The following is a 57,671-nucleotide window of genomic DNA, read 5'->3' as shown; positions in this document are numbered from 1 at the left end:
TCCAACTCTTCATTGGCCCCCATAACGATGGTTCCGAATTCCGGTGTATCAAAGACTAACCCCACCCCAAACAGCATTTTAATTTCCATTCTGTGACCACCTTATCCCTGATCTATGAATAGCTCACCTTTGAAATCTCCCACCCTAAGATCGGAATTACGAAGTGTACCCATGGCATCTATCAATATGCTTAAGTTATCCATTTAGCTTCTGACCTTCTAAACATACAAATGCCATCCCACAACAAAAGCAGCCAAGATGAAAGCCGAGATGCCAGACAAGATGTACATCATCTTTTGCTTTTTGCTGTAACTGCTCTTCCGCAGTTTGTAAATAAGCAAGCCAAGATACCCCACTGCTAGAAGTATATAAAACAGGTTAAACATTAAATTGATCCGTAGCGAAGAATAAGCGGGATAACTTGGTAGTCTGCTAAGTATGATGAAAAGATTAATAAGCAGTAACACACCTGCAAAATGTATTGCAAGATGATATTTATCAAAATTAGTTCGAGGATTTCCTCGTTTATGTAGTTTGTTAAGAAGCATACGGAGTAGATAGCCGACCAAAGCACATATACTGAAAATGATGGCTAGCGCAGCAGGAATAAGAGATATTACAATCAAGTTCACCTTCAAATTCGATACAGGCAAGTAATCCATGTAAGGAGTGTAGGAAATTTTCTCAATAACTCCATTATGCTCGACCACATTATACAGACTACTTAACTCCGCTTTTGAAAATTTGGTTATATCAAGCTGCCTGAATAAATCAGTAAATCTAGCGGCAGGCCGTCGTGCGGATTGAAAATATCCCCCACCCTCAGAAGTAACCGAATTAACGTATGTACTATTACCAAAGATTTTGCTAATAAGTCCATAATAATAAATTTCCTCAAACGCAATGTTTGTCATGACCACCATTCCAAATTTGGATGCTGGATCAAAGACAACTTTACTTGAGAACCCTTTTAAATTCCCCTCATGCATCAGCGTAGGCACCCCGTATTCCATCTCAACGAACCCGTGCGCAAATCGCGGAGTAGACGTCCCGTCATAATAGAGACTTGTTGACAACATTTCGTCTAACGTATCCCTCTTCGTAAATAATACATGGCTACCATCGACAGGCATTAGCGCTGCAAGGAATTTCCCTAAATCTTCTGCTGTCCCGATCGCTGCCCCTGTAGGATAGAACGTTACGTAAACTCTGTTCTCAGGGATCCGTTTCAAATCTTTCGTATACCCTTCAACCTCATTCCTTCTTTGCACAAGGTCTGGACGATCTTGCCCCGTTGGATGAACCGTAGTGTCGTTCATATGAAGCGGTTCAAAAATATGTTGATTAACATATTCATAATAAGGTTGGCCACTTACCAATTCCACGATGTAACCGCCTAGACCAACGCCATAGTTCGAATAACCGACGAAGCTATTCGGTTTGTATATCTGTTTCGGCTCATTTTTACACAGCGTTTCTCCTAAATCATAATCTTCACTTTCGTCGTAATAATACACTTCGGTCGCTGTTTGATCTTCCCAACCTGCATTGTGATGCATCAGGTTCAATAGGGTAATCGGTTCATCGTATTTGAGCTTTTTGAAAAATCCTTCTGGAAGATATTCTCTGATATCCGTCTGCAAATCAAGCTTTCCTTGTTCGACAAGCTGCATCACACTCGTATAAACCAACAGTTTTGAGATGGAAGCCCATTCAAACACCGTAGAGGTATCCGCCTTTCGCTGATTCTCAATATCTGCGTAACCATATGCCTTATTCACAATGGTTTCACCGTCTTTGACAGCCACAACCGAAACGGCAGCGGTGTACTTCTCATACGAGGCTACATAAGCATCAATCGTTTCCTCTAACTTGGATAAAGGAATCCTGGATGGTGTAGCCTCAACCTGTTTTTCTTCAGCGTGGGCAGGTACCGCTACTGCCATAATGAAAAACACGAGTGACAGAACACATGCGATTACTTTTTTTACATTGTGATAACTACGATCTCTCTGGCGATTTTTCTGCATTAGCTTCTCTCCTTTTATTTTAATTGTTTACTTGCACATTTTTGTTTTTATGTATGCGTTCTCAAAGAATTTCACATGAATCTAAGTTATTTCTCAAATGCAATTACACTCAATTCGGAAAGAGGTCGGAGAATTTCACCTTTCCAATTAACAATTTTATTTCTTTATCTATCAGGAAGCCCAATCAATGATATAGCATCTACGGTTTTAATATGTAATTATTTTCTCTTGCCTGATTATTTATTTCTTTAAGCAAGCTTACTTTATAGATCGAAAAACTATATGGAATTTCTCTATGATTTTCATCTGGATGGATATTCTCTGCTTAGATAATAAAGTTGTTTAAATCCATCTTCTTGATGATGAAATAGTTCCCCTCGAACTCACCGTTACGAATGTGAACGGAGTCAATAAAATCAAACATAACCTCATAAAGTTCTTGCGATGAAATCTCATCTTCTAAAAAACGCTTGATCACTTTCTGGCTATTAATCAATTTTTCTCACTTCCTTTACGGTTTTTTACTTCTTGAGGATTTCATATAACGTTCCTGTATTCACGAGAGATTCTTACAAATTTCATTTCTTATTCCAATTCTTCATCATATGGATTTGTATACAAATCCACATCAATTTCAGCATGAATCATATTAACGAATTCAATAAAATCAGAATCGAAATAAAGAGCAGGAGTTTTGCCCTCTTCTATTCTTATTACAATGAAAAATTTCGTAATTAATTTATGTTCAATCCGTATCGAATTGATTTCTTTCACTTTATTTTTTAATAAATCGACTACTTTTGTTAATTGGTGATTCACATCTAATGACTTTTCATAATCCGTACCTAATGTCCATGATGTTTCTTTTATTCGATGCTTTTTGTTAATTATATCGCCTTTATAAGCCGTATTCGTAGGTTCAATTTTAAGTATTGAAGTTACATAATTCGGATCGAATTCATCTCCAAACAAACTAAAATAAGCCATTACTTCGGTTTTGTCTTTCAGGAGTTTCACCTCTTTAAGAGTTGATGTATGGATTTATCCTAACATTCAAAGATTCACGACTGGCTTCATTTTAGATAGCTCTTATCTTAGGATAAAACCTGTGTGGGTAAGTTATGCTTCTAGTGTATCTATTTTATACAATCAAGGGCGTATCTCGTAACGTGAAACTTTTGTTATGTGATGTCTCATTCCACCTGAAATACTCCAAAAAATATTGTTTAATCAGAAAATATATACCAAGTGAAATCCTCATTTAATCCAGAAATTTTTAATATCTTCTACTATAATTTCTGAAATATGTTTGGATGAATCCTGCGGGTATAACCATATTGTTACGATAAAAGTTAAACATATCATTAACCCTACATTAACTCACTCAACAATTCTAAATTTGGTGTATTTAAGCAAATATCACACATATCCATCCTCAGGTTCACCAACATCAGTACCCAACATTTTTAACGCTTCCAACTTAAATGTTTCTATCCAGGACATCCATACTTCGCTGTTCATCTGTGCATAAAAAGATAACCCACTAGGCTCAACGGATGCTGCAATAAATACATCTTCTTCTTCAGTTCCAAACCAATAAGGAATTCCACTTTTATAACCGATCCACCCTGGCATATGCTCATATACTTTAGAAACTTTAGCCCACACCTCATCAGGCAGATTATACCTTATATTTAGGTTGCAATTATGAGTGTTTATGTTGTTCATTTAGATTCTTCCCTTCCACTTTAGACCTGTACCACAAATATCCTCTATTTTTAAGTAAACCCTCACTGCCTCAAAGAGTGCAGCGACTTGCCGCGACACGATTAGGTAGTGCAGGGTTACCTGCTAACTCCACTTCTTCGAATACCCTCAACAGACCAAGAAGCGAAAGCAACGGCGTAGATATGTTGTTATTTAGATGTCAATTGCCTTCCACAAACTACTTATAAGTTGTACTTCACCTTAATTCTTTCATATAACTTAAAATCCGGATTTCGATTTACAATCTCTCCAATTAACTCTTTCCATTTGTTTTCAATCCACTTAGGACTTTGTTCTTTCAGAATATCCTCGTTAAATTGATTATCAATATACTCCAGATCTTGTTTGAGCACTCCTATATCCAGAATAAGTTGATTTCTCGATTCTTTTTCTAGCGATACCTTATTCGATAAAATATCGTCTGTGATATCTGCTCGTATATACCAGTACATATCTCTAAACACATTATAGATTAAATAGGTTGATGATGATTGATCCTCCCTGAAATCAGAATCAAGAAAGATGAATGATTCTTCACCCACTTTTAAAGATACTGCCAGATTCCCTAATGTATATATGACTGTTTCCTTCGAAGAATTGTCTTCTAAGCTCTTTATCACATAATCTAAATTCTGAATTGATTCTTTTATACCCATTTGAGTTCCATGATTTAGTTTAATCGTGTAATCAACTTTTTGATTGTCCTTGTACGCTTTGAATTGATAGTTGAAGTAAAGGCTTATGATCAATCCAACCATTAGTGTGATTAGTGCAATATTTTTTCTCATTCCATCACCTCGTATTTTGTGCAATTCATTTCTGATAACATCTAATCTAGTTACTTTGCCAGTTAAACATATTACATCTCGTGATTTGTATATAATAACCCCTATTATTACATTTCTTAAGAAAGAAATTTTCCAGCACATAAGTGGCGAAAGAATGCCTCCGTATATGAATACAAACCATTTTGACAATGAATATTAAATTTATAGGAATTCCAGGTACGCGGAGAGACATTTTCGTGTATTTTCTTATGGATTATAAATTCAATGTAAACTAATTGTTAAATTTTAGTAAATATATTGATATACATTTTCCATATGGTAGTATTTGTATGTGGCCACAAATTAATCTAAAAGGAGTGAAGTTTTTACATGAAAAGTTTGTTGAAAAAGTCGTTTGCTTCTCTGGGGATCACAGCAATCTTATTAGGTACTGTTTCTTCTGTTTCCTTTGCCTCAATTGATTGGAACTCCACTGCTACTTGGTTTGGTTCCGGTGCGAGAGCCAATATTAATGCAGTCACTAAGCAGACTAATGAACCGTACTATTACAAAATGACTGTTTCGGCCAGAACTAACGATGGTTCATCCGGTTATAACGAAAAAGATCCAGCCAAATCGACTGACAGCGTATCCGTGAATTTTCTAACGGGTGGTGCCATAAGCAGTGGTACTTCGACTCATGAGTGGGTCATGGTGGGCGATAGTGCATATGTATCGAAAAATCTCGATTTTAAATAATTTCTAGCATTACATAGCGTGAATAAGGCTACTTCGCCTTATTCACGTTTTAGTTATTGGAGGCGGCTATGCGACAGATTCTAAGAGCTATACTAGCAAGCAAAAAAATATTTATTCTTCTTTTCATAGGCTTTGTCTTAACGACCTTGCCCTTTCTGATCGCTCTATCCACTCAAAGCTATTACGATGAGCACTTTTACCATTCGAAAAATGGATATTTCAAAAATTATTATTCTGTCACGTTAACCAACTTTAAACAACTAGATTTGCTTGAGGTTCAAAAAATAGCAGATGCTAATTTTGATCTTGCAAGCGTAATTACCGGTGATATTACGACTACGGTACCAGGAATAGGGCAGATCCAGATCGTTGGGCTGTTAAATCATGAACATTGGTCTCCTCCTCTAATTGAAGGAACAAATATAGACTTAAATGAATCAAGCGAAATTATTGTAGGCAGACTCGTATCCAATCATATTGGAGCCCTGACACTGATGAATAAACATTACACAATCAAAGGAATAGCAGGCAAAGATTTAGGGGACGAGTTGATTAATGTCTACAATTATAAGATGTATGTTGATCTGAATGAACTGCCTGATTCTATTAAACAGGACATCATGAAGCAAAAAGTACTCCAACTTATCGTCAGGTCGAATCATAATCCGGAGACTGAAATCAATCATTTTGTTGATGAGATCACACAAGAAAATGTTGAAGTACAAGCGAAGATTGTGAATGAAAACGAAAATTACAAAAATGAAAAAAATACAAGACAAGGCGTAAAAGAAGTACTCAGTTATCCTTATAAACTATTTTTGATTGCCCTGATCAATTGTATTAACGTGAGCTACCTTTCGATTTATTTGAAAAGGAAAGAAATTTCATTAAGAAAAGCTCTGGGAGCAAGCCATTTCAATTTATTCTTTTATATCCTCAGTCAGCTTTTTATCTGTGCGGTTCTGGCAGGAACCTTTTCTATCTTAATTCAATGGCTTCTCAGCAAACAAAGTCTAAAGATTCTCGATGTGACCAGCTATTATATCAGTGTAAGCTTTAATCATTTTATGCTCGGGATACTGATCACACTTGCCATTTCAGTGATTACAGCAATCATCCCATTTTTTCATATGTTGAAAATCGAACCTGCCAAGGCATTAAAGGAGTAAAGCCATGTTTAGAATACAAAGTGCTATCGCTGCATTGAAGAATAGATGGGTCATTTCAATCCTGCTGCTTATTCAGTTCACGTACGGCTTATCCACCATAACAGGCTCGGTCAACATCTTTTACAACCTGTCTTATCTGAACACTCAATCCATTTTGGACTTAAAAAGCACCTATTTAGTTGTACCGGGTAAGATTACGAATGGATTTCAGAAAGAAAAGTTTAATCAAGAACAAGTCGAAAACCTATACACCCAACTTGATCATAATCCAGATGTTATCTCCTATGGTACGTACTACGAGGATAATATTATGCTTGACCCAGGCATGGGTCCACTTAACAATACGATGGTGGCTGAATTAACCAAAACTAACCTGGGATATAACGAACCTTCAATTAGTGCAATCGTTATGGATCAAAACTATTATCAGCTTTTAGACTTGAAGTTGGAGCCAGGACAAGGCTTTTCTGCAGAGGATTTTAATAAAAATCGCAATGAGAACGTCGATGTTCTGGTTGGTTCCTACTTCAAAAAATATTACAAGATCGGCGATGTCATTAATGGACAATACAAAATTAACGGTTTCTTGCCTGATAAATACATTGTGAATAACAACACGTCAAACATTTATCAGAAATTGGATAAAGCGATGTTCATCCCTATGTCTAAGGATATTTATAACGATTATAACTCCATGTTTACAAGGTTACATTTAGGTACGATTTTGAGTTTGCGTGATGGTGCGGATCTGGAGAAATTGACACAAACCCTTCGACTACCGGGAAATGATGTTTTGTTAAGTTTGAAAAATTTTGGGGATGAAGTACGGCAGAATGTGCGGGATAATGCCTTTATCGAAATTCCTCAACTCATATTAGGAGCCTCCTTTATTATCTTTTCCGTCATTGGCATTGTAGTTACAACCGTCGTATCTATTATGATCCGAAAAAGGGAACTTGGGATAAAGTTGGCATTAGGAGAAAGTAAGCTTGGAATTTTAGGCCAAATCAGTATCGAAAATTCAATCATTGGCCTCACGGGGGCGGTATTATCCCTGACACATTTTCTATGGAAATATAACGGGCTGTTACGGTTCTCAAGTGAATTTAACTATGCCAGTCCACTCGACTATAAACTGAATGGTACAATCCTTTTCTTTGTTTTCTTGGTGTTGTTCATGATCATTATGATCTCAAGCTGTATTGTATATCTATTCATTCGGCGACTGGAACCTAAATCATTGATTGGAGGAATGGAGTGATGGATGAACTAATTCAATTACAAGAAATTAAAAAAATATATCGTCGTAAACATCATGAGACCTTTGCTCTGGATGGTATTAACCTGAATATTCACCGGGGTGAACTGATTGCCATTATGGGGCCCTCTGGTTCTGGTAAAAGTACACTGTTAAATATACTAGGGTTGATTGACTTCCCCACGGAAGGTGATTTTTTTCTAAAAGGCAACTCGCTTCAAGAAATTAAAAATCATAAAATGCACAAAACCAGAAATCAAACGATAGGATTTGTTTTTCAATTCTTTGCGTTGTTAAAGGACTATTCTGTTCTTGATAATGTGGCACTGCCTCTTACCTACCGAAAATTAAAACATAAAGATCGCGTCGCCAAAGCGCAGCTGTATATTGAAAAAGTCGGTTTGAAGGAGCACATGCACAAAAAAACGGATGAACTATCGGGTGGACAACAGCAGCGAACTGCCATCGCCAGAGCCTTGGTCGGAGAGCCAGAACTAATTCTAGCCGATGAGCCGACAGGAAATCTGGATCGAAAAACCGGAGAGGAGATCATGAATCTCTTACAACAGCTCCATCAGGAAGGAAAAACCGTCATTATCGTAACGCATGATTTGGAGGTCGCCAAAAGATGCAACCGAATCATCGAAATTGTGGATGGAAAAATTAATAGAGACCAGGTTCAATGATAAAAACAACAATCATAAATAGATATAGAACTGTTTCTCTTTTCCATTTGTCGGGAAGTAAAATAAATAAAGTAAAATCATACTATTTTTAATGTACAAAGAAACCGTCTCCTTTGGCATGTGGCTGCTAACACTTCCACTTTACCCAGGAACGGTTTCTTTTGTTTTTATCATGTTAATCATGGGGATATGCCTAATCATTTTCCACTTATGGGACAGCCCCCACGAGTATGACTTTTCTTATCATGATAAAGCTACTTCTCAAGCCAACAAAGCCTGTTCAATCTGATCCACAATCCCGTTAATCCCCATCGGCCCATAACAACCGATCCATGTCGCAGCATCTACCGAGTGTATGTGCTGACGCTCACCCAAATCCAGCATCCCCCAAACACGCTGCTCTGTAGTTGATATGCCATTTTGCATAAGTTCATTACTGAGCAAAAAGTAGTGGCTGGCTTGTACAGCCGGTAGTCTCTCCACCGAGATGTGATAGGCCGTGTCGGAGGTGTCTGCTACAAATAATGGAACGGGAAGACCCAGGTCACGGTACAGCACAGCACCTGTACGATGAGCAGCAGAGTGCACGCGCACGAGAGATTCCAATGGACGGATCAGGGCCACACTTTTTCCTGCCAATACCGAAGCCAGTTCTTCGGACAGCAAAGCTGTTCGTCGGTGATAATTCGCAATAATCTGCTTGGCCTCTGATCGCTTGCCTGTCAGTTCACCGAACAGGCTCAGGATCGTCTGCCAGCTTTCGTTGCGCTTGAACATGAGCACTGGAGCGATTCCGCTTAACCGTTCATGATACTGGTCATGCACCTCGGTGCAGATAATCAGATCTGGCGCAAGTCGCTCCACCGTAGGCAGATCGGGGTATTCATACGTTCCAAGTAATTCGGTATCCTGGAGTCCTGCCCGAAGTGATGGAGGGAACGTTAACACGGTACTTCCCACTCCGACACTTCCTGCTGGAGACAACCCGAGCGCAAGCAGGTGATCGGCATATTGCACATCGAGGACAGCGATACGTTGTGGTGATTCGGTGACGGTATACTCCCCTCGCATATGGCAGATGACTGAGCCTTGGGCAGATTCATATGATGAAGCTGTGCGGTTTTGCAGCAAAGCATTGGCATAGTCTGCATCCGTTCTTGAAGCGGAGGCAAGTCGGTAATGCAACGGTGGGACGCCATAATATTTTTTAAACGCTCTGCTGAAATAGTACATATCCTGATAACCGATTTTGCCCCCAATTTCACCGATGGAAGCATCCGTATGACGCAGCATGCGCGAGGCACTTTCCATGCGTAGCTGAATGACGTACTCCATCGGGCCGAGCTGCTTCTCTTGTTTGAATCGGCGCTGTAACTGCCTTACGCTGCATCCCGCAAGGGCTGCCAGCTCTTTCAACTCCAGATTCTGGCGATAATGCGAGGTTATATAGGAAACGACCACATCCACCATGTCGGACTCCGGTCCCCCTTGACCATGTTCGTACTCCATAATCAGCTCGTAGATCATCCCCTGGAGTAGCGCATTGGCATAGAAACGTTCCAGCCCTTCGCCGCGGCGCCATTTGGCCACAATTTTTTCCGCGTTTTCGATCCATTCGGCATGGACTACGGAGTTTTGCACAAATGACCTGCGCAGCGGGTGTTTACGATACGAAGGCACAACAAGAGAGGCTCCCTCCATGGAAGAAGCCTTGTACATGATCACAATATAATGAATGTCCTCTGATCTGGCCGTCAGCGTAAAGGATGACCCCTCCACCACATGACAGGCAAAAGAAGCCCCAATGTGGCAACCCTCGCCATTCATTGCAAGCTCCCCTTCCCCTCCGCATGCCAGCAGCAAGACATTTGAACTTAAATCCGTTTCGCTTAGAACGCCGCCTGTCTGCAAAGTACCGCTATACCCGGCAAGCATCTTGATCGCCGTATCACTCCAACCACTTGTCTGTTCTTGCAGCGGCATTTCTCTCATCTCCTGACAATAGCATAGGTACATTGTTGCTGCTGTCATTTTAATTGAGATTTATTCTCATTGTCAATTTTCGGACATTTCCTGCAATATTCCCCTGACATCTGATAGTAAAAACAGCAGGTGATCCGCTCGCTTTTGGCAACGTAGCCATTGTCTTTGCATTCGGTGAAGCGGGTCAACGGATTCTTTCTCACACCAAATACCTGCCCGGATGCCACTTGCGTCAGATATGAAAAGTCCTCTCTGATATTCTTACTTTCATGCTCTGTCTCGGCTTCATCAGGAGCAAATAGTCGGCCAATCCGTACCATAATATTCTCCCATAGAATACTCATTGGAAGAGGCGCAATCGCAGCAAGGGCCTTCAACAGGGGTGTAAGCTGTACCGCAAACATCTCTTGTAGTGCCTTTTCCCGCCATACGCTCCTGTCCCCAGTCAGTTCTTCAGCCCGAAGCCCACTCACCGCTAGAAAAGGAAAACGCGTACCCTCCTCATGCTCTTCGAGCTTCGGATGATAGAGAAAGCTGTTCTCCAGCTGAAAGGTTACATGCTGATGATGAAACGTCATCGCGGTCACAAGCGGAGTCGTCCATAGATAGCCAAGCCGCTTGGCCAACATGGAAGCAGCAACCTTCACGTCCGGTGCATCGATATAGTTCTGAAACCAGCTGATATACTCTCGACACGCCTCTTCGTCATGCAACTCACTCAAAGCAATGGTACGGACACTATGTTCAGGCGGCTCACCAAGCAAAATCGAATGTTCCTCTACCGTCTCTTTCCATAAGTCTGTCGAGAGATATGGATTCATATTAGTTCGATCCGAGCAGGGCTTCCGCTGCCTGATCTACAATCAGATTAATCGCAAGCGGTCCATAATAAGCGATCCAAAGTGTTGAGTTTACGTCATACGTAAGGTTATTTTTTACAGCATCGAGGGATTTCCACACTGGATTAGCCAACATAGCTTCTGCCTCTGCGGCAAACAGCTCATCCGACAGTACAAAATAACGATCTGCCCCAATGTCAGGAACTTTTTCCATCGAGATTTCTACGGAACCATCTTCATTAATCTCCTGTACCACAGCGGGCATCTTCAGCCCCAAGTCATTGTACATAATACCGCCAATGCGGTGCTCAATACCGTGAACACGAATTCCTTCTTTTCGTGGACGAATGATCGCAACCGTTTCATCGCCTAGCTTCTCTGACAATTTTGTCTTCAGCCCGGCAATTTTGTCTTCATACGCCTTGCGCACTTTCTCTGCCTCGTCCTGTTTGTCTGTAATCTTAGCCACTGAAGCTAATGTATCATGCCAGTCTTCGTAGAAATCGAGTACCAGGGTAGGTGCAATTTTACTTACACTTTCATACTGCTTCTCCTGGAAGTCGGTCATGATGATCAGATCCGGGTCGAGTGCAACAATTGCTTCCAGATTAGGCTCATCGCGTGTACCCAGAACCTGTACGTCACTCGGCTGATCACCTAAGTATTCTGGAAAATCGGTGTTGCCTCCAGCAATAACACTGCCTGCCGGCTTCTCTCCAATGGCTAACATTTGATCTAAAAACTTAACATCCAGCACCGCAATTTTCTGTGGTTTTTCGTTTAGAGTGATGTCACCCTTCATACCCTTGATCGTTACGGGAAAAGCTCCGTCCGTCTGCGTTTCCGCATTCGCCGGTGTCTCCGCTGGTGTTGCCGCAGATTGCTTACCGCTATCTGTACCTGTTGCAGCACCGCAAGCCGTCAATACAAGAATAAGGGCCAGCATCAAGCCCATGAATAATCGTGATTTGTGAGCAGCATAGCCCTTGTTACCAGCTGCTTGCCCCTTTGTTCCTTGTTTCATTTGTGAATCCCCCTTATGTATAATACTGATAATGATTTTCATTATCGAAACATAAAGAGAGTATATACGAATTGCATATCGCGTTACCATGTACTTTTGCGACATTTCAGCCGGACTAATGCGACATACCGATCTGCTTATCCACCCTTTAAATTCTCAGAGATATACGCTTGCAGTCGGTAAATATCTGAAAGAAGCTCTTCTTCCTCCGGCGTATTTCCATACTCCCCTAGCCAGCGCGGTGTGCGGATATGCCACTCGTTAGACATGTATTGCTGATTATCTTGGTATGCTATAATATGCTCCAAGAAATACTCCAAAGAGCCGAAGGATTGTTTATGACTATCGTTAATGATGGATTTTGTTTTTTTAATGATCGCCTGTAACATTTGTTGAATATGATCTTCAGGATTCATAACGTTCTCCCCCTTGTCCACCAAAGTTTTAAAAACAAAAAGGAAGGTCCTTCTCTACTCCATAGAGATCAGACAACCTTCCAATCATTCGAAACATGAAGCATGTATTAACACATCTGATATAGAACTCATCATTTCGAAGCTACTCTGGATATTCCCTTGATGCCTCGGTCAATTTATCTTCCTCATCAAAAACATTCAGTACTCTCTCAATGTCATGCACTTCATAGCTTCTAACAACAATTAGTTGCTGCATATGAAGACCTGGTGGGTCAATGTCCGGTCGAGACAAGTTATTTAGCAAACGTTCTGGTGTATATAAGATGCTCCATCGTCTAGAACCATCTGTGAAGACCATTGTGATCTCTATCCAATTCCATTCTTCCGGATGATCCTACCTAACCTCATCATCAAAACGCCAGCTTACCAGCCTTGGTCTTAAATTCATTTCTTTTACGATGATGTTATTACCTCTCTTCTGCCTAACTTCTTAAATACCGAGTATTCCTGATCTGACTTCATATAACTTAATATCTTTTCCGCACATGCAGCTGAACTAAGCTCTTCCGTGTCCACTTCCAGATCATATTCATCATAGGCGTATATGTAGTCGAACTGGGAATGGGCAAGTCCAATCGCGCGATCTCCCCTGCTCTGCTCTCTTCTGGCAAGTTCTTCTTTCGAGCAGTGCACGCCTACAAACAATATCGGATATTCTGAAAGCAAATCATAAAATCCGTTAAACCACTTGTCATTGCTGATAACCGTATCCACGATGACATTCAAACCCAATTCCGAAAACAGTTTAATGGTTGCACAGTACAACGAATTGATGGGGTCGAACAGGATATCTGTCATCACATGGGGTTCCACTTCTCTTGTCGGCTTCATATCTGGATATGTAGTGTCTATGAATTGATCATAATTATGCAGAAATTGATCTACAGACAGATGCTGAAACGGAACCTCTCCCTGATTTTTCAATTCCATTGCGATGCTCGTCTTTCCCGCACTTGACGTACCATTTAAAAATATAATGAGTCCTCGTTCCATATCAATCACCCTTATCTATGAAATAGGCAGTACCTTTCAGAGCAAGCAATTATGTCACTAAGTCGGAGCCGGTTTCTACTTGTTGTATGTTTTGAAGTTTTTGACTTCCTGAGAATTGGGCAATCATACTCAAGCTCCTTTCTTCCTAGCTATTAATCAATCTTTCTCACTTTCTTTATTGTTTTTTCAGGATTTCAAGAGTTTCATATAACGTTATTGTATCTATGAACCCGACAGGCCTAACAGAGTGCGAACTTAGCCTTCATTGCTTAACTCATCTTGCGAACCAAGAGCGTTAGCCCGCAGCATGAATACTCTGTTATCACAAGTTGTTGCCTTCTTCGGATTGCTTAATAGTAGGTTGTAAATATATCATGATTTCTTCTGCATTTATAATTACTTGATTTCCTACTGAGGCTACTCCCCTTCCCACTACAAATCCACGCTTGTTTTTAATGATCTCATAGTATAAATCTATCCGATCTCCCGAAAATGCTTGACCAATCACTTCAATTCCTTTAAGTGAAGAAAGAAATCCTACACCATTCTCTTCTGAAATGACTGCAAAAGCACCTAACTGAGCCAAAGCCTCTATTATCAATGTACTAGGAATAACAGCATTACGTTCATTCATATACCACTCATTACTTGAAACATTTTTATATCCCTTAGCCCATTTGTTTTTTTTGACTTCCAGTACTTTATCAATGAACAAAAATGGATACCTATGTGGCAGAATATCTTGAATATTAATCATTTAAGAGACTCCTTTTTTATAAATTGTAATAATTTCCGATAACGTGCCTGTATTCACAACGTCCGACGTAGTCAGATGGAGTCCGGCAGCTCCTGCTACTTCGATATCCACCTTCCGGGCCGAGGACCGCTAAGGTGAAGCGTGAATATATTGTTATCTGATGACCCAACTTCTTGAATAGCTAAGCTAACCTATACCTTTTCGAGTTTTAATTTTTTTATTCGTAATTGTTTTTATTACTTTCGTCAAATTCTTTGTTTCTTAACTTCACTTCATTTATGTAGTTTTGAATAAAATTTGTTTTACTAATCAAATAAACAATGCCACTCAGAATACATATAGCCCCGATCCAATAATTGAGCTCAAAGTTCACATAATAATTATCTGGAGTATAAGACCCGGCTGCAGCGACCTGATATGCTGCAAAACCCAGCTTTGGAATCACTTCTTCAATTATCTTTGAGATAGTAATAATACAAATTCCCAAAATAATAAATAAGAAAGAAAAGATGACTGGCAGTTGTTTCATGTTAATCAACCTCCTTCTGTTTTTTCACTCTTGGGGATTTCAGATAACGTCTTTTCTACGAATTCGCTTAATGTTCCCATGTATATTATTAGACGAAGAGAGCGCTAATCCTCCATCTCCGACAGGTTGTCTTCAGGCTTGAGTGGCCGAGGAGCTCCTGAATCTTCCTATTTTGGTACGCAAAAAGGCAGCTTCTGCTTTACACATCGCTGCCTATTTGCTTATTAACTTATTTTTCAAACAGACCTATCCATCGTTATGATGTTCAACCTTTTATACCGCTAAATGTAATGCCGCTGATAAACGTCTTTTGAAGAAAAAAGAACAAAACAATAATAGGTAATGTCATCAAGGTGGATACGGCCATTAATAGACCCCATTCGGATCCCTTTTGACTCTGAAATTGCTGCAATCCGAGTGAAACCGTGTAAGATGGTTCATTGGTTAAATAGAGCAAGGGGCCCATGAAATCAGTCCAGCTCCCCATAAATTGAAACAATGCCACGGCTAAAACGGCGGATTTGGCTAGTGGAAACATGATCTGTAAATATATGCGAAATTCACTAGCGCCGTCTAAGCGGGCCGCTTCGCGCAGGGCATCAGGCAATCCCATGAAAAACTGTCGCAATAGAAAAATGTAAATGGGCACTCCAAAAAACTGGGGTACAATCAGTGGAAGAGATGTTCCTACCCAACCCAATTTAGTAAACAACAGGAATAGAGGAATCATCGTCACCTGTCCGGGGATCATCATAACAGCGAGGGTAACAAAGAAAAGTATACCTCTCCCACGGTACTCTAACTTGGCAAAACTATAGGCAACCAAGGGACAGGATATGATCACACCAAGGGTACTAACGATTGTTATAATCGCCGTGTTTTTCAGATATGTCCAGAAGGGGATATACTCAACGGCACGGGAATAATTACTCCACAGAATTGGATGCGGAATCCACTCTGGGGGAAATGTAAAGATTTGTGTGAGTGGTTTAAGAGAAGTCGAAAGCAGCCAAATGAACGGAATAATGAAAAATGCAGAAGCAACAATTAGACATAAATAGGCTAACGCACGATTGATTCTTTTGATAGCGGTAGGATTCATCCCTTACTTCCTCCTCCTTATTTCCCTTGATAATGAACCCAGCGTTTAGACGTAATAAAAATAATTCCGGTTAATGCCATAACGATAATAAATAAGATCCAGGCCATTGCGGAGGCATAACCCATTTTAAAATACCTGAATCCGTTCTCATATAAATACATGACGTAAAAAGTCATGGAATTTGCAGGAGTTCCTTGCCCTTTGGTCAATGTATAGGGAAGAGTAAACTGTTGAAATGCACCGATCATTCCCATGACAAGGTTGTAGAAAATAACGGGAGTGAGCAAAGGCAGGGTTACCTTTCTCGTTTTCTGAAACCAGTTAGCTCCATCGATTTGTGCTGCTTCATAGTACTCATCAGGGATGTCTCCTAATCCAGCAAGGTAGATGACAACAGCTTGCCCAATACCCCAAAGCGACATCAAGATGAGCGAAGGCTTGGACCATGACTCACCACCAAGCCAAGAAGGCCCATCGATACCGATATTCGCTAACATCCCGTTCACCAATCCGAAGTTTGGATGTAACAGCCACATCCACAGAACAGCCAATGCCACTTGTGGAACAAGTGTAGGCAAGAAAAAGATCGTTCTGAATATAGCCATCCCCTTGACCTTCATATTCAACATCATAGCGAGTGCCACACCGAAAAATATACTTAATGGAACAAAAAATACGGTGAAATAAAGCGTGTTGTATATGGATTTCCAAAACAGAGGATCATGGAAAAGATCTTTATAATTACTCATTCCGACAAATTCACCAGGCTGCAGAATGCTGTAAGTAGTGAAGCTGAAGTAGATGGACATTAGCATCGGAATTGCATAAAAGCATAGCAGCCCTATAGCCCAAGGTGAAGCAAACAGCCACCCAATCACGTTAGTTCTGTGGAGTGCTCGTTTCCTTGCCGATGGAATTGCGTTTACTTGAACTGAATCGGCCAGTTTCGCCATGTGCATTCTCCTTCCAATAGTCATTCATTAATAGGCAAGGAGAGAAAGGTTCGCTTCGCTCCCTGCCTACCGAGCACCCTATTTGTCGTATTTTTCTAAAGCCTTATTAATAGTCTCTGTTACTCTATCCAGGTTCTCTTTCGGAGTACCGTTTCCGCGGGTAGCCTTTTCCGTAGCAGAAGCTAACTCATTCCACAACAGCTGTCCTTCAGGAATAACGGGCCGATTGTGTGAATTGGGCAAAATTTCAATAAATTCCTTCATAATCGGATCGTCCTTGTAACCGTATTTGTCGTTAACCGAATCGATAACGGAAATTTGAGAGTCAGCGTTTAATAATGTTTGCCCCTCTTCTTTCCCTAAGAATTCGAGGAATTTCCAAGCAGCAGCAACGTTCTTGGCGCCTTTAGGGATAATAGCGGACCCGCCTCCCGACCATGTCGTAAAATTAGTACCTGTTGGGGTCGGTATTGGTGTAACACCGTAATTTAAATCCGGCTTAAATTTTTCGATACCCTTCACCGTGAAGTTTCCACTTATCTTCATGCTGACTTGACCGGAAATGAACGGATCCATTTCCTCCGTGCCAGCTGCGCTTGTGAATCCGGCAATATCCTCGACGTTGTATTTTTTGCCGAAGTCGGTCATCCATTGCAGCGCTTCAACGACTTTAGGATCATTGGCGGTAATTTTGCCGGTGGCAGCATCCTGGAATTCTCCTCCAAATGTCCATCCCCAAGTATACAACCAGCCTTGCGAATACCATGGGATGAACCCGATCCGTTTGAAACGTTTACCTTCCTTGATGGTTAACTTTTCGGCGGCCGTTTCAAGCTCGGCGATCGTTTGTGGTGGTTTGTTGGGATCCAGCCCTACTTCTGTGAAATGATCCTTATTGTAAAATAGCAGGCGAGAGTCCGTATCCATCGGCATTGCATAAAGCTTTCCTTGATAACTGGACTCCTCCCAAGCAAATGGATAATACATTTCCTTAAGAATTCCGGATTCTGCTGCCATCGAGGATAAGTCAGTCAGCGAACCTTGCGCAGCCCAAGTACCGACCTTAAACCGGTCAAAAAGTGCAACGTCAGGAGGATTGCCGCCTGCGACTGCAGTCAGCAGCTTCTGATCGGATCCCTCGCTGGATTCTGTATAAACCAATTTCATTTTGATGGTAGGATTTTTCTCTTCAAATGCCTTCACGACTTTATTCAAATTATCTAAATCAATGGAGGTAAGACCATGCCACATCGTAACCGTTGTATTCCCCTCTCCGGCCTGATCGCTTGAGTCCCCCTTCGTTGAGCAAGCGGTTACAAGTAGTGACATAGCCAGAAAGTAAACAAGAATTGGAAATGCGAATTTTTTGGATCTCCTCATTCAAAGTCCCCCTTAAGTTAAATTAATTAGTTTAACTTGAATTCCTATAAAATCCACTCCATGTTCTGATCAATCCACATTTTATGTAAGCGTTAACAAGATTGGTGATATGAACTATTAAAATCAGAAAATGATGAACGAAGTGAATTTTTTATAAGAATCCTGCTGGCTATACTAATTATACTAAGTATATTAATATGACATCATAAACCATGTCAATTGCAATATTACGACATACTTTACAAATACAGACCGCATCTAGATGGAGTTTTTCTTGCGATATCAGGTCATGAAGGTCCATGCTTCGAAGTTTATATTTCTGATATCAAAAAAAGTGCCGATAAGCCCCTGGGGACTTCTCGACACCTTGAACAATATCCTTGATTTTATTGAGCCGCGCTAATCGCTTGTATTAATCCTACCTGTTATTTTTCATGACCATACGATGTTCAATAATGTTCAGCTCTGGAACTGCTGTTCCATGCAGCTGAGAGATTAGCATATCCACTGCTAATTCACCCATCTGCTTCTCATCCTGCTTAATATGTGTGAAGATGGGTTGACCCAAGTGATCATTCAGGGAGTCGAAACAAACAATCTCGAATTCCTCCAGAGATTTCCCCATCGAGTGGATGACTTGAGCCAGCATGGTAGCTATTAGAAATTCCGACGCGACAAACGCCTTTACATCAGGGTTTTGTTTCAAAAAATGCATTACTGTTTCTTTATCACTTTCAATCGCTGTTCCGTTTATGTTCATGGGAAGGGTGCCCTTCAAGTTCGTCAATACATAATCTTTGTTCAAGTTCATTCCTTCTTGGGTGAAGGCAAACGTATATCCGAGCAGCCTTTCCTCCAATGTTGAAGTGTTCTCTTCCGGCGGAGATAAAAAGGCAATTTTTTTGTGACCTTTGCTAATCAGATGACGCGTAAGATCCATGGCTGCTTTCTTATTGTCTGTGTACACCGAACAAACGGGAATTCCTTTTAGATATCTATCGACCAAAACAATTGGAAACCGATCTAATACAAGTCGAAGCAGCTCCGAATTATAGTGTTGACCATGAATGGGGGTCACGATTAATCCTTTGATGCCCAAACCAATAAATAAGTCGATCGCGCGTTTTTCCTCATCCCGATCCCCGCAAGTTCGCTTGATAATAAGTTGATAATTATGCTCAGCACTCCGCTTTTCCATCGATCTAAGAAGTTGTAGGCCAAACTCGTCAGAAAAATTCGGTATAATAAAACCGATCAACCGTTTATCATCCTCAGGCACCAAGGTCGTTTTTACCTCTGAATAGTGCTTCGGTTCTTGTCCTCCAATTATACCATCGGACACATATGAACCTTTTCCTTGTATTCGTTTAATAACCCCGGAATCCGCCAATTTCTCCAAAGCCTTTTTAGATGTAATACGACTGACGCCAAATTTTTCAGCCAACTCTTTTTCAGAAGAGACTCGGTCTCCTTCTTTTAATCGACCTTCTTTAATCTCTTGTACAATAGAGACATATATCTGCTCGTATAAATGCAATTCCACAAAACCACCCTGACATCATAATATTAGTATACTAAGTATATTACACAAGAAGTAATTCGCAAAGTTACTCAGATTACCGGCGAACTTCTGTGGCATGGCGTTTTCCAAGTCTATTCTGTTAGAACTCGGCTTATAGTTAGCCCCCATGGTAGGGGCATGGAATCCCCCCCTTAGTCGACAGCCGATTCCCGTTTATCTTAGTGGATGCGATGGTATTGAAGGTCCGTGAAGAAAACTCTCGAACCCCAAACGAACAAAAAAAGCCGTCCCTCAAAATATATTCATACCTTGAGGGGCAGCTTATCGATACACTGCTGATTATTTAGATAGCTCTTCCTTCACCATAAGCTGACGGGCATATTCATTCAAATCGATAGACTCGCCCCCGTTCAGCCGCGACTTTTCAGCTGCGAATGCGATCAGGTGACTCCGGACGGAAGCTGCAGCCGATGTCAGGCTTTCCTGGCCGTTATAGTGACGCACCTCATTCAGAAAATTCCTCACAATGCCGCTGTCTCCCCCACCATGGCCGCTGGTTTGAGAAGGGATTGTGATTTCTGTTTTTTGGTGCGTCAAAAAGTTGTACACCGTAATTTGATCTTCCTCACCACGAAGTTCTCCTTTCGTCCCCATGATCTGGATTCTACGTTCCTGCTCAAATGTAAACCCGCACATACTGAACATGGCCGTAGCTCCACCTTCAAATTCCATATTCACGACCTGATGATCTACCACATTATTTTCACTCCGGTATACACACCGACCGTAATCGGTATCACGCAAGCCCTGTATGATATTCGGCTTCGTCAGCTCCTGTGTAAAATGTCCTGCCCAACCCCTGAACTGTTCACTCAAATAAAATCTTGGTGCAGAGTACGCGCAGGTTGGTTCTACAGCACAATCCAAGCATCGATCAGCGGAACCTTCCGGTGCATTGCCTTCATGAAAATGTTTAAGAGATCCGAACGAACTGACCTTGAGGCAAGGCTGATCCATGAGCCAGGATAATACGTCCATATCATGGCAAGACTTGGACAGGATCATCGGGCTGGATGTGTTGGAATTGTTCCAATTTCCCCGCACAAAGCTGTGGGCAATATGCCAGTAACCCACATTCTCATTCAGCTGAATGGAGACAATTTCTCCGATACGCCCTTCTTGTATCACCTTCTTGATTGTATTCCAGAACGGTGTGTACCGCAGCACATGGCAGATCGTCAGCAGCCGGTCATTATCTCTGGCCGCTTGTTCCATCTCAAGACATTCCTTTGGATCAGGTGACATCGGCTTCTCCAGCATGACATGATACTTCTTATCTAAAGCCTGCATGGTTGGGCCATAATGCATTCTGTCCTGTGTACAAATAACCGCAATATCAGCCAGCTTAGGTTCAGCCAACAGGGGCTCCCACGACGCATAACAGTGTTCCGGCGGAATCCCGTGCTTCTCAGCAAATCTTGCTCTCCTCACTGGATCAGCTTCGGCAACCGCAATGAAGGTAAGCTCATGCGGATAATCAAGTGCATAGGGTGCATAACCACCCGCTCCCCTCGCACCTGCTCCAATCAGGACTGCTTTCATTTGACTCATATTTGTTCACTCCTTTATGATCTGAAATCTACAGATGACCTTCTAATCGGCTTGGGTATAACGGTCTGCTGCTGATTGATAGATGGCTACATATCGTTCTACACCCATCTTTTGGAGAGCTGCCACATACTGATCCCAATTGTCAAAGGATTCATTTCCAGTAATGAATTTGTCACGCATTTCATCTACATACGTTTCAATATCCGTCTGGAAAGTGGTCAGATCCCGCTGCTCTTCCTGCGTGAAATTAAATGGAGGCCAAATTTGATCTTGTGGTAAGATGTGAGACTCTGCTTTTTTGGCATTTTCAACCGAAGTTGGCAGACCTTCAGCACCCTTGAAGTATTTCTGCTTCACAAAACCAGGGTAGTATCCACCCGGCCAGATCAGGTATTGACCTACTGCCTGGTCCAGATTAAGGCCATCCGGGTTGTTTTTGATATTGTCGACATAGTCTACGTTACCGTCTGCGTCTTCTTTATACGTCTCATCTTTCCAGCCCATGAAGAATGTCTTGATGCCCTCATCGCTGTAGAAATAATCCATCCAGCGAATCATGGCCTCTGGATTTTGGGCTTTATCTGTCAGTACAAACATCCCGATATTACCGAGTGGAGAACCATAGGCGTTGTATGTCTGATCGCCATGAGGACCCTTCAGTACGGGCATGCCAACATAACCTTGCTGATTGTATATCGCAACCGGATCGACATTATCCACGACTCCGATCAGGCCTTCCATACCTTTGGCATCCACTTCGGTACTCTTAACAGATACAATATCCTGCTCGAGCAATCCGTCCTTGTAGAGCTTATTCACGAACTGCAGCAGCTCCCTGTATTGGGGATCGGTTGGAATAAAGCGTACTTTATCCGTCTGAGGGTCTGTATCAATGTTAATGTTGGAGGTGCCATGATTATTCAACCCAAATGAACCTCGCAGGTAGTTCACCACACCATTCGTTCCCACACCGCCCCAGGCAATCTCGTCCTTTTGCCCGTTGCCGTTCGGGTCCTTTTCTTTAAAAGCTTTCAACATAGTATAGAAGTCATCTAACGTCTGCGGTTCCTGCAAACCTAATTTATCAAGCCACTCTTGCTTCACCCAGGGTGTTCCGTACAGAACCGACTTGAATTCCGGATCATACAAGGTTGGCAGCCCATATATGTTGCCATCCGGCATCGTAATCCCTTTGCCAATAACCGGATACTTCTTCATTAGAGCCTTAAAGTTAGGCGCATATTGGTCGATCAGATCATTTAGAGGAATGAATGCGCCCTGCTTGCCGTATTTCAGCAGATCCGATCTGGAAAACGCCGAGGCGTAGAACAGCTCCGGGTAAGCGCCGCCTGCCAGCAGGAGATTGCGTTTTTCCTTCAAATTATCCTTCTGCACCGTATCCCACTGGATATGAACATTGGACATCTTCTCATACTCTTTCCAGAGTCTAAGATTATTCCAGTCCGCATTGGCAAAAAACTTTCCGGCAAATCCGCTCACTGTAATGGTGTCATTGACGATCGGAAATCCGCTCGCATTGACTTTGCCATTGGCAGCGCCTTTATCCTTGCTACTTCCCGAATCAGCATCCTTGGAATTGCACCCGGCCAGCATCGAAACAGACATCATACAAACCAGAGCGATACTTCCCCACTTTTTGAGCGTCATTCTTATTCCTCCCTTTGTCCCATCGTTATCCATACAAGGAATCATCCCTTAATGGCACCAATCATTACGCCTTTAACAAAATATCTTTGCAGGAAAGGATAAAGCAGGAGCACCGGGATATTGGCAACGACGAGTACAGCATATTTGATCCCTTCCACTTCCCTTTGCTGTTTAATCGCAGACTCGGTTGACATTTTGACCATATCGTTCGTCTGCCCTTGAATCAGAATTTCCCGCAAAATGAGTTGAAGTGGAAACTTGTCCTTGTCTGACAGATACAACATTGCGTTAAAGAAGGCGTTCCAGTGCCCAACAGCATAGAACAGAATCGTCACCGCGATAATGGGCATGGATAATGGCAGGATAATCCGGGTTAACGTTTGAATATTGGAGCAGCCATCAATCGTGGCCGCCTCATGCAACTCATTTGGAATCGATTGCTGGAAGAATGTCCGCATAATAATGATGTTCCAGATCGAAACGGCATTCGGAATGATCATGACCCAAAATGTGTTTAACATGCCAAGGTTTTTGATTAGCATATAGGTTGGAATTAGTCCGCCACTGAAGAACATCGTGAAAACAAACAGGGCCATGATGGCATTGCGGCCTATAAAATCCTTTCGAGATAGCGGATATGCCGCCAGAATCGTCATAACGAGATTAATCAGCGTCCCCACTGATGTATAGATCAGTGTATTGGTATAACCTCTGAGGATATCTTTGTTCTGAAAAATCTTCTCGTAAGAATGGAGATTGATCCCCTTGGGCCATAGGAACATTTCACCACGCAGGACAGCCTGCGGATCACTGAACGAAGCACTTAACACAAAAACAAGCGGGTAGATTACGATAAGCGTAATTATAATTAACAAAAAATGGTTAACTATATTAAAAATACGATCTCCTCTAGATTCAACAAGCATGCATCAGCAACTCCCTTACCATAGGCTCGTTTCACTCATACGTTTTGAGATCTGGTTAACAGTGACCAGTAAGATGAAATTGATGATGGAGTTAAACAGACCAATTGCCGCCGAGAAGCTGTATTCAGCATCTTGTATCCCGCTCCGGTAGACGTAGGTAGAGATAATGTCCGAGGTTTCTAAATTCAGTGTGTTCTGCATCAGCAGGACCTTCTCGAAACCAATACCCATGATGCTTCCGATATTTAAAATGAACAAAATGATAATTGTCGGCATAATACTCGGTATATTAATATGCCATATCCGCTGCAACCGGGTTGCCCCATCCACACGCGCTGCTTCATGAAGTTGAGAGTCCACGCCGGCTAGTGCCGCCAAATAAATAATTGAGCTCCAGCCCATGGTCTGCCATACATCCGACATCACAAACAAGGTCTTGAACCAGGATGGTTCAGACAAGAAATTAATGGGATTGCCACCAAACATACCAATGAAGTGATTAATGATTCCGTATCGCGGCGATAAAAACATCATCATCATGCCTACGACCACGACAGTTGATAGAAAGTGCGGTGCATAGGTTATGGTCTGAACAAATTTTTTAAACTTTTCCGCCCTTACCTCATTCATCAGAAGCGCCAAAATGATAGGTACTGGAAAACCTACCGCCAGGCTGTACAACCCAAGTCCAAGCGTATTTTTAATTAATCTCCAGAAGTAATAACTGTGAAAAAAACGTTCAAAATGTTCAACACCGATCCAGGGACTTCCCCAGATTCCCTTCGTTGCAATGAAATCCTTAAATGCGATTTGAATGCCATACATCGGCAAGTACTGAAAGACAATGTAATAAGCAACAACTGGCGAGATTAACAAATAAAGCTGCCAATTTCGTAAAATGGGGTTCCACTTTTGACGTCTTCTTCTCTTCTTTTCATGTACTGCATTCATTGCAGGTTGTACAGTTGTATTGGCCATGAACATCCCCCCTGGAGTTGTCACTACAATTCTGCCTGGCAAAGTGTCTTTGTGTTAAATCACCAGCGTCCTAACGCTGCTAGAAGCAGTTCCCACCTTTCTTTCATGATTTCTAAGATTTGATTTAAAGTACTTATATGTTAGAAGTTGTTACACAAAGTGAGTGAAGACCGTTAACAGATGACTTCATTATCTAATGCAAGGAGGTTTTTTGGATATATATTTGGATATTTATTTGGTTTAATTTTGGTAACAGTTTGGAATATATTATATGTAAATTGGTAGGTATTAGTTTGGATAATAGGTTATAAGAGTTTTAGAGGATTCTTGTGTATTTTATATAAACATTGATTTAAAGGGGATGAAAGCGCAATCATTAATTTGGTTTAAGATATGATCTTAGCTGCTGGCTAAATCCAAAAATATAGAAAATAAATCCAAACGCTTAATTTCATACATCATAATATAGCCCACAGACGGTTGTCAAACATTTTTTGGCTTAATTTGGATTTCATTTGGCTAAAAACAAGAAAAACCCACGCGGATGCATCCTCGCAGGATTTATATTAAAGTTATCGGGTTTTATATGTAATATAATATCACACAACTAACTAGTCATTTGTACGATCATAAACAGATGATTCCCGTACAATAAGGGTGCTAGGCAACAACACTTTATGCAGAGATGAATAACGTCCTTCCAGATAATCGTTAATTAATTGTGCCGCCACTTTGCCGATCTCATATTTGGGAACTTGCACGGATGTCAGAGGTGGTGTCGTATACTGCGCCATAGAAATATTATCCATGCCCACGAATGCGATATCTTGAGGAATACGGCCATTTTGTTCAACCACTGCCCGCATGGCAGGAATAGCGAGCATATCACTTGCACAAAAAATTGCCGTCGGCCAATCAGACTTGGGCGTCTTGGTCAGGAGATCCGTCATTCTGCTGTAGCTGAGATTCACATTCCAGTTGGTGTTGATAATCCAATGTTCATTCAGATTCAGGTTTGCTTCCAGCATGGCAAATTTATAACCGACATACCTTTCTTCGCTCTCTATTTGTTCCGAATATGCGGGGCCACCGATAAACCCAATCCGGGTATGGCCCTGCTCGATCAAATGACGGACTGCTGTGCGGGCAGAAAATATTCGGTCACAGTCAACGACCGGTACATTAAGCCTTTCGTCATTGAGACTTACACCCAGTACAGTGATATTCTCTTGCTCAAGCATCTCAAACAATTTTTCATCGTACCAGCTGATTGCGACTATACCTTGAGTACCCGTTTCCTGAAGCATCATCTTTATCCGTTCGGTGTCACCAAGTTCTTCGCAAGTGCGGACAATTGCTGGAGGCAGCCCCAGTTCCGTCATTTTAACGTGAAAACCAGTCAGTACCTGTGCAAAGTACGGATGATCATCCATCAAAATCTGTGGCACGATACAAGCTATCCGTTTGGCTGAGGTAATCTCTTTGCCAATGGATTTGGTGGATTCATCCAAATTGTATCCCAACTCAAGAGCAGCTTCTCTAATTTTTCGCTTTGTCCCTTCATTGACCGGTCGATTGGTATCATTGCTGATCGCACGCGAAACCGTTGATATGGATACGCCTACACGTTCTGCGATATCTTTTAATTTTGGCATTACAGCACCTCCCCTTGCTCTCTTCATTTGGAGCCAAAATTTATGTTTAGCAATGATCATATCATAATATTGTAATATTTTGGCGTCAATTAAACAAGCCCAGAGCGCTTATGAGGAGCGTCGGAAGGCTTCAGTCTCTCCTGTTAAATGGTCATAGACCACGATGTTCGGGCTGGAGAACCGCTCAGAGGAACTGTCGCCCTTGGTTTGACAATCTGTCCGATAAAAAAGCCCCCGGTTTCCCGGAGGCTCATCGAATCCTAGTTATTTTACCGCGATCACTTCAATCTCCACAAGTCCGCCCTTCGGCAGCTTCGCAACCTCAACGGCACTACGTGCCGGATAAGGCTCCGCAAAGAAAGTAGCATAGACTTCATTAACCGTTTGGAAATCGTTCATGTCTTTTAGAAATACCGTTGTTTTCACTACATGCTCCATGGCATAATCTGCCGCTTCCAAAATTGCCTTCACATTAGTTAGCGATTGCTTGGCTTGCTCCGATACAGAATCTGGAAACTCTCCTGCTGCATTCATTCCAAGCTGCCCGGAAGTAATCATCATATTCCCAAATTGTACAGCCTGTGAGTAAGGACCGATAGCACCTGGAGCGTTTGAAGTTGCAATTGTTTTTCTCTCTTGTTTTGTCATAGAAATTCTCTCCCTTTATCCACGCATTAATATGCTTTTTTTCTGTTTTCACAAGCGAGGGGTGTGATCCCCCCTCTTATAATGATTTAGCTGCTTTTGCATCATCATATTCTTTGAGCATTTCCTGCTGCTGCTCCGGAGTCAGCTTGGTGATTCCAAAGCCTGTGAACCCCCATATGATCGCAAAGATAATACCTGTCCAGCAAAGGACTGCCCAAGGCAAATATGCCAGAGTTGCGACGCCAAGAGTACCAGCCATATAAGCCCCTGCTGCTGTCCACGGCAAGATCGGTTCAATAATGGTAGCAGAGTCCTCAATGGTTCGACCCAGGTTCTTCGGATGCAGTCCGCGGCGAATGTAAGCCTCTCGCAACATTTCACCAGGCATCAGGATCGATACCTGCCCATTACTTGTTACCCCGATCATCGTCAGACCGGTAGCAATTGTTGCCAAAATCAGCGATCCTGTCGAATGTACAAATTTAAGGATCTTACCTACAATCAATTCCAGAGATTTGGTCAACGAAATGGTACCGGCGAACGTAATAGCACAGAAACAGATCAACAATGTACCCATCATGGAGTTCATACCACCGCGATTCAGAAGGCGAGGAATATCCGGAATCACAGCAGCTGCATCGAAGCCTTGAATGTGAACCATAGCTACATCGAAGCCTTGAATGTGAACCATAGCTACATCGAAGCCGTTAATGACGGAAGTAATTACATCATGCAGTGTAAACCCTTGAAAGATCATACCGTTTGCCATCGCTACAAAAGAGGAGATTAACATAACCGGGATTGTAGGCTTCTTGCGAATCGACCCATACAATACGATCAGTACCGGAAGCAGTAATAGTAAATTCCAGTTGAACACTGTACTTAAAGTATCCATAATCGTAACAACCTTCTCAGGAATAGCCATATCCGAGCCACCGCTATTAAAACCAGTGATCAAGAAGACCGCTCCAGCCACGATAAATGATGGGACCGTCGTATACAGCAAATGACCTATATGTTCATACAAGTTAACTCCTGTTGACAGCGCTGCCAAGTTTGTTGTATCTGATAAAGGGGACAGTTTGTCTCCAAAATAGGCACCAGCTACGACTGCACCTGCAACAGCAGCCAGATTCGCATCAAGGCCAGCTCCTACCCCCATAAATGCTACGCCGATCGTACCTGCTGATCCCCAGGAGGTTCCTGTACATAAGGAGACAATGGAAGTGACAATGAATGCCGTAATCAGCAAAAATTGCGGATTAATAATATCAAGTCCGTAATAGATCATCATCGGTATCGTACCGCCGATCATCCAGGCTCCAATCATAAAACCGACAGTAATCAGGATCAAGATAGCCGGCATGGTCTTTGCGATCTTTTGTGCGATGGAATTCATAATGTCGTCATAGTTGTGACCCAGCTTAATGGCGATGATTCCCGCAACTACTGTAGATATAATGATTAACGGCTCAGGTGGCAATTCGAATAGAACATATCCTAAACATAACAGTAAAACCATAGTAACAATCGGTAATAAAGCTAAAAACAGAGTAGGTTGTTTAACCGTCTTTTCCTTATTTGGCGTAGCCATTGTAAGGTTCCCCCTATCGTTGATGTAAGAAGTTATCTGTTACTTTAAAGGGTAATTGCTGGCCATTCGCTCAAAAGCCTCTTGCAATAGTGCCCGGGGAGCACCGAGATTCAGGCGAATAAATCCTTCACCATCCACGCCAAAGGACGAACCAAAACTGACGCTAACCCGGCTCTTTTGTTGAATCCATTCCATTAAATCGCTTTCATTCCTGCTAAGGGCTGTACAATCTACCCACAGAAGGTAGGTTCCTTCTGCTCTCACGATTTTTAGTTCAGGCATATGCTCAGCAAAAAAATCTTCCGTAAATGAAATATTGTCCGTAATATAAGATCGAAGCTCGTTAAGCCAATCATCACACTCCGTATAAGCCACTTCCAAAGCAGGGATGGCAAAAAAAGTAGGATTATGAATACCAGCTTGTCGTAATCCCAATTGAAATCGCTCTCTTAACTGCATATTTGGGATCACAATATTAGCGATTTCAAGACTTGCTAAGTTAAAGGTTTTACCTGGCGAAGTGCAAATAATGGAACGCTCCGCAATCTGCTCTGATAATTTCGCGATAATCGTATGTTCATGTCCTTCGTGAATAAAATCGGCATGAATGTCATCCGATACGAGCAGTGCATCATAACGAATGCAGAGCTCGGCTATACGTTCCAATTCCACCTTTGTCCATACACGCCCGGTCGGATTATGTGGAGAGATTAACAGAACAATCTTGACCCCTGCACTCATTTGGCGCTCCATATCATCAAAATCGATTTCATATCGTCCATTACTAAGTACCAGCCGACTCTCTACGAGTTTTCTATCGTTGATTTCAACAGCATTAGCGATAGGTTGATATGCCGGAGTATGCATCAAAATTCGGTCACCAGGTTCTGTGAATCTCTCGATTATAATCGATACGGCCTGTACAATCCGCGGACAGAACACGATCCATTCTTGCGGTACATCCCATCTGTAGGCTTTATTAAGCCACTTCTGGACGACCTCATAATACGGAGGGAACGCATCGGTATATCCGTAGATTCCATGCCGTGCCATCTCGCTCACCTTATTCACGACTTGAGGAGGCGCTTGGATATCCATATCCGCAACAGAGAGAACGATCATATCGTCCCCCAAGCTGTTCACTACCCCGTCCCACTTCGCGCTATTGGTGCCTACTCTGCTAATCACTTGATCAAAGTTATAGCTCATGTATCTCACCTTCTTGTTTTCCATCTGGATTTCTGTTTATTTCAGCTTTTGTAAATAGCGATATACCGTAGGTTCAGATATTGATAAAGAAGCTGCTACCTGTGAAACCCCGCCTTTCAGTAAGAAAACTCCAAGCTCGTTTAATTCGCGGACAACTTCAATCTTCTCCTGCGATGACAAACGTTCCGGCGGAATTTTTAATTTGCCAATAACCGAAGTTATCATATGCTGCAGCAGATCATCTGCATTTCCCTGCAGGTACTCCGTTGTTTGCTTTTCTTCCTTGGTCTTTTCAGCAGCAGCAGCAGGCATTACATACGGGTTAGGTCCTCCTTGTAAAATATGTTGAACCCATTCAGCAGCTACTTCCATATGAGTAACGTCTATATTCAGGCAAAGCAGACCAACCAGCTTATTCTGATCATTCTTTATATAGTAGGTAGATGATCGGAAACTCTGACCGAATTTGCCTGACGCTTTGTAGTTGGCTATATACTGTTCCTCATGATAAGCTTCCGATTTGAGAATTTTCAAAACAAGGTCAGTGGATGCATCGCCTACTTCACGTCCGCTAATATAACCGTTCTCAATAAAAACAATAGAGTGCTCCGGATCACTGATATCATGTACGACGACTTCACATTTAGGTCCTATAATTGCCGCAATAAATGAAGCGATCGGAAAAAATCTCTCAAGATACTGCCAATTCTCACTCCCCATCAATTTGAACTCCCTTCTCTCATTCAACAATGTATTTTTATTTTACAAATAATAAATTATTATCTTGATAAAATAGTATCACACTTATAAAACGCTTTCAACTTTTTTTTGTAGATAACCCTCATTTAAACAAAAAAAAGCCTGCACGATCACTCCTGTGACCTGTGCAAGCTTCTCACTCATTTTCTCGAACATTGAGTCGATAACACAACTGAATTACAACGCGTTATTTTTCCCAAAGCTCGATCAGTCGACCCTCAGGATCTTCAATCCAGACAAACTTCCCAAATTCACTAATCTCTTGTTTCTTAACAAGAGGTACCCCAATATGTTCAAGATGTTGAAAAGTCTCGTCTAGATCATGCACTTGGAAATTTAACATCACTTGTTGTTCTGTCGGAAAATAACTATCATTCTCCGGAAAGAAAGAAAAGATAGTTTCATTACCTGGTTCGGGTTTGATCACAGTTCCATTCCAATCTTCTATTTCAATCTTCAGCACATCACTGTACCATTTTTTTATCACTTCAAGATTCTTAGTTCTCCAAAAAATCCCTCCGAAGCCTTTTATCATCGTTTCCAGCTCCTGTCTATCATCAAATTTTAAATATCATTAGATTAGATATATCCCAAATCCAACAACCTTAATCCCCCAAAGGGCGCCCTCAACGCGCTATGGTATTAATTGATGTCAGACCTTCACGCATCAGCTGCATTTTACTACTCAGATTTGTTATCTTTCTCATTGCCGCGTTTAAAATTCCCAGTAATCTTTGCCATGACTACAACTCCCTTCTTAACACTCATCCCCAGGTTTCATCAAGATGTTGTGCATAGTATTGGATCGGTCTGCTAAAATACTGAAGTTTTTCATCTGAAGTTGTTTCTAGCAAATTAGCTAAAAGAAGTTCAGTCGATTCTTTGTATTTTCCCGTATTATAAAGAGAGATCGCCAGAAACACTTGAAGGCCTCTATGATCAGGGAACTCTTTTACACCTCGACGCAATGTTTCCTCTGCTTCCTGATAAAATCCTAAATATCGATATGTGCTTCCCAGACCAAGCAATGCTCTTTCAAGATCCGGCCCGGATAGTCCTTGTTCAATAGCTCGAACATAAAATGGAATGGCTTCTTTCCCTAGTCCTGAATTGTCATGAGCAACAGCCGCCTGAAAATGGATCTCCGCATCGTCCGGGTAAGTGATAAGCAAATCTAAAAGCATTGCACGCACTTCAGCAAGTATCGCTTGATCCTGCTTAGCTCGTCCCTCTTCGCGAAGTTGTATGGCCTTATCCAAAAGTTCTCTTTTCATTTTTACATTTACCTCTCTTTTTGAAATCTTGGATATAATGTTATCTGACGTAAACCTCTACTGTGCATTAGCTATAATCTTCTTTGTTAAGTTAAACTCATGACGGCACTCATAGTAATAACTTTTGAATTTATATCCCCCAGCTTTAAATACAGGCTTATGTTGATACCACACTATAATTAGCGTTCCTTCAAAAAGGATTCTACGAAGGATATAAACTATTCTGTTAAAGAGAACGTTTCTATTTTGAGCAAATTTATAAAGTGTTTCGGATTGAAACTGAACATGTTTCTCCTCATCATTTAAAATCTGATTACATAAATCGATTAATACTTCTGATTTTGTAGATTTTTGCAAGGCTTTATAGTACAACTTAGCAATGATCTCAGCAGTTAATAGAACAATGACTGATTGTTCTAGACTCGCATATCGACGTAATCTTCTAAATACATTGTCCACCCAATGTCTACGAAGGAGCGGGATTCCCTGTACCTTCATAAATCTGCCCAGATCTCTAGCGTGCCTCTGTTCTTCTTTAATGAATTCTATAAGTGCTTCATAGTAATCCTGATCTTGTGTCTGATGTACATATTCTTGCGCACGTTTAATTAGATATTTACCTTCAGAGTTTTCTCCTAATTGAAACTGTTGAATTGACTTAATGATTATTTCTCTTTCATTAGTTGTTAATTTATAGTTGTCATCCCAATGAATATATTTGAGGTTTTGATTATTTCTCCGATAATATTGCACCCATTTCGAGAAAGTGATATTCATTATTTGCTCCTAAAATGTAATAGGTTTATGTCAGATAAACGTTTTGTATTGACGACGTCCTGGCCCCTTAGAGTCGCTGCTTATAGTTGTGAGGCTTGCCGAACACCTAATGCAGTAACGTCCCGACGGGTTTAGCGGGCTGGATGGGCTCACTCGCTTCTCAGAGTGACCCCGAGCAATGTTAGTCGACGGAAGTTCTGGAAGCAGCCATTGCATTTAAAGCGTTCTCCAAATAGCTATATACTTCATCTGCAATTTCCAGAAACTCTTCAACAAGTACATCACTATCCAAGTAACAAGCATACAGATAATCAACTAAAGCGGAGTCAATCTCACAATAGTTTAATATGGCATTCTTCATCTTAATAATGTCATCTTGCCATACCCCTGTATCTTCTAGAACCAAAGAGTATAATGCACGAATTAATCTCTTAGAGTAACCTTTAATATATCTAGTTTTCATTGTGTCATCACTAGCATTGGAAAGTGAACGATGTACACGATCTACTTCCTCCTTGGTCTCTGTATTTAAGTCTATGATGAACTCTGGAGAAATCATGATCGGGGGTACTTTTTCACCAATGTCATCCCCATGTATGCAAACACAAATGATCTTAACCCAAAAACCCCACTCATGTGGTTTACTTAATACATCGTCAATCGAGCAAATAATCGTATCGATCTTAGTTAGGACTGGATATTCTTCCAAAAGCCTGTCTTTAATATTTGATATTCTTTCGTAATCAATATCTTCAGGATTTGCACATACAATAGTAAAGTCTGCATCTGACTTAAAAGGTGTAGCCGTTCCTTTTGGAACCGAGCCACACATATAAATGCTATGAATCTTACCTTTAAATTCGTTAAGGATATTATCTATATACTTATCAACAAAATCCTTATATTCACTTTGTATTGCAATTCTATTTATAACTTTTTCTAATATCATATAGACTCCTCCTAAAATAAGAACTTCTTTCGGCTAACCTTGTTGTATTCATGACGCTTGGCAAATGCCAAGTGTGTCCGGCAAGCCTCTGCTTCCCTGAAATACTTCTGCAGGACCGAGGGCGCATGCTCAATGCGTGAATATATTGTTATCTGATTTCAGGGTAATCTATGAATAACTTTCAATACTGTTTCAACTATGATCTTCAATCAGTATTAACTTCTTATCTTTCATTTGAAATATTGATTTCCCTTGAAGTTTTAATGTTTCTCCTGCCTTCATTCCATTAGGGAGATCACGGGACAATATTCCCTCATAATCAATGTCAACCTCTGCTTTATCTCCTGCGAAAGTAATGTTCTTTATTACTTGACGCCTTTGAGAAAATACCTGAATTGACTGCTCTGCTAATGTGCGAAATTCCTGAATCCCCTTTGTTTCCGAATTCACTTCACCTTTAGAAATGTTTCGAAAATGAATATTTTCATTCAAAACTCCTATCATTCCATCAATGTTAAACGTGTTATATGCGCTCAGGTATTTTTCAATAAGATCTTTTAAATTTGAGTTCTCCAAGTCGAATCACACTCCTAGATTTTGATATTACATATTTGTCCTGATTTTAGATAGCGTTGCTGTATTCACGAATCCGAGAGGCTCAAACCTCATCAATGTTATCCCATTCATAAATTAATTCATTTAGAACTTTTCCTCCGATTATTATTTGAATTGATTTACATAATTTAGCTCCATAATGTTCATAGAAATATCGTGTCTTATTATCTTCTAGAACTTCAACAAATATCTTTTGATAGCCTAAGAATTTAAAATGTAGAAATAGTTGTTTAAGTAATTCTTTCCCTAAACCTCTTCCGTGATATTCCTTAAGTATGTATATAGATGTTAAATCACTAGAATTGGATACTATATTTGTTTCTCTCTTCCAAGAATCTGCAAATCCAATAATTTCTCCTTCTGGGTTTTCTGCTATAACTACAAAATTATCTTCTCTTTCAATATTTTCGATCCATAATTCAGTTCTTTTTTTATATGATAGATTATATAAGAATTCATCTGGAATAATACCTTTGTAAGTTGTTCTCCAACTATCCACATGAACTTTTGCAATGCCTTCTGCATCATTAATCGTTGCTTTTCTTATTTGCATAATAACCACCTCATAAGATTAGTTAAAACGAATATTTCAAGCACTTAGCCATAACTGTATATACTGCGTAGCATTATACAGTTCCTATCTTGTAATTTATTTACGATGATTTCTCATAACTTTCTTGTATTCACGAAACGCCCCGGCCTTAGATAGCTCTTATCTTAGACTGGGGCGTTTGTTGACTGAGATTTCTTCCATGATTATACATCTGTCAATCAAAGGACGATAGCCCTACAGCTTGAATAATGTGTTAAACGCAGTTGTTGACTTCGTCGAATTATCAAATATTTGCTTTCAGTTTGTTTTATATGATGCAGCATATGGTTTATATTCTATAAAATTGTCTATTAGTTTGAATAGATTCTCCCAATTATCCATCGAAATACTCCAATCATCAGGAATCCCATTGAAATAGATAACATTCATCCCGTGATGCATTTATAACCCGATATGGCCTTCTTTATCCATAACCATTCGCCACACGCTTTGCTTTCCTCGAGACACAAAAAAGACAAGGCTATCTAAATGGTATCGATCATAAAAAAGCACTGGATAAGGAGAGAACCATATTAGGAATAAGTTAATGGCATACAGGAAAACATAAATCCGGGAACTTCATTAACTAAGGGATCTAGGAGGTTGGCAAATGGCAAAGTTTTTCGTTTTAACAATATTATTATTGGTGGCAGGCTGTTCGTCCCATAACAATATGATGCAAAAACAAGTGACTCCTGAGCAAAAACAAATTTCAATTCATGATCATGCTGCTGCACCAAACTCTGTCCTCACACAGGCATCATCAACAGCTACATCTTGGCAAGAGAGATCTATTACAACAAAAGAAGCCCAAAATGGAATTCCATTGGATTTGTTGGATCTGGTTCGAACACCGGATGGAAATCCAGTAAACCAGGCACCTGCAGGAAATCCTGAAAATAAGGAGCCAACAGGACAAGTACAGGAAGGTAAAACAAATACTACGGATAAAACCGATTTTGAGCAGCAGGTTCTGGATCTAGTCAATCAAGAAAGGGCCAAAACAGGATTAAGTTCCTTGAGTAGGAATGAAGAATTGTCAAATGTGGCTATGGTCAAGGCACAGGACATGTACAACAACAGTTACTTTGATCATAATTCGCCAACACATGGATCCCCCTTCGATATGATGAAGGAATTCGGGATCACATATAATACCGCTGGAGAAAACATCGCAAAAGGGCAAACCACCCCTACCCAGGTTATGAAGGAGTGGATGAATAGCCCTGGCCACAAAGCAAATATACTGAATAATAGTTATACTCATATCGGTATTGCTTATTATAACAACACATGGGTCCAGGAATTTACTGGGTAGCGCCTTTCATCCCCCAACAATAAAGTATCAAAAACCCGCAATTTATGTCGGGTTTTTGATACTTACAGATCCTGCATACGCCACCAGTTGTTCCTCTGTGAAAGATTCGTGGGCGGTTTTCCAGCCCAGACATTTCCGAGGGCGATGGTTGATTAAATGAAGCGAACGATCCAATGCTGCATCTAATATTTGAGTAAAGTCTGTGCCCTTGGGAAAAAACTCACAAAGTAAGCCGTTTGCATCCTAATTTGAACCTCGTTGCCAGGAAGAGAAAGGGTCGGCAAAATAGATCTGTACGTCGTGCGTTTCCTCCAAGTTCGCGTAGCAGACAAATTCCTTGTCACGGTCTGTTGTAGCAGTTTGAAAAGCTACAGCAAGATACTGAGCAGCGGCTACACCAAAGGCAATCTCCATCGATAGATTTGAATCACGGTGTACAGGCGTGTTTTCCGTTCAATGAAGGTTGCTAAACACCCCTTGCTCTTTCCACGTCCCGAAACCACCGTGTCCAGTTCCCAATGCCCAAATGTTTCCCAAGAGCGAAAGTCCTTCGGACGCTGTGAAATGGGTCTGCCTACCGCAAACTTACCGCGTGTTTACGCAGGTTTCTGACGCTTACCCTTGTGTCGGAGTACATGCAAAGCACCTTTCAATAGACGACCTGCATAGATCCAGCGGTAGAACATACGCTGGGACGATTTTCAGTTTTAAAGCGCTCCACAATCTGCTCAGGAGACCATGTGGCATGCAACTTCTCTTCCAGTTCTTCAGCATGATCTTTCGTCCATTTGCCCTTGGATACCGAGGCTTTGCGGCGCTGCACATAAGCTTGTTGTGAGCTTTCTGCCTGGTAAGATTCTAGGTGAACATTCCGGCTGATCTCCCGGCAAATGGTCGTATGATGCCGACCAAGTTCCTCGGCGATGGCTCTTGCACTTTTCCCTTGTCGATGTCGGATTTCTAGCTTGCTGCGTTCGATTATGCTAAGCTGTGAATAACTCATGGACTGATTCTCCTTGTGTGAATGCTGGTGTGGTAATTTTCATTCTACACGAATCAGGCTATGGGCCATTTTTTTATTTCCAGTAGGTGTCGCACTTCATATTACAATCCGTCATAATTAATCGTTTCATCTTCCTTAAAGTGAGTGAAATATTGAATTGATTGTCCCTCTTTCCCGGGTGAGTTATACCATTCTTTATCAGGAATTCCTTTATTGTAACAGTGCTTAAAAAAGATATAACTTGTTCTTGATTGACCCAGTCTATTATTAAATAACCTAACCCAACTTGCCAATTCGTGTTCTGTAAACAGAGCAAAAAAATCAGTAATTTCCGGCCGCTTTATATCGAGGTATAATTGATTTATCTTTGGATGCTCTTCTATATCTACCCACTCTTCTTTGCTTGGATATTCTAAATATTCATGAATCATTTAATCTCATCCTTTACATGAATTTCAGCTAACGGTCTTGTGTTCCTGACATCCCACCACCTTAAAGGAGCGTATGCGACTGGCCGCGATGGGGTTAGGTGGTACGGATGTGTCCGTTGGATCTGCTTCCCCTGCTGTTGAAATCCCTCTCCGAGCCCGCTTCTAACTTATTTCGGACCGAGGGGCGTATGCCCCGACGCATGAACATGTTGTTATGAGATTTCCCTGCCTTCGAAGCAAATTCAGCATATAGTAAAAAAGATACGGTCTTTTCCGTATCAATTTATTAGTAATCTATAGAACACCAAATATCCAGCGAATATATATTTTAAATAAAGGTTCCTTAAATCTATATACTCCTCTATGTTGTTTTTCTATTATATCCCACTTTTCTAAATTACCTAGATTTCCAGCAATCTCATCATCTTTATAGTTTGGAAGTCTATTATACAGGTAACTAATATTAATAGTTTCTGATTGAGAAGTTGCTAGGACCTTCAATATTTCTGAAATTGCGCCTTTCCCTAATTTCTCTAACTTAGAGTTAAACTCTTGACGACGTAAGTTCTGTACAATAAAATCTTTTGCTTGTTCAACATCATCTAAGTTAATTATGTTGTCATCATCAACTCTAAAAGAATGATAACCCAATAAATGTACGGGTTGTGGAAATCTATTAGAAAGTGATAAGATTTTACTCTTAGCTTCAGCTATGATATCTACCCCTGTTCCATCAAGTGTGAGTTCCATTAATTCACTAAGCTCACTATCAGTCATACGCTGTAATTCTAATATTTCAAATAACCTCGTAGAAGATTGGTGCTGCGCTATAAGTGATGTAGTTATACCGGTTACCCCACTCACTAGAAAAGATATATTAATAAAATTATCCATTTTAAATTTTTCAATTACTGATTTTAAGAATGGTGCTATATCAACTTTATCCTCAAGAACATCTATCTCATCTATTAATAAACAAATGCCATTAATCTGATGATCAAATTCTCGATATATATTTTCAACCTCTGCTACAAATAAGGTTGATAGCTCAGTGGGTGTTAAAGGCACTTCCGAACTTTCCATTCCAGCTTTAATGAATTTAAAATTTAACTCTACTTTATATTTTTTATCTTTTATAGTCTTAATTTTCCCAATATTAATTTTCAAACTAGAAAGTAATCCATCAATTAAATCGTTTAGACTATTTCCAGGAACACATCTATAGTCACCAGATAAATAATTAAATACATACCCGTCTAGATCTACATTTAGTCGATTTAATAATGTTGTATCTCCTTGAGTTAACAACAGTAATTGATTAGATATTGAGCTCTTTCCAATACCCCGAGGGCCACTTATTAATATATTTTTATTATTGAATAATCCATCAATTGCATTCATGAAAGCATGCTTTCTTCCTGCAAATTTTAGTGGGTCATTTACTGGATATTGAGGAGTAAATGGATTTTTTTTAAGCTTAAGTTTATCATTGAAAATTGGCTCTTCGTCAGAATGTAAAGTCACCCTATGTACATCTCTGGCTTGCCAGCCCTTGTTACTATAGTACGGTTCAAATTCTACAACTTGCCCTTCAATTAGCGTTCTAAATCCATCGCCTGAAATTTGAGAAATATGAACAAAATAGTTTTCGTTACTATCTTGACTCTTTATGAATCCATATCCTTTATAATCACTATATCTAATTACTGTCCCTCTCATCTCTACTCCTCCATTTTACCCCGTAAAAGTTATAGATAATTATACCAGCAGTCTTATTAATTTAATATGTTCTTGCGGGGATTTCGTATAACGTTCCTATATTCACGACCCAGCATATGCTGGGTGTCCGGCGCATGCCGGACCAAGGACGAATGTCGGTAGCGTGAATACGTTGTTAAGCGTTGCTTCTATCTTTCTAGATTATTCTTAAGCATTTCCAACTTATCTTTATTTTCCTTGTAATCGCATTCGAAATTTCGTATTAATCAACAGGATTAAAGTGTAATTATTTCATTAAAGTTTTAATTTCATCCACTCTGAGCCAAGGTCTTTTACGGTGCACCATGCTATGACAGTTTGAACACAATAAAATTATATCTTGTACTCTTGTTTTTGATCCTTCTTTTAATTCTGAAATTGGAATAATATGATGCCCTTCAATAAAGTCTTTCCCAATATCACCATACTTTGACTCAAAATCAAACCCACAACTCTGACAATATACTCTCCCTTCTTTCAATTTAAATAATTCTTTTGCACGATTAATAAGCGCTGGATTTCGTTCCCTTCGTATATGTTGAGCTAGTTTCTTTTTCCCTTCTGGAAATACACTATCGTCATTTGTGAAATTCAAGTTCTTATTCTCTTCATTTTGATAATCATTCAATCCCCAAATTCCTCTTCCTAGACCTTTAACAGAATAAAAAATATCTCCTCTTGCTTCATATTTAGTTGAATCACTAGAAAATCTCTGTATGCAATCTCTAATAGTTTTATCATAGCCTTTTGTAAGTTTTTCAGGATACTTCTCTTCAACTTTTTCATAAATATCTTGTAACCATGCTTCTCCGCCCAATTCTTGTATAACTTCAATAATAATATCTTTCCATTGTTTATTAATTTTTTTCACCTCTTTTTGATATATTACTTCACTTTTAGCTTGGCCCTGTTATTTTTCTTTTATCATAGTTACATGGTATCTAGTTTTCACTTGTTTGGGTTATGCATTGCAGAAGTTACACTTAACGTTCCTGTATTCATGAACCCCAAAGGGATGTCTGCTGAAATCCCTCTTCGATATCCATCTAGCAGACCAAGGCTCCTACGGAGCCGATGTTATCTGATGTCGACAACTACACTGATAAAGCTACAATAACTCTTTGAATTTCGTTTTTATATTCAATTTCTTTTATTACATGATTGAGCAAATCTATGAATTCTTCTTTAGATATTGGATTGTAGTTAGAGTCTCTCTTCGTATTCCTTTTAAATAATCTATGCAACTTGTCTTTAAATCTTGTTCTATATAACAAATTATTCATTCTTTTATAAACCTTTTGTTTCGAGTAATTTTTGTCAAAGTAAAAATTATGTGACATAAATTGAAATGCCAAGTTTGAGTTGTTGTAATAGTTTAAACTTGCTGTCCATAAAAGGTATAGCACTTTATATTTAATAATTTCCTTTTTAAATGTGGAGTCAAACAATTTCATTTTCCGAGCGTGTTGAGTCAACTCATCAAGTATTACTAAGAAGAGATTGAGTTCACTTAAATGACTCAATCCATCAGAAAAATCTTCATAGTAATCATTTTTCTTAGTTGAGTAATAGTAGTTTAATATTCTGGGATTTGCATACATCAGGTTATTTCCAATATTATCTATTATTTTATTTTTTATTTCATCTTCATTAACATCATCTTTAATATCATGTCCTCTGCGATAGTTAGTTTTAATATCGAAATATGCAAATATATCCATGATAATTGGAGCATATAACTTTTGATATATTTCTCTAATATATTTTTCGTTCTCTCTTCTTCTTGTAAACCAATGAGAGACTATTTGTGCTGTCAATGCAGCTGAGGCTCCAATAGTTGCTCCAATTAGTGTTATTTCTTGTTGGTTCATGTTTTCACCTTTCTATTTGTCGATTTCAGATAACGTTCCTGTATTCACGAACCCCGAAGGGGTTGTCTGCCGAAATGCCTCCTCGAAATTCATCTCGCAGACCAAAGCTCCATCGGAGCCGCTGCTTGAATATTATGTTATCGGACGGTCTTGCCTTCTTCGAATTTAATACACATTCCTCTTCGATCTTCAATTGTTCCTTCATCTGTATCAGTTTTTATGTGTTTTTGGAATTTCATTGTTCTATGGTTTTTTATGTCCTTTGACTTTCATTGGTCTTCATCTTTAATATGTACTTTGTACTTTAATCTCTTTAAATCTTCTGAATGTAACTTGACCTTTTCAATCCGATTCTTAAAGTTGCTTTTGTCCTGCAATGTCTTTTGATCTTATTTTATCTATGTTTAATCTTTCAATCCTTTTATCCGATTCATTCTGGGTTTTTAATCCCATTGCAAGTCTGTTCCGATAACGTTCCTGTATTCACGACCCGACGCATGTCGGGTGTTCGGCGGATGCCGAATCCAGGGCGTATTGCCCGCAGCGTGAATATTATGTTATCGGATGTTTATTTCTTCTGTGAATTAGCATTATAACTTTAATAACAAAGTAAACTTCATGATGCTTTTAGATGATGATATGTTAGATTCATTATCTAAATACATTACGACTACTTATTCTAATGCTTCTACATCCACTGTTATCTCTACTGACATTCCTCCATGAAGATAAGTATTGCTTACTGTCGCTATATCATTCAATGAACCAATCTCAATAGGTCTTTCTAAAATCTTTTTAACTTTTTCATTATCTGTATTTATAATTATTCTAGCTTCACTTTGATTCTCGAATCTTGTATGTTTTATAGTCAATTCATTAGGCATTCTTTGCCCAAAATCCCACCACCCATATTCACCATATTTATCAAAATCAAAATAAGATACGCGTGATACGATTATTTCTTCTCGTTCTAGACCCAACGCCATTAAAGAAGAAATAATTCTTTTTTCAAACTCTTTATAGTCATGTATAAAAATAACTGAAGGTCTATCCTTTTCATCCAATTTCTCTACTTCTTCAGGATCAAGGTTGTCCATAAAGTCTTTGAAATAGGAGTCTGGTATCATTGTTGTTAATCTATGCTTTCCTTCTTCCTCTGGACAATCAAACATACTTTGCTTTAAAATATAAAGGCAAAAACATGGCAATTCCATATTACGAGAACTCTTTAAATAAACATGTTGTCCGATTGGAACTCGTAATAAGTCAGTATATTTTTCGTATTTTTGATTTAATTCAACTCCTCGTTCAATATCAAGCACATGAAAAGTTGCCATTGTACCCTCTAACTTATCTCCGCGTCCTTCTCCTTTTTCAAAAGCGTACTTCACCCATGAACTTGGCGTACTAAATTTGATTTCTCCATTATTAAGAAAATTTTCAGCATATTTCTGGGTTGTACACCGGAATACCATCATGAAATTTTCAGGTTCTGCCCATACAGCTTTTTCTTCCATTTTATTTTTCCTCCTATATTAAATATTTTTAAATTTATAACAATAATTCGCTAAAGACATTAGCCTCACTAATCCTTTATAAAACAGGTTGATTATCATTAAAAGTGAATTTCCGATAACGTTCCTGTATTCATGAACCCCTCTAGGGGTTGTCTGCTGAAATTCTGCCTCGAAATCCATCCAGCAGACCAAGGCTGTGTGAGGAGCCGCTGTTTGAATATTATGCTATACGACGTAATCACATCTTTGAGTAACCAACATATGTTCTCATCCCATCATTGATCTGCTATATGCTCCAATAAATCGCCAGGCTGGCATCCCAATGCTGTACATAATTTATCAATTACCTCTAATGACACGTACTCATTTGTATTAAGTTTTGCCATCGTAGCCGATGAAATCCCCGTTATTTTCAATAAGTCCTGTTTCTTAATTTCCCTGTCGATCAATAATTTTTGAAAAGGTTTATAACTTATCATCTGGTATCCCTTCATATCCGAATTGAATTTTTCTTTAATTATATGAAAGTATATTTCCTTAATCAAAAATATCTTTGATATGTCTTGACTATAAATTTCATTATGATAAAATAATATTCAATAAGTTAAATTTTTGTTCGTAAAATAAAATATAACGGACGGTGATCATTCATGCACAATTCTTTAGAAGTCTTACTTGATTCATTGATTCGAAATCGAATTGAAGCTTTATATAGCGATCTTCTCAAGAACAACTCCATCTATAATCAATTCTCATCCGATCGGAATCTTTACTTCAAACAGTTACATGAACTTCTACCTCAGAATATGCATAAAACTCTATTTCTTTATGATGATGCAGACCTTTCTGTTCAAACAATCCTAGAACGCGAAATCTACTTACAAGGTTTTAAGGACGCTCTTCAATTACATAATGAATTAAATATAACTTCTACTTGAGAGCCAAACAGCTCTCTTTTCATTTGATTCTGTCGTATAACGTTCCTGTATTCACGACCTGACGCAGTCGGGTGTCCGGCGAATGCCGGATCAAGGACGAATGTCCGTAGCGTGAATATATTGTTAAGTGATGTTCCAGTCTTCATCGAATCACTTATTCAATTTCTTATCTTCTTTATCTCTTATGAACGAAGTAATTTAAACGCCTTTAAATCGATATTAAATTTTCCTTCAGTGAGTACATCAAGCCCCAAAAGTCCATTAATGTTGTGATATTTATATGAAGTAAAATCGATGTATACATCTTTTAAAATAAAATCGCCTACCTGTATGCCCTCGATTTTCTTACTAAAGGCATGCTCTTTACCTCCAATTCCGTAGCTAGTTATAATTTCATCGTCCATACTCACTTGTATCCCGATCTCATCTACTTCATCATGTGAAATCAAGCTATGACTGGCTCCTGTATCGATCACGATGTTCGATATCACTTTCTTTTGCTTATTAAAATGGACTGTTATTTCCGTAAATAACAGTCCGTCTCGATATTCAATATTCATTTAAAGACTTCTCCTTAATCCTATATTTTTCCGTACCTGCACTACGACTTGATCTTTGGAAGTATGATAAACCAGCGTTTTATCTCTACTATTCAATAATTCGCGAGTCGCTTCTTCATCACTGATCGGACCAATTACGGCTACATCCTCAATGATTTCTTGATTATCTGTTTCTTCGGAATGAAGAACTTCAAATTTCACAAATTGATTCGGAAAAATCTGTTGAACTTCTTGCCATTTCATCACTGTCCCTCCCCTTTTTTGATGGTTATATTATACCATTTTATAGACCTATGACTCTCATTGGAATTTCACTTAACATCTAATTTATGTACTTCGTAAATACCACAGATCCCGCCTGATATCCGAACTACGTCTATGATAACCTATGGTGTAGTATTTGCGAAGAAAAATTTGGTGAAAAAGGGAGATTTATTGAAGCACTCAATCTCCCAAATCCAAACGATCCAATGGACTCTGAATACGCTGAATATTTTCGTACTAACATGGGTATATCGCTGTGTTGTTCGTGCACTCGTGTGACCAAGTAGTTCCTGAATATAGCGCAGGTCTGTTCCGTTTTCCAACAAATGAGTAGCAAAAGAGTGCCTCAAGACATGAATACTAACCTTTTTGTCAATGCCTGCGCGTTGTCTAGCTTCTTCAAAAACCTTCTGAACACTCCGCTCCGTAAGATGCCGATCAGAAGATTGCCCTGGAAAGAGCCAACGAGTTGGTCTATATTCAGTGATGTATTTCTGCACCATATCCCACGCTAGGCTCGATAGGATTGTTCTCCGATCCTTCTGACCTTTTCCCTGCCTTACAATAAGGGTCTGACGCTCAATATCCAAATCGCTGCATCGAAGACGAACGACTTCACCTACACGAAGACCAGATGAATACGTGAGAAAAAGAATCGTTTTATGCTTGAGATTAGTTACGGATGTGAGCAATTTAGCAACTTCTTTTTCGGACAACACTTGTGGCAGCTTGGTCTGCTTCTTGGGACGAATATACTGGATATCTGTAGGATGATGGAGTATGTGCTGGCAGTAGAAGCGAATTGCGCTAATTGTCTGGTTCACACTGGAATGAGAGATCCCTCGCTCAAGCAAATTTAAACAGTACGTCTGAACTACAGAAGTAGTCACGGCTGTACTTTCAAGTTGGCAGTTACTCAGAAAACGTTCGACCTGATTACAATATGCTTTAATCGTTTTGCGGCTGTATCCTCGTAACTTTAATGCCTTCTGTAACGGATCTTTGCTCCATGGATGGTTTGCCTTACTAGCTTTCCACTGCTGTAAATTCTCATTTTCAACCCACAACTCTGGGGTAATCAGAACGTCATCAGGATTAAATTGATTCATGAACTCCTGAAGAGCAGCTATGGTGTAGGGGATGATCCAAACTTTTTGTTTGGCTTCCCACGTTCTGCCCTTAATTCGACGAATCCGTTCAATATATGCAAGGTTATATGGGATATGAATGTGCAGTAACTCAGCGGAACCTTTAGTTATGGTAATCGCCTTTTCAGCTGTAGCATATTTATTCATAGGAAACTCTCCTTCGTTTGGATAGGTTATGTTTTTGAACCAAATTCGGAAAAACAAAAAGGAAGGCCCTTCTTCATCCACTAGGGAATCAGACGACCTTCCGATGCTTTCGGAACATATATGTTTTGAAAAAAGGTTAACCGCGGTGCTCACTGTTGTTGCACCAGAACGGCAAAGCCATGGTGCTTCCCCCACTGCATGCAGCCATCGGCCATGCAGCTCTCCAATGCCGCTGCACCTACATTGCAGCGGCTTCTTCTCCCAGCGGCAGCGTGTAATACTGCGCCTGCTGCCCTTCATGCTGCTGGTATACCACGACCAGCAGCGTCCGACCTTTCGCGGCAAGTGGGCTGGCACCAGCTAGCACACGCTCAAGCCGGAACGGAAGCACATCCAGTACGGTGTGCTTCTGCAGTTCCTTTTCGCCGAGACCAAGGTCGGCGAAAGCACGGGCACCCATGACCGTCTGTGCGGTCATGGCCGAGGTCATCGGCAACGCACGCGAAGCGTTGCCGTCCACCCCGTCCGCCGCTCCATCCGCGGCGGACCCTGTTGCGTCGCCCGCAGGGAGCGACGCTGCGCCATCGCTGCCGATCATACCCGCCGCATCCGCGGCAGAGTCTTCCCCGGCAGCAGCCGAACTTGCCCCAGCGGCAGTTGCACTCGTGCCGCTGCTTTCCAGCCATGCCATGCCTGTGGCACCGGCAACGCGCGGCAGGCGAACGTCTTCCGGACGTTCAGCCAACGTTTTCATATAACCCGCCCACTGGTCTTTCTGGAGCGGATCTTCCCACCAGATTTTGCGTGGTTTGTACTTGTGGCCGAGGAAATAATCCAGCTTCATCAGGCCAAGCACGATATCCATATGCGGCGTGTTCCGCGACTCCAAGAACCCGTGCAGACGGGTGAATAAATCCTCCAGCTGGTGACCGATCTTCTGCCAGCCTTGACCCTCCCAATAATCCCCGAACGCCTGGAAGAAATCAAATGGCGAATCGAACTCCTGCTCCATCAGATACTTCAGCGTATGGTCCATCCGATGTGCGTTCCAGTATTTCTCCAGTACATCCTCCAGCCGCTTCAGGCGCACGATGTCGCTGAACGGCAGCACGTCACTGCCCAGAATCTCATATGGCGCGTGATCCATATACGTGTAGTTGTACTTCTCCGCATCCAGACGCAGACCGGTACCACGAAGCATTTTGAGGAAACCGAGCTGTAACTCTTCCGGTCCTAGGGCAAATACATCGTTAAACGTCTTGCGGAACGTATTGTAATCTTCCTCCGGCAGTCCGGCGATGAGATCCAGATGCTGGTCGATTTTGCCGCTGGCCTTCACCTTGTTCACGGTACGACTCAGCTTCGAGAAGTTCTGGCGGCGTTTCACCAGTTCATTCGTTGGATCATTCGTGGACTGAACCCCAATTTCGAATCGGAATGTGCCCGGAGGCGCATTCTCTGCCAGATAGTCCAGTACCTCGGGACGCATAATATCCGCCGTAATTTCAAACTGGAATACCGTCCCCTGATGATTCTCGATCAGGAATTTGAACATTTCGAGCGCATAATCCCGCTTGATGTTAAATGTCCGGTCCACAAACTTGATCAGCTTCGCACCCTTCTCAATCAGGTACAGAATGTCCGACTTTGTCCTCTCAATATCGTAATATCGCACGCCGACCTCAATACTGGATAGACAGAACTGACAACTAAACGGACAGCCCCGACTAGTCTCAAAATATACAACCCTTTTCCCAAGCTCCGGGATATCCTCTTCAAATCGGTGCGGTGACGGCAGATCATTCAGATCCGCTTTTGGCCGTCCTGGCATGAGAATGACTTCTTCCCCTTTGCGATACGCCAGTCCATATACGAAGTGGAACTTCTTGTCCCCCTCCAGCTCCGTCAAAAGCTGATGCAGCGTCTCTTCCCCTTCACCCATCACGATGAAATCGACATTGGGAATCCGGTTCATCCAATATTCCGTGTCGTAGGACACTTCCGGCCCGCCGAGCAGAATTTTCACCTCAGGCATAACCTTTTTCAAAATATCAATGACCTTGATCGTCTCTTCAATGTTCCAGATGTAACACGAGAACCCGATAATGTCAGCACCGCGCTGGTACAGATCAGACACAATATTCATCACCGGGTCCTTGATCGTATACTCGGCCAGCTCAATATCAAAATCCTTCTCACTATACGCCTTCAGACACCGCAAGGCCAAAGAGGTATGGATGTACTTTGCATTTAATGTAGAAAGAATAACCTTCATGGTTCACAACCTTTGCCTGGACACCCAGACCATATTTTTGGTAAAAGGAAAGCTGCGCAGCCATCCATCCGGCCCCGGACGCTGTTCATGCAAACCTCTTTTGATAGCCATTCCATGTCACATGGACATATCCAACTTTTGTCTTTCAAAGAGTGGACACTCTTTTGAAAAAGACATATACGCCCCTGCAAAACCAAAGCACAACATACAGTATCAAATCCATTTAATCAAACTACATACTGTATACGCTACTGTCAGCCATTGCTTACGCCAATGTCCACCCTTTGAAAGACAATCCGCTGTCTTTTGTCCACAACACAGAGACATTACATCCAACTTCAACTTGTAAAAGACCTCATTCGCGTTTCATTCACGATTCGTTATCCACATCTTACTGCCAACAATTCATAATTCAAATTCCACACTCACTCATACTCGTAAAACGCATCGTCATCCGTATCCACGTCTTCGCCCGTTTGCTTCTGGAAAAACTCAAGGAAAGGCAGCCCATACTTGCGGTACTTGACCTCACCGACCCCTTTAATATCCAGCATGTCACGTTCTGTCTGTGGACATACCACACTCATCTCGCGCAAGGTCGCATCATTGAAAATAATGTACGATGGCACATGTTCTTTCGCCGCCAGATCACGACGGATCAGACGCAGCTGCTCAAATACCGTCTCGTTAACCGCAGATGGCATCGCATCGCGTCCGCGACGTCCGCCATAGTTCGTACCCGAAGCCGTCGCCGCCGTCTTGCGCACTACCCGCTGCATCACTTCACGCTGACCTTTGAGCACTTCCACCGCCAGTGGCTGCAAACGAACAACCGGATACTGCCCCTCGGATAACATCAGATAGCCTTCGGAAACCATGACGTTGATGATTTCGGCGATCTCACGTTCCGTGCGATTACCCATCACGCCGTACGTTGGCAGGGAGTTGAAGCCGTAATCGAGCACTTTTTTGGCACGGGAGCCTTTGAGCACCGAAGCAACCAGCGATACACCATATCGTTCACGCATGCGGTGAATGCAGCTGAATATTTTCTGCGCATCAATCGTCATATCCACCAGCTCACGGTCGTCCGTACATGAACTGCAAATGCCGCACGGCTTGTCCTCATGCACCTCACCGAAATAATCCAGCTGTGCACTGCGCAGACAGCGCGTCGTGTAACAGTAGTCCACCATCTGTTGCAGCTTCCGGTAATCGTTCTGTTTGCGGTCACCCTCCATCGGGTTCTGCTCGATCAGGAACTTCTGGGTGATAATATCCTGTGCCCCGAATAACAAAATGCACTGGCTCGGCTCTCCGTCCCGTCCCGCACGACCGGCTTCCTGCACATATGCTTCCATGTTTTTCGGCATGCTGTTATGAATAACGTAACGTACGTTCGATTTATCAATTCCCATCCCGAACGCATTGGTCGCCACCATCACCCGGATATCATCGTACAAAAAAGCTTCCTGGCTCTGGGCCCGTTCATCGTCCGTCATCCCGGCATGATAACGTCCTGCTGGCAATCCCGCCTGCAGCAAACGTTGATGCAGATCGTCCACGTCCTTACGGGTCGCGGCGTACACAATACCCGGCTCGCTGGCGTGCTCGCGCGCGTAATTCAGGACAAAGTCTTTTTTGCTCTCGCCGCGCAGCACGCTGAACGCCAGATTATCCCGCCCAAGTCCGGTCACATATGTCTGCGGGTCCTGCAAACGCAGCAGCCGCAGAATATCCCCCATGACCTCGGGCGTCGCTGTAGCCGTAAAGGCCGCAACCACCGGCCGCTCCGGCAAACTGTCCACAAACGGCGCTACCGCCAGGTAGCTTGTCCGAAAATCATGCCCCCACTGCGACACACAGTGGGCCTCATCCACAGCAACGCAAGAGATTGGCAAATAGCCCATCTCCTCGCGGAACCAATCCAGCTCCAGTCGCTCAGGCGCGACATAGAGCAGCTTCAGCTCACCGCGCTGCGCCGCCCGGATGCGATCATTCACTTCTTTGCCGCTGAGCGTACTATTAATATAGGCGGCTGCAATACCAGCCGTGGTCAGTGCATCGACCTGGTCCTTCATAAGCGATATCAACGGGGAGACGACAAGCGTCAATCCCGAATATAACAAAGCGGGGATCTGATAACAGATCGATTTCCCGCCCCCGGTTGGCATAATGCCCAGTGTATCTTCACGTTCGAGCAGGCTGGCTACGATCTTTTTCTGTCCCTCACGGAAGTCGGGGTAGCCATAATATTTTTGCAGGAGACCCTGCGCTTCTTCTAATGTAGGTGTTTGCACACTCATGTAAAGACTCCTTACTTATCACCGGTGTTCTTCCACCAGCTTGGTCCGATCCGATTCTGACATCCGAAAGCAGTGTATACCGCATCCTTGACAACAAAATGGCGTTCTCATGACTTGTCCGTCAAGCAAACGCCGCTCCCTTTAGTTTAACGGCCCAGCCCCGAATGAGCAACCGCGTTTTACTGTAAAACGATCTTTGGCAAATGTATAACAACGGCATCACCTAAGTGATCGGAAAGAAAGCAAGTAGAATCAGGTGTGATTGAGCATTCCAGTAAAATAAAAAAACAACCGCCTGCCCTTTTGGGGACAAGACGATTGTTTGGATTTAAAGTTCATTTGCTAATCTTTTAGCGACTCAACCTCAGATTCCGTTAGACCACTCGTTTTGGCAATGATTGAAACTTCAATGCCGAATGAAAGCATATTTTTATCTATTTCAATTGCCTTTCTTTTTTCACCTTCCACTAATCCCTTTTCCGTAGCCCATTCAATCATCGAGGCTTCATCATGCAAATACTTCTGCCGTTCTTCATACAAGCGACGCGCCTCACGATCTTGACTCAGAAACTCCAGCGTATCCATCGCTTTCTTCAATGTAGGTTCATTCATTTGCAGCGCCTCCCAGTTAGATTTGTCAGCACCCTTCAGGAACAAAAGCCAGTTAATCAAAGCTTTACAAATTATTCTACTTTAAATAAGATCAAATTCCCCATTACAACTAGAATTATTTCACTTATTTGTTATTAATTTCAATCATCAATATGATATCATCAATGAATGATTTACTATAGAAAAGATCCTAAATACATATCAAATTCGCACCTCATAAAGGAGGTTGAACTTATTATGAAACAACATGCACATGCTATTGACTCTTCAAACATCTCACCACCAAAATCGTGGATACGCCGACACCCGATATTCACCACATTTTCGATATTGATTTTTGTCCTGTTTGCAGCTGTATTCCTGTATTTCTGGCTTCGCCCTTACTTCTCCACGTTTGATCGTTCCGAACAAGGAGATTTGAGCTACTCCATGCCTTCAAGAAACGGAGAATATACCGCCGAGATTTACGGTGTGCCCTATGGTGGTGGGGCAGGTGGAGTCACAATCTGGGTGGATGTAAAAAAAACGAATGATCCGAATGATTCTACCGTAAAAAACATATATCGCGCCGAGTATCATGGACATAACCATTTGGAATGGAAAAGTGAAAATACCCTCCAAATCGAAAACTGGAATGAGTATGTAGATGAAACCATTACGCTAAACATCGATGAAGAAATCTACGACGGCTGGGGCTGGGCATGCCAAAGCCTGCGCATGAAGGACCAGTACGTTCGATGCCTGGCACCTGAAAAATAAAAACACAAATAAGCAGCCCCGCTCGCCGACTCTCATGGCAAGCGGGGCTGCTCTTCTTCCACCTCTAGATCAGATCAACACTACTCTTTCTCTTTCTCTTTCTCTTTCTCTTTCTCTTTCTCTTTCTCTTTCTCTTTCGGCACACTGTTCCCCTTACTCACCACCGCTTCAAGCTTCTGCGAATTGGCGAGCAGGCCGGGGTCATTTGGCAGATACTCCCTTGCTTTGCTGTTATGCAGAAGCGCGTGCTCCCAGTTTCCCATGTGAGCGTAGCAAAGGGAGAGCCTTGCGTGGGGCAGCCATGTGCGGCATGCCGCAGGCATGGGACGAAGACCCGGGTCGCGGCTGCTGACATCGAGCGCTTGCATATACCAGTAGATGGCGGAGACCAGCTCCTGCCGCTCCTGGAAACAGGCAGCGATGGCGCAGCAGAAGTCGGCATGCGGCAGGTCGAATTGAAAGGACTGCAGCAGTGCACCCAGCTTCCGGTCCGGCTCGCCAAGCCGCTCATAACATTCCGCCAGCCGTGCGCAGGCGATGAGCCGATCCTCGCGATAACCGCTCGGCTCCAGCAGCAGCTTCTCGTACGCCCGAACCGCCGCCGCATAACGCTGGCGGTCGTAACATTCGCCTGCATAATAGAACAGCAGGCGTCCCTGGGCTGCGCCCTCTTCGGCGATCCATTTGCGCAGGATACGCACGTTTCGCGCCGAATGATGACCCGCTTCGCGGCGGTGCGTGACGGCAATATCTGCCGTAATGACACCGCTCCGCGGGAAGCCTAACTGCTCGTGCAGCCGGCCATGCCAGCGGCATCCCGCTTCCCGCTTGACGAGGCGCAACCGTCGGTCCGTCACGAGCGGACTTCCCTCCGGCCCCTCGGCCAGCGTATAGCCCAGGATCACAGCCGCCGTCTCACCGCCGGACGGAAGCTGCTGCTTCAGCCTTTCAAGCTTCGCCCGTTCCGCGGGCAGCATCACATCATCCGCATCCAGCCACAGGATATATTCCTGTGTGGCCAGATCGAATGAATAATTCCGCGCTGCGGCGAAATCATCCTTCCATTCATACGTGTAGACCCGGTCGGTATATTGCGCAGCAATCTCCATGGTACGATCGGATGAACCGGTATCTACAATAACGATTTCGTCCGCGATGCTGGCGACCGAATCAAGACAGCGCGCAAGTGTGCGTTGTTCGTTCTTCACAATCATACACAGACTGATGGTGATCACGTTTTCGCCCCCTTCCTGTCATACACGCTCATTACTATAGTTGTGTTATATCCATGCTTTTTTTCTACTTATCACTTTTCTTCCTTTCTTGCCTTCTCATCCCTGGCCTTCATTCTCATGCTTCAACTTCATCCAACTTCCATCCATTACGCTTCTACATTTCCCGCCCCATTATCCTGAAAACGCAGCCGTTTAACCTGCTCCACCGCACTGTCCAACGCCTTTTTGCGCTGCTTCATGACGCGCAGATGCTGTTGCTCCACCTCGGCAAAATGCACATGATCCAGCTCCATCCATTCTGTCAGCTGATTAAGAGTGGGTGACATATGAAGCTGCGTTTTCCGTCTTTTGCGTGCCACGCAACATAGATATTTATGATGAACTTCCAGCTTCAAGACTTCAAAATACGGCATCAGACACATCGCCAGGTTTCCTGCATAGAACGTTTGCTTGTGATCATAGAACGGATGGTAACCGTACGGAACAGTTACAATCAGGGTTCCTTCCTCTTGCAGCAGCCGATGAATTTGGATCAATAACGTCTCTGGATGGGCAAAATGCTCCAGAACTTCTCCAAGCAACACGGTGTCAAAGGTGGTCTTTACTTTCCATTGCGTAATGTCCAGCATCCGAAAATTGACATTGCTTCGAACAGGTCTGGACTCTTTGGCGAGCTCTCCCTGTGCATACCGGATACTTTCTTCCTCCAGATCAATACCTGTAACACGAAACCCTTCACGCGCCAGCAAAATGGAAGTGATGCCCTGACTGCATCCGACATCCAGAATTCGTTTGCCTGTTGCTTCGCGGCACATCCAGTGAACACGGGTACGTGTGGCTTCGTGCGATTCCTCCGAATTGATCTCACCATAATAACGTTCGCTCACTCGGTCATGATTTGCCATGGCTGCCTCCCGAATCTTCCTGCGAGTGTTCATTGGTTGGTTGGATGGTCGGTTCAATGTGTGTTTTAACATTTGCCTCATTGTCTGACTGGATAGATTCGGTGTGTCCTTGCTTTTCCCCATCCTTCGTCCGAGACACTCGCATGTTTTCGTGAATTTGTATTTTATGTTCTTCCTTAACGTCCTGCACCACGTTCATATTCGACCGAATCGGCTGTCCAAGCACCACGATATTTCCACCCACACATCCAGCTGTCGCATTGCGTGTGTCAAAGATCAGTTTGGCATGATCCGCCATCTCCTGATAGTCAAAGCCCGTATGATCCGTCGTAATGATGACCAGATCCGCCCCTGCCCATAATGCTGGTGATGCCGGTTGAGCCTGGGCAACCGTGCCATCATCCTTGCGGAACACAGACACCATTGGATCGGTAAAGACCACGTCTGCCCCTTCTTCACGAAGCAGTCTATAGACATCCAGCGCTGGAGATTCACGTAAGTCATCGATATCTTTTTTGTACGCCATACCTGCCAGCACAATTCGGGCTCCCTGCATCGACGAACCGTTCTGTTGGAGCAGCTCTGCGGCACGCTTTACTACTCTTTCCGGCATTTGCCGATTGGTCGCATCTGCAAGCGAAATGAATTGCAGCTCTGATCCCTGACGGCCTGCGGCCCAGGACAGATAGATCGGGTCAATTGGAATGCAGTGTCCACCAATGCCCGGACCCGGATAAAACGGCATATAACCGAACGGCTTGGTTGCTGCGGCGTCCAGCACCTCCCAGATGTTCACACCCATTTGCTCACAGGCAGGTGTCAGTTCGTTCACGAGTGCGATGTTCACGCTGCGAAACGTATTTTCGAACAACTTTGCCGTCTCCGCCACTGTCGTTGAACTGACGGGAACGATCTCGTTCAGGAACGAACCGTAGAATGCTTTTCCATAGGATAGACAGGCTGGCGTGGAGCCGCCAATGATCTTCGGTGTATTTTTCACCCCGTAATGCACACTTCCGGGATCTACCCGTTCTGGAGAATAACAGACATGGAACTGCTGCCCTACTTTCCACCCTTTTGCAGCTTCGATTGGCTGCTTCACACGCTCCTCGGTGGTGCCGGGATACGTAGTACTCTCCAAAATGACAAGGCAGTCCTCCTGAAGATAAGGCGTTATCCCATCCACTGCTGCAGCGATAAATGAAATGTCCGGCTGGTGCTCCGCAGTCAAAGGCGTAGGCACACAGATAACAATCACATCCGCCTGCCCTACCGCTGCGAAATCGGTCCCCGCCATCAATAATCCAGCCTGAGCAAGGGATTGCACAACCTTATCCTCAATGCCGATCACGTACGATTTCCCGGCACGCAGCTTAGCCACTTTCGCCCCATCGATGTCAATTCCTTGCACCTGATACCCAGCCTGTGCCATCTCCACCGCCATCGGTAACCCGACATACCCAAGACCAATGACGGCGGCTTTCAGGGAGCGGTTGTTTATGTTTTGAAGCGTGGTACGTTCCTCTGTTTCCTTATTCCCTTCGTGCTTGCTGCCCTCTACCATTCCTTCCACCTCCAAACGGTCCGCCTCCCTTCTATTAATGAATAAAGCCGCCTGCACGTAAAAATTGGGCAATAGCGGAACGGTTCATCATTGCGCTGTCTGAACGATACTCGGAAAAGGTCACGCGAGGCAGCCCATTGTATGGATCTGTCAGGCGCTTGTCCGGTTCCTGTGGCAAAATTACATAATATTGTTCGTCATATTTGTAGGTACGTGGTGCCTCAAAGGGAGAAATGAGTACTTCATGCAATTTTTCGCCTGGTCGAATCCCGGTTACTTTATAGTCGTGAGCCGGACGACCTGCCTGTTCCAGCATGACCGAAGCCAGATCCGTCATTTTGCAGGCCTTCATTTTCATTACAAAAGTCTCGCCGCCCACGGCTGCCTCAGCCGCCTTCAGCAACAAATGAATAGCTTCCGTCCGCGTCAGGAAAAAGCGGGTCATGCCTTTGTCCGTAATGGTCAGGCTCTTGCCTTCATCAATCTGACGACGGAACAACGGAACGACACTGCCGCTGGTCCCGAGCACATTGCCCCCGCGAATACACACAAAACGGGTGGACTCGCTCAGCCCATTGGCACGAATCATCATCTTTTCCCCCAAAGCCTTGGTCATGCCGTACACGTTAATCGGATCTACCGCCTTGTCGGTGGAGACATCAATGACTTTGGCAACCTGCATGTGAATCGCAGCACGAATAATATTTTGCGTGCCGATGACGTTGGTCTTGAACGCTTCATCCGGCTGATCCTCGCATACCGGGACGTGTTTCAGTGCAGCCAGATGGAAAAGAACATCAACCCCGCGACAAGCTTCCTCCACAGCCCGATAGTCGCGAATGTCCCCAATGACAAAACGCAAACGTTCATCATGACCGAAATCCCGCTGCATCGTTATCTGGGCGTACTCATTACGCGAGAGAATCCGAATCTCGGCTGGATTCTGTTCCAGCAGTACCTCGGTCAGTTTTTGCCCCCAGGAGCCCGTGCCTCCGGTGATCAGAATCGTTTGTCCTTTAATCATGGTGAATCCCTCCTTGTTCAAATCATGAATTCGCGTAATACCGCAGCCATCTCTTCCCGGCTCAATCGGTCTTTCGGTGGTACTTTTTTGATGGATGTATTATTGGAATGCACAATATTCACGTAATTGCGCGGAGCCAGCAGTTCATGCGGCAGCTCAATGACATTGCCATGTGTTCCCCGGCCCGGCAGCTTCACCCGGTATCCCGCAGCGTACTCAGCCGTTTTATACAGGTAAACATAGAACTGTGGGGAACGGTGAAACGCTGGAGCCATCTCATGATTCACGCTGTCCCACAAGTATCCATTCTGGTTGATGAGTGCCATCGTTCCGGGCTGCGGCTTCACGTCATAAAGCTGCTGAACAAAGGTCCTGTGATACAGATCGTCCGAATCCAGTCGTGCTATATAGATATCCTCTGCCCCCTCTGCATAAGCCAGGATAGCCCGCACACTTTCGATGGTTGTTCCAAAACGAATATTGGATGGCAGCGGCTCCTGCTCAGCTAAAATCTCTTGCATCAAGTCCCCCGATTCCTTGGACAGCTTCACCACCGTCAGAAAATCCTGATTCGTCTGCGCCTTAAGACAATGAAGGGTGAAAGTACGGAAAATGCTCATTCGCCGCTCCAGCCACTCTCTTGTCAAGCGCTGCGGGTCCATTCCGTAATTGTTGAAATTGATCTCAATAACCACTTTTCTGGACATACCCTTCCTCCTCATCCTTCTGTGAACTTCTTTCAATTCAATCAGACTATTTTCATAGTTTTTACAGCCCTTTCCACGCC

Annotated in this window: 54 protein-coding genes and 3 pseudogenes (1 of these 57 only partly in view); 8 read left to right on the top strand and 49 right to left on the bottom strand. The window is 42.3% G+C overall.

Annotated features, from left to right (window positions below; all coding sequences use genetic code 11):
- The 5 genes from DC345_RS00560 to DC345_RS00535 form a co-directional block, all read right to left on the bottom strand.
- Nucleotides 1-89 carry the 5' portion of a hypothetical protein gene (locus tag DC345_RS00560; protein ID WP_258530415.1) on the bottom strand. It extends 205 nt beyond the left edge of the window, so the window shows 89 of its 294 coding nt (coding positions 1-89); its start codon is at nucleotides 87-89; its stop codon lies off the left edge, out of view.
- 129 nt (nucleotides 90-218) lie between these two features.
- Nucleotides 219-2,030, bottom strand: coding sequence for a serine hydrolase domain-containing protein (locus DC345_RS00555; RefSeq protein WP_113051452.1), 1,812 nt, complete (start codon nucleotides 2,028-2,030; stop codon nucleotides 219-221).
- A gap of 585 nt (nucleotides 2,031-2,615) precedes the next feature.
- Nucleotides 2,616-3,047, bottom strand: a complete 432-nt coding sequence (locus DC345_RS00545; RefSeq protein WP_258530414.1) for a DUF4279 domain-containing protein — start codon at nucleotides 3,045-3,047, stop codon at nucleotides 2,616-2,618.
- Between the two features lie 402 nt (nucleotides 3,048-3,449).
- On the bottom strand, nucleotides 3,450-3,758 hold the full coding sequence (locus DC345_RS00540) for a hypothetical protein (RefSeq protein WP_113051450.1): 309 nt from the start codon (nucleotides 3,756-3,758) through the stop codon (nucleotides 3,450-3,452).
- Nucleotides 3,759-3,979: 221 nt separating this feature from the next.
- On the bottom strand, nucleotides 3,980-4,585 hold the full coding sequence (locus tag DC345_RS00535; protein ID WP_113051719.1) for an oxidoreductase: 606 nt from the start codon (nucleotides 4,583-4,585) through the stop codon (nucleotides 3,980-3,982).
- Between the two features lie 369 nt (nucleotides 4,586-4,954).
- Between DC345_RS00535 and DC345_RS00530 the strand changes: the two genes are divergently transcribed.
- From DC345_RS00530 to DC345_RS00515, 4 genes are all read left to right on the top strand, one after another.
- A complete protein-coding gene (locus tag DC345_RS00530) occupies nucleotides 4,955-5,323 on the top strand; it encodes a hypothetical protein (RefSeq protein ID WP_113051449.1) in 369 nt (122 codons plus the stop codon).
- 68 nt (nucleotides 5,324-5,391) lie between these two features.
- Complete coding sequence (locus tag DC345_RS00525) at nucleotides 5,392-6,492, top strand: ABC transporter permease (RefSeq protein ID WP_113051448.1); 1,101 nt, start codon at nucleotides 5,392-5,394, stop codon at nucleotides 6,490-6,492.
- A 4-nt stretch (nucleotides 6,493-6,496) separates the two neighbouring features.
- The gene (locus DC345_RS00520; protein WP_113051447.1) at nucleotides 6,497-7,753 is read left to right on the top strand and encodes an ABC transporter permease; all 1,257 of its coding nucleotides are present in this window, start codon (nucleotides 6,497-6,499) and stop codon (nucleotides 7,751-7,753) included.
- Complete coding sequence (locus DC345_RS00515) at nucleotides 7,753-8,436, top strand: ABC transporter ATP-binding protein (protein WP_113051446.1); 684 nt, start codon at nucleotides 7,753-7,755, stop codon at nucleotides 8,434-8,436. The genes DC345_RS00520 and DC345_RS00515 overlap by 1 nt, the downstream gene beginning before the upstream one ends.
- Nucleotides 8,437-8,697: 261 nt before the next feature.
- Here DC345_RS00515 and DC345_RS00510 read toward each other — a convergent pair whose 3' ends face one another.
- The 11 genes from DC345_RS00510 to DC345_RS00460 all read right to left on the bottom strand — a co-directional run bounded on the left by DC345_RS00510 (nucleotide 8,698) and on the right by DC345_RS00460 (nucleotide 20,015).
- Nucleotides 8,698-10,419: a helix-turn-helix domain-containing protein gene (locus tag DC345_RS00510; protein ID WP_113051445.1), complete on the bottom strand. Its 1,722-nt coding sequence runs from the start codon at nucleotides 10,417-10,419 to the stop codon at nucleotides 8,698-8,700.
- Between the two features lie 44 nt (nucleotides 10,420-10,463).
- The gene (locus tag DC345_RS00505) at nucleotides 10,464-11,240 is read right to left on the bottom strand and encodes a (2Fe-2S)-binding protein (protein WP_113051444.1); all 777 of its coding nucleotides are present in this window, start codon (nucleotides 11,238-11,240) and stop codon (nucleotides 10,464-10,466) included.
- Nucleotide 11,241: 1 nt separating this feature from the next.
- Nucleotides 11,242-12,282 (bottom strand): ABC transporter substrate-binding protein, encoded by a 1,041-nt coding sequence (locus tag DC345_RS00500; protein WP_113051443.1) that lies wholly within the window; start codon nucleotides 12,280-12,282, stop codon nucleotides 11,242-11,244.
- Between the two features lie 137 nt (nucleotides 12,283-12,419).
- Nucleotides 12,420-12,698 (bottom strand): hypothetical protein, encoded by a 279-nt coding sequence (locus DC345_RS00495; protein WP_113051442.1) that lies wholly within the window; start codon nucleotides 12,696-12,698, stop codon nucleotides 12,420-12,422.
- 453 nt (nucleotides 12,699-13,151) lie between these two features.
- The gene (locus DC345_RS00490) at nucleotides 13,152-13,751 is read right to left on the bottom strand and encodes a chloramphenicol phosphotransferase CPT family protein (protein WP_113051441.1); all 600 of its coding nucleotides are present in this window, start codon (nucleotides 13,749-13,751) and stop codon (nucleotides 13,152-13,154) included.
- Between the two features lie 322 nt (nucleotides 13,752-14,073).
- Nucleotides 14,074-14,508, bottom strand: a complete 435-nt coding sequence (locus tag DC345_RS00485; RefSeq protein WP_113051440.1) for a 3-hydroxyacyl-ACP dehydratase FabZ family protein — start codon at nucleotides 14,506-14,508, stop codon at nucleotides 14,074-14,076.
- Nucleotides 14,509-14,725: 217 nt separating this feature from the next.
- The gene (locus tag DC345_RS00480) at nucleotides 14,726-15,037 is read right to left on the bottom strand and encodes a hypothetical protein (protein WP_113051439.1); all 312 of its coding nucleotides are present in this window, start codon (nucleotides 15,035-15,037) and stop codon (nucleotides 14,726-14,728) included.
- Between the two features lie 265 nt (nucleotides 15,038-15,302).
- Nucleotides 15,303-16,139 (bottom strand): carbohydrate ABC transporter permease, encoded by an 837-nt coding sequence (locus DC345_RS00475; RefSeq protein WP_063564008.1) that lies wholly within the window; start codon nucleotides 16,137-16,139, stop codon nucleotides 15,303-15,305.
- A 17-nt stretch (nucleotides 16,140-16,156) separates the two neighbouring features.
- Nucleotides 16,157-17,092 carry a carbohydrate ABC transporter permease gene (locus DC345_RS00470; protein ID WP_072734217.1) on the bottom strand — a complete coding sequence of 312 codons (936 nt, stop codon included), beginning with the start codon at nucleotides 17,090-17,092 and terminating at the stop codon, nucleotides 16,157-16,159.
- Between the two features lie 78 nt (nucleotides 17,093-17,170).
- On the bottom strand, nucleotides 17,171-18,343 hold the full coding sequence (locus DC345_RS00465; RefSeq protein WP_258530413.1) for an ABC transporter substrate-binding protein: 1,173 nt from the start codon (nucleotides 18,341-18,343) through the stop codon (nucleotides 17,171-17,173).
- Nucleotides 18,344-18,890: 547 nt separating this feature from the next.
- The gene (locus tag DC345_RS00460; RefSeq protein WP_113051437.1) at nucleotides 18,891-20,015 is read right to left on the bottom strand and encodes a GntR family transcriptional regulator; all 1,125 of its coding nucleotides are present in this window, start codon (nucleotides 20,013-20,015) and stop codon (nucleotides 18,891-18,893) included.
- A gap of 57 nt (nucleotides 20,016-20,072) precedes the next feature.
- Here DC345_RS00460 and DC345_RS32510 point away from each other — a divergent pair.
- Nucleotides 20,073-20,248 (top strand): annotated as a pseudogene (locus tag DC345_RS32510) (transposase); the annotation flags it as partial.
- 85 nt (nucleotides 20,249-20,333) lie between these two features.
- On the opposite strand, the gene DC345_RS00455 reads toward DC345_RS32510, so the two are convergent.
- From DC345_RS00455 to DC345_RS00385, 15 genes are all read right to left on the bottom strand, one after another.
- Nucleotides 20,334-21,605 (bottom strand): Gfo/Idh/MocA family protein, encoded by a 1,272-nt coding sequence (locus DC345_RS00455; RefSeq protein WP_113051436.1) that lies wholly within the window; start codon nucleotides 21,603-21,605, stop codon nucleotides 20,334-20,336.
- Nucleotides 21,606-21,647: 42 nt separating this feature from the next.
- Nucleotides 21,648-23,273 (bottom strand): type 2 periplasmic-binding domain-containing protein, encoded by a 1,626-nt coding sequence (locus DC345_RS00450; protein ID WP_113051435.1) that lies wholly within the window; start codon nucleotides 23,271-23,273, stop codon nucleotides 21,648-21,650.
- 41 nt (nucleotides 23,274-23,314) lie between these two features.
- Nucleotides 23,315-24,199, bottom strand: coding sequence for a carbohydrate ABC transporter permease (locus DC345_RS00445; protein ID WP_113051434.1), 885 nt, complete (start codon nucleotides 24,197-24,199; stop codon nucleotides 23,315-23,317).
- Between the two features lie 15 nt (nucleotides 24,200-24,214).
- Nucleotides 24,215-25,177 carry an ABC transporter permease gene (locus tag DC345_RS00440; protein ID WP_113051433.1) on the bottom strand — a complete coding sequence of 321 codons (963 nt, stop codon included), beginning with the start codon at nucleotides 25,175-25,177 and terminating at the stop codon, nucleotides 24,215-24,217.
- Nucleotides 25,178-25,788: 611 nt separating this feature from the next.
- On the bottom strand, nucleotides 25,789-26,832 hold the full coding sequence (locus DC345_RS00435; protein ID WP_113051432.1) for a LacI family DNA-binding transcriptional regulator: 1,044 nt from the start codon (nucleotides 26,830-26,832) through the stop codon (nucleotides 25,789-25,791).
- 264 nt (nucleotides 26,833-27,096) lie between these two features.
- Entirely contained in the window at nucleotides 27,097-27,480 is a 384-nt protein-coding gene (locus tag DC345_RS00430; protein ID WP_113051431.1) for a RidA family protein, read from the bottom strand.
- Between the two features lie 76 nt (nucleotides 27,481-27,556).
- Complete coding sequence (gene nhaC / locus DC345_RS00425; protein ID WP_113051430.1) at nucleotides 27,557-29,074, bottom strand: Na+/H+ antiporter NhaC; 1,518 nt, start codon at nucleotides 29,072-29,074, stop codon at nucleotides 27,557-27,559.
- Nucleotides 29,075-29,113: 39 nt separating this feature from the next.
- Nucleotides 29,114-30,283, bottom strand: coding sequence for a MalY/PatB family protein (locus DC345_RS00420; protein WP_113051429.1), 1,170 nt, complete (start codon nucleotides 30,281-30,283; stop codon nucleotides 29,114-29,116).
- Nucleotides 30,284-30,319: 36 nt separating this feature from the next.
- Nucleotides 30,320-31,003 carry a helix-turn-helix transcriptional regulator gene (locus tag DC345_RS00415; RefSeq protein WP_113051428.1) on the bottom strand — a complete coding sequence of 228 codons (684 nt, stop codon included), beginning with the start codon at nucleotides 31,001-31,003 and terminating at the stop codon, nucleotides 30,320-30,322.
- Between the two features lie 226 nt (nucleotides 31,004-31,229).
- Nucleotides 31,230-31,577 carry a VOC family protein gene (locus DC345_RS00410; RefSeq protein WP_113051427.1) on the bottom strand — a complete coding sequence of 116 codons (348 nt, stop codon included), beginning with the start codon at nucleotides 31,575-31,577 and terminating at the stop codon, nucleotides 31,230-31,232.
- Nucleotides 31,578-31,806: 229 nt separating this feature from the next.
- Nucleotides 31,807-32,316, bottom strand: coding sequence for a tetratricopeptide repeat protein (locus tag DC345_RS00405; RefSeq protein WP_113051426.1), 510 nt, complete (start codon nucleotides 32,314-32,316; stop codon nucleotides 31,807-31,809).
- Between the two features lie 57 nt (nucleotides 32,317-32,373).
- Nucleotides 32,374-33,093: a ferritin-like domain-containing protein gene (locus tag DC345_RS00400; protein ID WP_113051425.1), complete on the bottom strand. Its 720-nt coding sequence runs from the start codon at nucleotides 33,091-33,093 to the stop codon at nucleotides 32,374-32,376.
- A 181-nt stretch (nucleotides 33,094-33,274) separates the two neighbouring features.
- Nucleotides 33,275-34,042, bottom strand: a complete 768-nt coding sequence (locus DC345_RS00395) for a nucleotidyltransferase domain-containing protein (RefSeq protein ID WP_113051424.1) — start codon at nucleotides 34,040-34,042, stop codon at nucleotides 33,275-33,277.
- A 192-nt stretch (nucleotides 34,043-34,234) separates the two neighbouring features.
- On the bottom strand, nucleotides 34,235-34,618 hold the full coding sequence (locus tag DC345_RS00390; protein ID WP_113051423.1) for a nuclear transport factor 2 family protein: 384 nt from the start codon (nucleotides 34,616-34,618) through the stop codon (nucleotides 34,235-34,237).
- A gap of 82 nt (nucleotides 34,619-34,700) precedes the next feature.
- Nucleotides 34,701-35,210: a GNAT family N-acetyltransferase gene (locus DC345_RS00385; RefSeq protein WP_113051422.1), complete on the bottom strand. Its 510-nt coding sequence runs from the start codon at nucleotides 35,208-35,210 to the stop codon at nucleotides 34,701-34,703.
- A gap of 649 nt (nucleotides 35,211-35,859) precedes the next feature.
- Here DC345_RS00385 and DC345_RS00380 point away from each other — a divergent pair.
- Nucleotides 35,860-36,567, top strand: coding sequence for a CAP domain-containing protein (locus DC345_RS00380; RefSeq protein WP_113051421.1), 708 nt, complete (start codon nucleotides 35,860-35,862; stop codon nucleotides 36,565-36,567).
- 42 nt (nucleotides 36,568-36,609) lie between these two features.
- Here DC345_RS00380 and DC345_RS00375 read toward each other — a convergent pair.
- From DC345_RS00375 to DC345_RS00345, 7 genes and pseudogenes are all read right to left on the bottom strand, one after another.
- Nucleotides 36,610-37,570 (bottom strand): annotated as a pseudogene (locus DC345_RS00375) (IS30 family transposase).
- Nucleotides 37,571-37,671: 101 nt separating this feature from the next.
- Entirely contained in the window at nucleotides 37,672-38,001 is a 330-nt protein-coding gene (locus DC345_RS00370; RefSeq protein ID WP_113051420.1) for a hypothetical protein, read from the bottom strand.
- A 294-nt stretch (nucleotides 38,002-38,295) separates the two neighbouring features.
- Nucleotides 38,296-39,720 (bottom strand): cold shock domain-containing protein, encoded by a 1,425-nt coding sequence (locus tag DC345_RS32390; RefSeq protein WP_113051419.1) that lies wholly within the window; start codon nucleotides 39,718-39,720, stop codon nucleotides 38,296-38,298.
- Between the two features lie 286 nt (nucleotides 39,721-40,006).
- Complete coding sequence (locus tag DC345_RS00360) at nucleotides 40,007-40,630, bottom strand: HNH endonuclease (RefSeq protein WP_258530412.1); 624 nt, start codon at nucleotides 40,628-40,630, stop codon at nucleotides 40,007-40,009.
- 223 nt (nucleotides 40,631-40,853) lie between these two features.
- Nucleotides 40,854-41,630 (bottom strand): hypothetical protein, encoded by a 777-nt coding sequence (locus tag DC345_RS00355; protein WP_113051418.1) that lies wholly within the window; start codon nucleotides 41,628-41,630, stop codon nucleotides 40,854-40,856.
- Nucleotides 41,631-42,304: 674 nt separating this feature from the next.
- The gene (locus tag DC345_RS00350) at nucleotides 42,305-43,147 is read right to left on the bottom strand and encodes a hypothetical protein (RefSeq protein ID WP_113051417.1); all 843 of its coding nucleotides are present in this window, start codon (nucleotides 43,145-43,147) and stop codon (nucleotides 42,305-42,307) included.
- Nucleotides 43,148-43,422: 275 nt separating this feature from the next.
- Nucleotides 43,423-43,626 carry a helix-turn-helix domain-containing protein gene (locus DC345_RS00345; protein ID WP_036670472.1) on the bottom strand — a complete coding sequence of 68 codons (204 nt, stop codon included), beginning with the start codon at nucleotides 43,624-43,626 and terminating at the stop codon, nucleotides 43,423-43,425.
- A 171-nt stretch (nucleotides 43,627-43,797) separates the two neighbouring features.
- Between DC345_RS00345 and DC345_RS32020 the strand changes: the two genes are divergently transcribed.
- Nucleotides 43,798-44,085: a hypothetical protein gene (locus DC345_RS32020; RefSeq protein WP_113051416.1), complete on the top strand. Its 288-nt coding sequence runs from the start codon at nucleotides 43,798-43,800 to the stop codon at nucleotides 44,083-44,085.
- Nucleotides 44,086-44,267: 182 nt separating this feature from the next.
- Here the strand turns inward: DC345_RS32020 and DC345_RS00335 are convergent, their stop codons facing one another.
- The 6 genes and pseudogenes from DC345_RS00335 to DC345_RS00310 form a co-directional block, all read right to left on the bottom strand.
- Nucleotides 44,268-44,645 (bottom strand): retropepsin-like aspartic protease, encoded by a 378-nt coding sequence (locus DC345_RS00335; protein ID WP_113051415.1) that lies wholly within the window; start codon nucleotides 44,643-44,645, stop codon nucleotides 44,268-44,270.
- A complete protein-coding gene (locus DC345_RS00330; protein ID WP_113051414.1) occupies nucleotides 44,646-44,888 on the bottom strand; it encodes a hypothetical protein in 243 nt (80 codons plus the stop codon).
- A gap of 143 nt (nucleotides 44,889-45,031) precedes the next feature.
- Nucleotides 45,032-46,204, bottom strand: a complete 1,173-nt coding sequence (gene xerA / locus DC345_RS00325) for a site-specific tyrosine recombinase/integron integrase (RefSeq protein ID WP_258530411.1) — start codon at nucleotides 46,202-46,204, stop codon at nucleotides 45,032-45,034.
- A 238-nt stretch (nucleotides 46,205-46,442) separates the two neighbouring features.
- Nucleotides 46,443-48,479 carry a B12-binding domain-containing radical SAM protein gene (locus DC345_RS00320; protein WP_113051413.1) on the bottom strand — a complete coding sequence of 679 codons (2,037 nt, stop codon included), beginning with the start codon at nucleotides 48,477-48,479 and terminating at the stop codon, nucleotides 46,443-46,445.
- 425 nt (nucleotides 48,480-48,904) lie between these two features.
- A complete protein-coding gene (recQ, locus tag DC345_RS00315) occupies nucleotides 48,905-50,785 on the bottom strand; it encodes a DNA helicase RecQ (RefSeq protein ID WP_099855197.1) in 1,881 nt (626 codons plus the stop codon).
- Nucleotides 50,786-51,127: 342 nt separating this feature from the next.
- A pseudogene (locus DC345_RS00310) lies at nucleotides 51,128-51,457 on the bottom strand (Rpn family recombination-promoting nuclease/putative transposase); the annotation flags it as partial.
- Nucleotides 51,458-51,634: 177 nt separating this feature from the next.
- On the opposite strand from DC345_RS00310, the gene DC345_RS00305 reads away from it, so the two are divergent.
- Nucleotides 51,635-52,156, top strand: coding sequence for a DUF5412 family protein (locus tag DC345_RS00305; RefSeq protein ID WP_113051412.1), 522 nt, complete (start codon nucleotides 51,635-51,637; stop codon nucleotides 52,154-52,156).
- Between the two features lie 80 nt (nucleotides 52,157-52,236).
- Here DC345_RS00305 and DC345_RS00300 read toward each other — a convergent pair whose 3' ends face one another.
- The 5 genes from DC345_RS00300 to DC345_RS00280 form a co-directional block, all read right to left on the bottom strand.
- On the bottom strand, nucleotides 52,237-53,391 hold the full coding sequence (locus DC345_RS00300; RefSeq protein ID WP_258530410.1) for a glycosyltransferase: 1,155 nt from the start codon (nucleotides 53,389-53,391) through the stop codon (nucleotides 52,237-52,239).
- Nucleotides 53,392-53,537: 146 nt separating this feature from the next.
- Entirely contained in the window at nucleotides 53,538-54,296 is a 759-nt protein-coding gene (locus DC345_RS00295) for a class I SAM-dependent methyltransferase (RefSeq protein WP_113051411.1), read from the bottom strand.
- Nucleotides 54,283-55,869, bottom strand: a complete 1,587-nt coding sequence (locus DC345_RS00290; RefSeq protein WP_258530448.1) for a nucleotide sugar dehydrogenase — start codon at nucleotides 55,867-55,869, stop codon at nucleotides 54,283-54,285. Before DC345_RS00290 ends, DC345_RS00295 begins: the two co-directional genes overlap by 14 nt.
- A 25-nt stretch (nucleotides 55,870-55,894) precedes the next feature.
- Nucleotides 55,895-56,884, bottom strand: a complete 990-nt coding sequence (locus DC345_RS00285; RefSeq protein ID WP_113051410.1) for a polysaccharide biosynthesis protein — start codon at nucleotides 56,882-56,884, stop codon at nucleotides 55,895-55,897.
- A 17-nt stretch (nucleotides 56,885-56,901) separates the two neighbouring features.
- Nucleotides 56,902-57,591 carry a glycosyltransferase gene (locus tag DC345_RS00280; RefSeq protein ID WP_113051409.1) on the bottom strand — a complete coding sequence of 230 codons (690 nt, stop codon included), beginning with the start codon at nucleotides 57,589-57,591 and terminating at the stop codon, nucleotides 56,902-56,904.
- Nucleotides 57,592-57,671 lie beyond the last annotated feature (80 nt).

The organism is Paenibacillus taichungensis, assembly GCF_003287275.1.
Taxonomy (GTDB): domain Bacteria; phylum Bacillota; class Bacilli; order Paenibacillales; family Paenibacillaceae; genus Paenibacillus; species Paenibacillus taichungensis_A.
Note: the sequence above shows the minus strand (reverse complement) of the source record. Positions and strands in the feature narration are given on the sequence as shown.

Excerpts from the sequence above, each read along its gene's own strand:
- DC345_RS00415 (WP_113051428.1), bottom strand. The coding sequence starts at position 31,003 with ATGGGGAGTGAGAATTGGCAGTATCTTGAGAGATTTTTTCCGATCGCT.
- recQ (WP_099855197.1), bottom strand. The coding sequence starts at position 50,785 with ATGAGTGTGCAAACACCTACATTAGAAGAAGCGCAGGGTCTCCTGCAA.
- DC345_RS00355 (WP_113051418.1), bottom strand. The coding sequence starts at position 41,630 with ATGAACCAACAAGAAATAACACTAATTGGAGCAACTATTGGAGCCTCA.
- DC345_RS00540 (WP_113051450.1), bottom strand. The coding sequence starts at position 3,758 with ATGAACAACATAAACACTCATAATTGCAACCTAAATATAAGGTATAAT.
- DC345_RS00505 (WP_113051444.1), bottom strand. The coding sequence starts at position 11,240 with ATGAATCCATATCTCTCGACAGACTTATGGAAAGAGACGGTAGAGGAA.
- DC345_RS00445 (WP_113051434.1), bottom strand. The coding sequence starts at position 24,199 with ATGCTTGTTGAATCTAGAGGAGATCGTATTTTTAATATAGTTAACCAT.
- DC345_RS00385 (WP_113051422.1), bottom strand. The coding sequence starts at position 35,210 with ATGCAAATAAGAAAAGCAACGATTAATGATGCAGAAGGCATTGCAAAA.
- DC345_RS00335 (WP_113051415.1), bottom strand. The coding sequence starts at position 44,645 with ATGAATATTGAATATCGAGACGGACTGTTATTTACGGAAATAACAGTC.
- DC345_RS00370 (WP_113051420.1), bottom strand. The coding sequence starts at position 38,001 with ATGATTCATGAATATTTAGAATATCCAAGCAAAGAAGAGTGGGTAGAT.
- DC345_RS00405 (WP_113051426.1), bottom strand. The coding sequence starts at position 32,316 with ATGAAAAGAGAACTTTTGGATAAGGCCATACAACTTCGCGAAGAGGGA.
- DC345_RS00485 (WP_113051440.1), bottom strand. The coding sequence starts at position 14,508 with ATGATTAATATTCAAGATATTCTGCCACATAGGTATCCATTTTTGTTC.
- DC345_RS00555 (WP_113051452.1), bottom strand. The coding sequence starts at position 2,030 with ATGCAGAAAAATCGCCAGAGAGATCGTAGTTATCACAATGTAAAAAAA.
- DC345_RS00280 (WP_113051409.1), bottom strand. The coding sequence starts at position 57,591 with ATGTCCAGAAAAGTGGTTATTGAGATCAATTTCAACAATTACGGAATG.
- DC345_RS00465 (WP_258530413.1), bottom strand. The coding sequence starts at position 18,343 with ATGTGGCATGGTCTTACCTCCATTGATTTAGATAATTTGAATAAAGTC.
- xerA (WP_258530411.1), bottom strand. The coding sequence starts at position 46,204 with ATGAATAAATATGCTACAGCTGAAAAGGCGATTACCATAACTAAAGGT.
- nhaC (WP_113051430.1), bottom strand. The coding sequence starts at position 29,074 with ATGGCTACGCCAAATAAGGAAAAGACGGTTAAACAACCTACTCTGTTT.
- DC345_RS00525 (WP_113051448.1), top strand. The coding sequence starts at position 5,392 with ATGCGACAGATTCTAAGAGCTATACTAGCAAGCAAAAAAATATTTATT.
- DC345_RS00430 (WP_113051431.1), bottom strand. The coding sequence starts at position 27,480 with ATGACAAAACAAGAGAGAAAAACAATTGCAACTTCAAACGCTCCAGGT.
- DC345_RS00420 (WP_113051429.1), bottom strand. The coding sequence starts at position 30,283 with ATGAGCTATAACTTTGATCAAGTGATTAGCAGAGTAGGCACCAATAGC.
- DC345_RS00320 (WP_113051413.1), bottom strand. The coding sequence starts at position 48,479 with ATGAAGGTTATTCTTTCTACATTAAATGCAAAGTACATCCATACCTCT.
- DC345_RS00345 (WP_036670472.1), bottom strand. The coding sequence starts at position 43,626 with ATGATAAGTTATAAACCTTTTCAAAAATTATTGATCGACAGGGAAATT.
- DC345_RS00515 (WP_113051446.1), top strand. The coding sequence starts at position 7,753 with ATGGATGAACTAATTCAATTACAAGAAATTAAAAAAATATATCGTCGT.
- DC345_RS00295 (WP_113051411.1), bottom strand. The coding sequence starts at position 54,296 with ATGGCAAATCATGACCGAGTGAGCGAACGTTATTATGGTGAGATCAAT.
- DC345_RS00500 (WP_113051443.1), bottom strand. The coding sequence starts at position 12,282 with ATGAAACAAGGAACAAAGGGGCAAGCAGCTGGTAACAAGGGCTATGCT.
- DC345_RS32390 (WP_113051419.1), bottom strand. The coding sequence starts at position 39,720 with ATGAGAGGGACAGTAATTAGATATAGTGATTATAAAGGATATGGATTC.
- DC345_RS00450 (WP_113051435.1), bottom strand. The coding sequence starts at position 23,273 with ATGACGCTCAAAAAGTGGGGAAGTATCGCTCTGGTTTGTATGATGTCT.
- DC345_RS00350 (WP_113051417.1), bottom strand. The coding sequence starts at position 43,147 with ATGGAAGAAAAAGCTGTATGGGCAGAACCTGAAAATTTCATGATGGTA.
- DC345_RS00470 (WP_072734217.1), bottom strand. The coding sequence starts at position 17,092 with ATGGCGAAACTGGCCGATTCAGTTCAAGTAAACGCAATTCCATCGGCA.
- DC345_RS00305 (WP_113051412.1), top strand. The coding sequence starts at position 51,635 with ATGAAACAACATGCACATGCTATTGACTCTTCAAACATCTCACCACCA.
- DC345_RS00435 (WP_113051432.1), bottom strand. The coding sequence starts at position 26,832 with ATGCCAAAATTAAAAGATATCGCAGAACGTGTAGGCGTATCCATATCA.
- DC345_RS00520 (WP_113051447.1), top strand. The coding sequence starts at position 6,497 with ATGTTTAGAATACAAAGTGCTATCGCTGCATTGAAGAATAGATGGGTC.
- DC345_RS00510 (WP_113051445.1), bottom strand. The coding sequence starts at position 10,419 with ATGCCGCTGCAAGAACAGACAAGTGGTTGGAGTGATACGGCGATCAAG.
- DC345_RS00395 (WP_113051424.1), bottom strand. The coding sequence starts at position 34,042 with ATGATATTAGAAAAAGTTATAAATAGAATTGCAATACAAAGTGAATAT.
- DC345_RS00530 (WP_113051449.1), top strand. The coding sequence starts at position 4,955 with ATGAAAAGTTTGTTGAAAAAGTCGTTTGCTTCTCTGGGGATCACAGCA.
- DC345_RS00475 (WP_063564008.1), bottom strand. The coding sequence starts at position 16,139 with ATGAATCCTACCGCTATCAAAAGAATCAATCGTGCGTTAGCCTATTTA.
- DC345_RS00495 (WP_113051442.1), bottom strand. The coding sequence starts at position 12,698 with ATGAATCCTGAAGATCATATTCAACAAATGTTACAGGCGATCATTAAA.
- DC345_RS00490 (WP_113051441.1), bottom strand. The coding sequence starts at position 13,751 with ATGGAACGAGGACTCATTATATTTTTAAATGGTACGTCAAGTGCGGGA.
- DC345_RS00400 (WP_113051425.1), bottom strand. The coding sequence starts at position 33,093 with ATGAATATCACTTTCTCGAAATGGGTGCAATATTATCGGAGAAATAAT.
- DC345_RS00285 (WP_113051410.1), bottom strand. The coding sequence starts at position 56,884 with ATGATTAAAGGACAAACGATTCTGATCACCGGAGGCACGGGCTCCTGG.
- DC345_RS00380 (WP_113051421.1), top strand. The coding sequence starts at position 35,860 with ATGGCAAAGTTTTTCGTTTTAACAATATTATTATTGGTGGCAGGCTGT.
- DC345_RS00480 (WP_113051439.1), bottom strand. The coding sequence starts at position 15,037 with ATGAAACAACTGCCAGTCATCTTTTCTTTCTTATTTATTATTTTGGGA.
- DC345_RS00410 (WP_113051427.1), bottom strand. The coding sequence starts at position 31,577 with ATGATAAAAGGCTTCGGAGGGATTTTTTGGAGAACTAAGAATCTTGAA.
- DC345_RS00330 (WP_113051414.1), bottom strand. The coding sequence starts at position 44,888 with ATGAAATGGCAAGAAGTTCAACAGATTTTTCCGAATCAATTTGTGAAA.
- DC345_RS32020 (WP_113051416.1), top strand. The coding sequence starts at position 43,798 with ATGCACAATTCTTTAGAAGTCTTACTTGATTCATTGATTCGAAATCGA.
- DC345_RS00535 (WP_113051719.1), bottom strand. The coding sequence starts at position 4,585 with ATGAGAAAAAATATTGCACTAATCACACTAATGGTTGGATTGATCATA.
- DC345_RS00455 (WP_113051436.1), bottom strand. The coding sequence starts at position 21,605 with ATGAGTCAAATGAAAGCAGTCCTGATTGGAGCAGGTGCGAGGGGAGCG.
- DC345_RS00440 (WP_113051433.1), bottom strand. The coding sequence starts at position 25,177 with ATGGCCAATACAACTGTACAACCTGCAATGAATGCAGTACATGAAAAG.